This is a genomic window from Streptomyces sp. NPDC060064 (genome assembly GCF_042736455.1).
GTDB lineage: Bacteria > Actinomycetota > Actinomycetes > Streptomycetales > Streptomycetaceae > Streptomyces.
The window spans coordinates 56,544-113,621 of sequence record NZ_JBHWWF010000029.1; the positions used below are offsets into that span (position 1 = coordinate 56,544).

At 71.1% G+C, this 57,078-nt stretch carries 49 protein-coding genes (2 of these 49 running past the window's edge); 26 read left to right on the plus strand and 23 right to left on the minus strand.

What is annotated here, in order from left to right; genetic code table 11:
* A protein-coding gene (locus ACFWDI_RS29575) for a glycoside hydrolase family 18 protein (protein ID WP_385308566.1) crosses the window boundary here: on the minus strand, window positions 1–725 show its 5' portion. 535 nt of this gene lie to the left of the window's left edge; the window shows 725 of its 1,260 coding nt (coding positions 1–725); the start codon lies at window positions 723–725; the stop codon falls past the left edge of the window.
* 341 nt (window positions 726–1,066) lie between these two features.
* Between ACFWDI_RS29575 and ACFWDI_RS29580 the strand changes: the two genes are divergently transcribed.
* From ACFWDI_RS29580 to ACFWDI_RS29590, 3 genes are all read left to right on the plus strand, one after another.
* A complete protein-coding gene (locus tag ACFWDI_RS29580) occupies window positions 1,067–2,239 on the plus strand; it encodes an acyl-CoA dehydrogenase family protein (RefSeq protein ID WP_385308569.1) in 1,173 nt (390 codons plus the stop codon).
* A gap of 466 nt (window positions 2,240–2,705) precedes the next feature.
* Window positions 2,706–3,770, plus strand: a complete 1,065-nt coding sequence (locus ACFWDI_RS29585) for a hypothetical protein (protein WP_385308673.1) — start codon at window positions 2,706–2,708, stop codon at window positions 3,768–3,770.
* A 114-nt stretch (window positions 3,771–3,884) separates the two neighbouring features.
* Entirely contained in the window at window positions 3,885–4,955 is a 1,071-nt protein-coding gene (locus ACFWDI_RS29590; RefSeq protein ID WP_385308572.1) for a phosphotransferase family protein, read from the plus strand.
* Between the two features lie 27 nt (window positions 4,956–4,982).
* Here the strand turns inward: ACFWDI_RS29590 and ACFWDI_RS29595 are convergent, their stop codons facing one another.
* Window positions 4,983–5,387, minus strand: a complete 405-nt coding sequence (locus tag ACFWDI_RS29595) for a hypothetical protein (RefSeq protein ID WP_385308575.1) — start codon at window positions 5,385–5,387, stop codon at window positions 4,983–4,985.
* Window positions 5,388–5,591: 204 nt separating this feature from the next.
* Here ACFWDI_RS29595 and ACFWDI_RS29600 point away from each other — a divergent pair, with 204 nt between their 5' ends.
* From ACFWDI_RS29600 to fxsA, 4 genes are all read left to right on the plus strand, one after another.
* The gene (locus tag ACFWDI_RS29600; protein ID WP_327322224.1) at window positions 5,592–6,032 is read left to right on the plus strand and encodes an Lrp/AsnC family transcriptional regulator; all 441 of its coding nucleotides are present in this window, start codon (window positions 5,592–5,594) and stop codon (window positions 6,030–6,032) included.
* A gap of 9 nt (window positions 6,033–6,041) precedes the next feature.
* The gene (locus ACFWDI_RS29605; protein ID WP_385308578.1) at window positions 6,042–7,682 is read left to right on the plus strand and encodes an amidohydrolase; all 1,641 of its coding nucleotides are present in this window, start codon (window positions 6,042–6,044) and stop codon (window positions 7,680–7,682) included.
* Window positions 7,683–8,199: 517 nt separating this feature from the next.
* A complete protein-coding gene (locus tag ACFWDI_RS29610) occupies window positions 8,200–8,967 on the plus strand; it encodes a polyprenol monophosphomannose synthase (RefSeq protein ID WP_385308581.1) in 768 nt (255 codons plus the stop codon).
* 99 nt (window positions 8,968–9,066) lie between these two features.
* Complete coding sequence (gene fxsA, locus ACFWDI_RS29615; protein WP_385308583.1) at window positions 9,067–9,645, plus strand: FxsA family membrane protein; 579 nt, start codon at window positions 9,067–9,069, stop codon at window positions 9,643–9,645.
* Window positions 9,646–9,847: 202 nt separating this feature from the next.
* On the opposite strand, the gene ACFWDI_RS29620 is transcribed toward fxsA, so the two are convergent.
* From ACFWDI_RS29620 to ACFWDI_RS29635, 4 genes are all read right to left on the minus strand, one after another.
* A complete protein-coding gene (locus tag ACFWDI_RS29620; RefSeq protein WP_161311542.1) occupies window positions 9,848–10,222 on the minus strand; it encodes an RNA polymerase-binding protein RbpA in 375 nt (124 codons plus the stop codon).
* Between the two features lie 255 nt (window positions 10,223–10,477).
* Window positions 10,478–11,833 carry an MFS transporter gene (locus tag ACFWDI_RS29625; protein WP_385308587.1) on the minus strand — a complete coding sequence of 452 codons (1,356 nt, stop codon included), beginning with the start codon at window positions 11,831–11,833 and terminating at the stop codon, window positions 10,478–10,480.
* A gap of 43 nt (window positions 11,834–11,876) precedes the next feature.
* Window positions 11,877–12,641 carry a glycerophosphodiester phosphodiesterase family protein gene (locus ACFWDI_RS29630; protein WP_385308590.1) on the minus strand — a complete coding sequence of 255 codons (765 nt, stop codon included), beginning with the start codon at window positions 12,639–12,641 and terminating at the stop codon, window positions 11,877–11,879.
* Entirely contained in the window at window positions 12,638–13,288 is a 651-nt protein-coding gene (locus ACFWDI_RS29635) for a YitT family protein (protein ID WP_385308675.1), read from the minus strand. The genes ACFWDI_RS29630 and ACFWDI_RS29635 overlap by 4 nt, the downstream gene beginning before the upstream one ends.
* Window positions 13,289–13,386: 98 nt before the next feature.
* Here ACFWDI_RS29635 and ACFWDI_RS29640 point away from each other — a divergent pair, with 98 nt between their 5' ends.
* Window positions 13,387–14,886 (plus strand): PLP-dependent aminotransferase family protein, encoded by a 1,500-nt coding sequence (locus ACFWDI_RS29640; protein WP_385308592.1) that lies wholly within the window; start codon window positions 13,387–13,389, stop codon window positions 14,884–14,886.
* An 80-nt stretch (window positions 14,887–14,966) separates the two neighbouring features.
* Here the strand turns inward: ACFWDI_RS29640 and ACFWDI_RS29645 are convergent, their stop codons facing one another.
* Together ACFWDI_RS29645 and ACFWDI_RS29650 are read right to left on the minus strand one after the other, a co-directional pair.
* Window positions 14,967–16,517, minus strand: a complete 1,551-nt coding sequence (locus ACFWDI_RS29645) for a hypothetical protein (RefSeq protein WP_385308595.1) — start codon at window positions 16,515–16,517, stop codon at window positions 14,967–14,969.
* Window positions 16,518–16,589: 72 nt separating this feature from the next.
* The gene (locus tag ACFWDI_RS29650) at window positions 16,590–16,784 is read right to left on the minus strand and encodes a hypothetical protein (RefSeq protein ID WP_327322215.1); all 195 of its coding nucleotides are present in this window, start codon (window positions 16,782–16,784) and stop codon (window positions 16,590–16,592) included.
* 296 nt (window positions 16,785–17,080) lie between these two features.
* On the opposite strand from ACFWDI_RS29650, the gene ACFWDI_RS29655 reads away from it, so the two are divergent.
* From ACFWDI_RS29655 to ACFWDI_RS29680, 6 genes are all read left to right on the plus strand, one after another.
* Complete coding sequence (locus ACFWDI_RS29655; protein ID WP_327322214.1) at window positions 17,081–17,473, plus strand: ankyrin repeat domain-containing protein; 393 nt, start codon at window positions 17,081–17,083, stop codon at window positions 17,471–17,473.
* A 256-nt stretch (window positions 17,474–17,729) separates the two neighbouring features.
* A complete protein-coding gene (locus tag ACFWDI_RS29660; RefSeq protein WP_385308598.1) occupies window positions 17,730–19,148 on the plus strand; it encodes a HEAT repeat domain-containing protein in 1,419 nt (472 codons plus the stop codon).
* 109 nt (window positions 19,149–19,257) lie between these two features.
* Window positions 19,258–20,382: a glycosyltransferase family 4 protein gene (locus tag ACFWDI_RS29665; protein WP_385308600.1), complete on the plus strand. Its 1,125-nt coding sequence runs from the start codon at window positions 19,258–19,260 to the stop codon at window positions 20,380–20,382.
* Window positions 20,379–21,539 (plus strand): glycosyltransferase, encoded by a 1,161-nt coding sequence (locus ACFWDI_RS29670; RefSeq protein ID WP_385308603.1) that lies wholly within the window; start codon window positions 20,379–20,381, stop codon window positions 21,537–21,539. The genes ACFWDI_RS29665 and ACFWDI_RS29670 overlap by 4 nt, the downstream gene beginning before the upstream one ends.
* Window positions 21,536–22,513: an SGNH/GDSL hydrolase family protein gene (locus ACFWDI_RS29675; RefSeq protein ID WP_385308606.1), complete on the plus strand. Its 978-nt coding sequence runs from the start codon at window positions 21,536–21,538 to the stop codon at window positions 22,511–22,513. The genes ACFWDI_RS29670 and ACFWDI_RS29675 overlap by 4 nt, the downstream gene beginning before the upstream one ends.
* A 28-nt stretch (window positions 22,514–22,541) precedes the next feature.
* Window positions 22,542–22,766 carry a hypothetical protein gene (locus tag ACFWDI_RS29680; protein ID WP_385308608.1) on the plus strand — a complete coding sequence of 75 codons (225 nt, stop codon included), beginning with the start codon at window positions 22,542–22,544 and terminating at the stop codon, window positions 22,764–22,766.
* A 75-nt stretch (window positions 22,767–22,841) separates the two neighbouring features.
* Here the strand turns inward: ACFWDI_RS29680 and ACFWDI_RS29685 are convergent, their stop codons facing one another.
* From ACFWDI_RS29685 to ACFWDI_RS29705, 5 genes are read right to left on the minus strand one after another with little or no spacing between them, the layout of a single operon-like run.
* Entirely contained in the window at window positions 22,842–23,708 is an 867-nt protein-coding gene (locus ACFWDI_RS29685; RefSeq protein ID WP_385308611.1) for a biotin-dependent carboxyltransferase family protein, read from the minus strand.
* Window positions 23,705–24,334, minus strand: a complete 630-nt coding sequence (gene pxpB / locus ACFWDI_RS29690) for a 5-oxoprolinase subunit PxpB (RefSeq protein WP_385308614.1) — start codon at window positions 24,332–24,334, stop codon at window positions 23,705–23,707. The genes ACFWDI_RS29685 and pxpB overlap by 4 nt, the downstream gene beginning before the upstream one ends.
* A complete protein-coding gene (locus ACFWDI_RS29695; protein ID WP_385308617.1) occupies window positions 24,331–25,095 on the minus strand; it encodes a LamB/YcsF family protein in 765 nt (254 codons plus the stop codon). Before ACFWDI_RS29695 ends, pxpB begins: the two co-directional genes overlap by 4 nt.
* A 20-nt stretch (window positions 25,096–25,115) precedes the next feature.
* The gene (locus ACFWDI_RS29700; protein WP_385308620.1) at window positions 25,116–25,919 is read right to left on the minus strand and encodes a putative hydro-lyase; all 804 of its coding nucleotides are present in this window, start codon (window positions 25,917–25,919) and stop codon (window positions 25,116–25,118) included.
* On the minus strand, window positions 25,916–27,193 hold the full coding sequence (locus ACFWDI_RS29705; RefSeq protein ID WP_385308622.1) for an MFS transporter: 1,278 nt from the start codon (window positions 27,191–27,193) through the stop codon (window positions 25,916–25,918). Before ACFWDI_RS29705 ends, ACFWDI_RS29700 begins: the two co-directional genes overlap by 4 nt.
* Before the next feature lie 161 nt (window positions 27,194–27,354).
* Here ACFWDI_RS29705 and ACFWDI_RS29710 point away from each other — a divergent pair, with 161 nt between their 5' ends.
* The 4 genes from ACFWDI_RS29710 (at window position 27,355) to ACFWDI_RS29725 (ending at window position 36,189) form a co-directional block, all read left to right on the plus strand.
* Window positions 27,355–28,071: a GntR family transcriptional regulator gene (locus tag ACFWDI_RS29710; protein WP_385308625.1), complete on the plus strand. Its 717-nt coding sequence runs from the start codon at window positions 27,355–27,357 to the stop codon at window positions 28,069–28,071.
* 61 nt (window positions 28,072–28,132) lie between these two features.
* The gene (locus ACFWDI_RS29715) at window positions 28,133–29,659 is read left to right on the plus strand and encodes a hypothetical protein (RefSeq protein ID WP_385308628.1); all 1,527 of its coding nucleotides are present in this window, start codon (window positions 28,133–28,135) and stop codon (window positions 29,657–29,659) included.
* A gap of 268 nt (window positions 29,660–29,927) precedes the next feature.
* Window positions 29,928–30,827: a hypothetical protein gene (locus ACFWDI_RS29720; protein WP_385308630.1), complete on the plus strand. Its 900-nt coding sequence runs from the start codon at window positions 29,928–29,930 to the stop codon at window positions 30,825–30,827.
* A 34-nt stretch (window positions 30,828–30,861) separates the two neighbouring features.
* Window positions 30,862–36,189 carry a hypothetical protein gene (locus ACFWDI_RS29725; protein ID WP_385308631.1) on the plus strand — a complete coding sequence of 1,776 codons (5,328 nt, stop codon included), beginning with the start codon at window positions 30,862–30,864 and terminating at the stop codon, window positions 36,187–36,189.
* Between the two features lie 48 nt (window positions 36,190–36,237).
* Here ACFWDI_RS29725 and ACFWDI_RS29730 read toward each other — a convergent pair whose 3' ends face one another.
* The gene (locus ACFWDI_RS29730; protein WP_385308633.1) at window positions 36,238–36,678 is read right to left on the minus strand and encodes a hypothetical protein; all 441 of its coding nucleotides are present in this window, start codon (window positions 36,676–36,678) and stop codon (window positions 36,238–36,240) included.
* A 415-nt stretch (window positions 36,679–37,093) separates the two neighbouring features.
* On the opposite strand from ACFWDI_RS29730, the gene ACFWDI_RS29735 reads away from it, so the two are divergent.
* Genes ACFWDI_RS29735 through ACFWDI_RS29750 form a run of 4 tightly spaced genes read left to right on the plus strand, consistent with a single transcriptional unit; the run spans window position 37,094 to window position 41,296 of the window.
* Window positions 37,094–39,844, plus strand: coding sequence for a nitrate- and nitrite sensing domain-containing protein (locus ACFWDI_RS29735; RefSeq protein ID WP_385308635.1), 2,751 nt, complete (start codon window positions 37,094–37,096; stop codon window positions 39,842–39,844).
* Window positions 39,841–40,296 (plus strand): roadblock/LC7 domain-containing protein, encoded by a 456-nt coding sequence (locus tag ACFWDI_RS29740; protein ID WP_385308637.1) that lies wholly within the window; start codon window positions 39,841–39,843, stop codon window positions 40,294–40,296. The genes ACFWDI_RS29735 and ACFWDI_RS29740 overlap by 4 nt, the downstream gene beginning before the upstream one ends.
* Before the next feature lie 9 nt (window positions 40,297–40,305).
* Window positions 40,306–40,710, plus strand: a complete 405-nt coding sequence (locus ACFWDI_RS29745; protein WP_385308639.1) for a DUF742 domain-containing protein — start codon at window positions 40,306–40,308, stop codon at window positions 40,708–40,710.
* The gene (locus ACFWDI_RS29750; protein WP_385308641.1) at window positions 40,691–41,296 is read left to right on the plus strand and encodes an ATP/GTP-binding protein; all 606 of its coding nucleotides are present in this window, start codon (window positions 40,691–40,693) and stop codon (window positions 41,294–41,296) included. The genes ACFWDI_RS29745 and ACFWDI_RS29750 overlap by 20 nt, the downstream gene beginning before the upstream one ends.
* A 136-nt stretch (window positions 41,297–41,432) precedes the next feature.
* Here the strand turns inward: ACFWDI_RS29750 and glpK are convergent, their stop codons facing one another.
* The 6 genes from glpK to ACFWDI_RS29780 form a co-directional block, all read right to left on the minus strand.
* A complete protein-coding gene (gene glpK, locus ACFWDI_RS29755) occupies window positions 41,433–42,947 on the minus strand; it encodes a glycerol kinase GlpK (protein ID WP_385308643.1) in 1,515 nt (504 codons plus the stop codon).
* A 30-nt stretch (window positions 42,948–42,977) separates the two neighbouring features.
* A complete protein-coding gene (locus ACFWDI_RS29760; RefSeq protein ID WP_385308645.1) occupies window positions 42,978–43,739 on the minus strand; it encodes an MIP/aquaporin family protein in 762 nt (253 codons plus the stop codon).
* A 304-nt stretch (window positions 43,740–44,043) separates the two neighbouring features.
* A complete protein-coding gene (locus tag ACFWDI_RS29765) occupies window positions 44,044–45,234 on the minus strand; it encodes a lipid-transfer protein (RefSeq protein ID WP_385308647.1) in 1,191 nt (396 codons plus the stop codon).
* Window positions 45,231–45,662 carry a Zn-ribbon domain-containing OB-fold protein gene (locus ACFWDI_RS29770; RefSeq protein WP_385308677.1) on the minus strand — a complete coding sequence of 144 codons (432 nt, stop codon included), beginning with the start codon at window positions 45,660–45,662 and terminating at the stop codon, window positions 45,231–45,233. The genes ACFWDI_RS29765 and ACFWDI_RS29770 overlap by 4 nt, the downstream gene beginning before the upstream one ends.
* A 65-nt stretch (window positions 45,663–45,727) precedes the next feature.
* Window positions 45,728–46,075, minus strand: coding sequence for an Mpo1-like protein (locus tag ACFWDI_RS29775; protein WP_385308649.1), 348 nt, complete (start codon window positions 46,073–46,075; stop codon window positions 45,728–45,730).
* Between the two features lie 31 nt (window positions 46,076–46,106).
* Entirely contained in the window at window positions 46,107–46,913 is an 807-nt protein-coding gene (locus tag ACFWDI_RS29780; RefSeq protein WP_385308651.1) for a M15 family metallopeptidase, read from the minus strand.
* 60 nt (window positions 46,914–46,973) lie between these two features.
* Between ACFWDI_RS29780 and ACFWDI_RS29785 the strand changes: the two genes are divergently transcribed.
* On the plus strand, window positions 46,974–47,477 hold the full coding sequence (locus tag ACFWDI_RS29785) for an NUDIX domain-containing protein (RefSeq protein ID WP_385308653.1): 504 nt from the start codon (window positions 46,974–46,976) through the stop codon (window positions 47,475–47,477).
* Window positions 47,478–47,552: 75 nt separating this feature from the next.
* Here the strand turns inward: ACFWDI_RS29785 and ACFWDI_RS29790 are convergent, their stop codons facing one another.
* Window positions 47,553–49,913 carry a glycoside hydrolase family 31 protein gene (locus ACFWDI_RS29790; protein ID WP_385308655.1) on the minus strand — a complete coding sequence of 787 codons (2,361 nt, stop codon included), beginning with the start codon at window positions 49,911–49,913 and terminating at the stop codon, window positions 47,553–47,555.
* A 217-nt stretch (window positions 49,914–50,130) separates the two neighbouring features.
* Here ACFWDI_RS29790 and ACFWDI_RS29795 point away from each other — a divergent pair, with 217 nt between their 5' ends.
* Window positions 50,131–52,107: an acetoacetate--CoA ligase gene (locus ACFWDI_RS29795; RefSeq protein WP_385308657.1), complete on the plus strand. Its 1,977-nt coding sequence runs from the start codon at window positions 50,131–50,133 to the stop codon at window positions 52,105–52,107.
* 152 nt (window positions 52,108–52,259) lie between these two features.
* Here the strand turns inward: ACFWDI_RS29795 and ACFWDI_RS29800 are convergent, their stop codons facing one another.
* Window positions 52,260–53,579 carry an aminotransferase class I/II-fold pyridoxal phosphate-dependent enzyme gene (locus ACFWDI_RS29800; RefSeq protein ID WP_385308659.1) on the minus strand — a complete coding sequence of 440 codons (1,320 nt, stop codon included), beginning with the start codon at window positions 53,577–53,579 and terminating at the stop codon, window positions 52,260–52,262.
* Between the two features lie 47 nt (window positions 53,580–53,626).
* Between ACFWDI_RS29800 and ACFWDI_RS29805 the strand changes: the two genes are divergently transcribed.
* Window positions 53,627–54,901, plus strand: coding sequence for an MFS transporter (locus tag ACFWDI_RS29805; protein ID WP_385308661.1), 1,275 nt, complete (start codon window positions 53,627–53,629; stop codon window positions 54,899–54,901).
* 109 nt (window positions 54,902–55,010) lie between these two features.
* The gene (locus ACFWDI_RS29810) at window positions 55,011–55,874 is read left to right on the plus strand and encodes a hypothetical protein (protein WP_385308663.1); all 864 of its coding nucleotides are present in this window, start codon (window positions 55,011–55,013) and stop codon (window positions 55,872–55,874) included.
* Between the two features lie 79 nt (window positions 55,875–55,953).
* Here ACFWDI_RS29810 and ptsP read toward each other — a convergent pair whose 3' ends face one another.
* A protein-coding gene (gene ptsP / locus ACFWDI_RS29815; RefSeq protein WP_385308665.1) for a phosphoenolpyruvate--protein phosphotransferase crosses the window boundary here: on the minus strand, window positions 55,954–57,078 show its 3' portion. The gene runs 546 nt beyond the window's last position; only the last 1,125 of its 1,671 coding nucleotides appear in the window; its start codon lies beyond the right edge, outside the window; it ends in the stop codon at window positions 55,954–55,956.

Below are 57,078 nucleotides of genomic sequence, written 5' to 3' on the forward strand. Positions count from 1 at the left end.
CCGGACGAGGCGTCCGCGGTGATTGCCGCGGTCACCAGGTTGGAGCTGCCGAACTTCGAACGCAGTGCGGACATCACGTTCTTGAAGGCATCGCGACCGCTGGTGTCGCAGCTCAGACCGCAGGCGTTGGGGTATTCCCAGTCGATGTCGATGCCGTCGAAGACATCCTTCCAGCGGGGATCCTCGACCAGGTTGTAGCAGGACTGGGCGAAGGCGGCCGGGTTGGCCGCGGCCTGGCCGAAGCCGCCGGACCAGGTCCAGCCGCCGAACGACCACAGCACCTTGAGGTTCGGGTGCAGCTTCTTCAGCTTGCGCAACTGGTTGAAGCTGCCGCGCAGCGGCTGGTCCCAGGTGTCGGCGACGCCGTCCACGCTCTGGCCGGCGGTGTAGGTCTTCTCGTAGTCGGCGAACGAGTCACCGATGGCGCACTTGCCTCCGGTGACGTTTCCGAAGGCGTAGTTGATGTGGGTGAGCTTGTTCGCGGACCCGGAGGTCTGGATGTTCTTGACGTGGTAGTTGCGGTCGTAGACGCCCCATTCGGTGAAGTAGCCGACCACCTTGCTCCCGGCGGCTGCTGCCGCGGGAGCGGCGGGCTTCGCGGCGGGGGCGGACTCGCCCGCGGAGGCGATATGGGCGCCGGTGATCAGGGTCGCGCCGAGCACGGCGGTACAGGCGGCGGCGATGAGCGCCCTCAGACGGGCGCGGGGACGGTGTGGTCCGAGCATCATGTCTCCTCGTGGGGGAGGGAGAGCGAGTGGGGAGTGCTGTCGAGCTGCGGGCCTATGTGGCATGAACACGGTCATGCACTGTGGGGCACGGTAGAAGGACTAGACCAGTGGGGTCAATGGTTCGGACCAATTTCACCGGTCGGTCAGGCGGTATCGGAACGAGTCCTTGCAGCCCGTGACGCACGCCCGCTGATCGGGCATACTCAACGCGCCACAGCCGCCGTCCAGCCACTTTCGTGATCCGGAAGGGCAGCATCGGCTTGGCAGAAAGACCGGCGGCGCGCCCACACCCTTCGCGCGCGACCGCCGCAGCGCCCGACAGGGAGGAGAGCGCCGTAATGCCCGATCGCGCCCCGCAGCCGGTGGATCGTCAACTGCCCACCGAGGAGTCCAGGGATCTGATCACCCTGGTACGCGACATCATCCAGCGGGAGATCGCTCCCCGGGCGGCCGAGGAGGAGGATTCCGGGCACTTCCCGCGCGAGGTCTTCTCTCTTCTGTCCGAGTCCGGACTGCTCGGCCTTCCGTACGACTCCGAGTACGGCGGCGGAGACCAGCCGTACGAGGTCTACCTCCAGGTTCTCGAAGAGCTCGCCGCCGCCCGCCTCACCGTCGGCCTCGGTGTCAGCGTCCACTCCCTCGCCTGCCACGCACTGGCCGGCTACGGCACCAAGGAGCAGCAGGCCGAGCATCTGCCCGCCATGCTCGGCGGCGGCCTCCTCGGTGCGTACTGCCTCTCCGAACCCGCCTCCGGATCGGATGCCGCGTCGCTGCGCACCAAGGCGGTGCGCGACGGGGACAGCTGGGTGATCACCGGTACCAAGTCCTGGATCACGCACGGCGGAATCGCCGACTTCTACACCGTTCTGGCCCGCACCGGCGGTGAGGGTGCCCGTGGCATCACGGCCTTCCTCGTCCCCGGCGACGCGCAGGGCCTGAATTCCGCCGCACCCGAGAAGAAGATGGGCATGAAGGGCTCGCCCACCGCCCAGCTGAACTTCGACGCCGTACGGGTCCCCGACTCCCGCCGGATCGGTGAGGAGGGCCAGGGCTTCGCGATCGCGCTCTCAGCGCTCGACTCGGGCCGGCTCGGTATCGCCGCCTGTGCCATCGGGCTCGCGCAGGCCGCCCTGGACGAGGCCATCGCCTACGCCACCGGACGGCAGCAGTTCGGCCGGCCCATCGCCGACTTCCAGGGGCTGCGCTTCATGCTCGCCGACATGGCCACCCGGATCGAGGCGGGCCGTGCGCTCTACCTCGCCGCCGCGCGGCTGCGCGACGCGGGACGGCCCTTCTCCCGGCAGGCCGCCATGGCCAAGCTGTTCTGCACGGACACGGCGATGAGCGTCACCACCGACGCGGTCCAGGTGCTCGGCGGCTATGGCTACACGCTGGACTTCCCGGTCGAGCGCTATATGCGTGAGGCCAAGGTGCTGCAGATCGTCGAGGGCACCAACCAGATCCAGCGCATGGTCATCGCCCGTCACCTCGCCGGACCCGAGACGCGCTGATCCTGTGACGCGCTGAACCGCCCGTTCCACACCGGCGGCGCCGCGAGCCTGCTCCACTCCGGGTCGCGGCGCCCCGGCACGGTCCGGCCCTTGCTCGCCCACTGACGGAGCAGCTCGCGGTAGATGGGCGGATCGGCCGGATGCGGAACCGATTCTTCCGGAGCGGGTGTCGCAAGGCGGCGCCGGCCGTGACTGGTCGTGGCGTACTGCAGGGTCATGACTGGCCAACGCCCTGCGTCCCGGCCGGGTTACCGCCGAGAAGAATCGAGCGCGAGTTCGCGCCATACCCGCACGTGGTCCGCGGCGATACGAGTACGGTGCCGGGCTCTGGCCTCCCGCAAGGTTTCTGACGTACCGTCAACTTCCTTGCCGTCCAGGAGGTCAGCTGCCGCCCAGGAGGTCTGCCGTGTCAGACGACCGCCCGATCGCCCTCGACGAATACCCCGTACACCAGGCGCCGCTGTCGATGAAGCATCTCGTCACCGGCGACCGCAACGCCTACGACCGGTGCATCTTCCAGGTCTTCGACCACCGGGGCCGCGCGCTGCTCATCGCCGGCCTCGGCGTCTACCCCAACACCGGCGTCATCGACGCCTACGCCACACTCCGCCTCGACGACCGGATGCACGCCGTACGCGCCTCCGACGCACTCACCGACGACCGGATGAACCTCACTGTCGGCCCGCTGCGGATCACCGTCGACGAGCCGCTGCGCCGGCTCACCCTGCACTGCGACGCCGACCCGGACGACCCCGGCTCGCTCTCGTACGACATCACCTGGCACGCGGACTTCCCTGCCGTATGGGAACCGCACCACACTCAGCGCCGCGGCGACCGGCTCATGCTCGAAGGCCGCCGCTTCGTCCAGGCCGGCAGCTGCACCGGTACCATCCGCGCGGCCGGCGAGGAGATTGCGGTGACGGCGGGGGAGTGGACCGGCACCCGCGACCGCAGCTGGGGTGTACGGCCCATCCCCGGCGAAGAAGGCGGCCGCGCTGCCGAGGAGCTGCGCACCGAAGGCTTCCACTGGCTCTGGATCCCCGTCCGCTTCGATGACCGCTTCCTGATGGTGATCGCCCAGGAGGACGCCGACGGCTACCGCACGCTCAGCGAAGCCGTCCTCGTCCGCGACGGACACCACGACATCCAACTCGGCTGGCCCCACACCGACATCACCTACCGCCCCGGCACCCGCCACCCCGAACGTGCCGTCGTCCACCTCACCGACCCGGCCCGTAAACCCCTCGAGCTCGGCGTCGAGATCCTCGCCTCCTCACCGCTCGCCATCGGCGCCGGCTATCCGCCCGCCACCGACTGGCAGCACGGCACCTGGCAGGGCCGCGGCTGGAGGGACCGGCGCAGCTACGACCTCTCCGACCCCGCCGTCCACCCGATGGCCACCTACGGCGTCACGGACCACTCGGCCCGCTTCACCCTCGACGGGCGGACCGGCCACGGCATCTTCGAACACGGCACCTTCGGCCGCCACGACCCGAGCGGCTTCAGCGGCTATGACTCGGTGGCCGGCTAGCCGGGGCCGAAAACGGATGATGAAGAGGGCGTGCGGAAGCGACGGCCACCGCCGAGTGCGCTGTTCACCACGGCACAGCCGCAAATGGACGCACCGACAGTGAGGAGTACCGCCATGGCAACGGCACCACGCCCTCGCACGACCACGCGCGACCCCGAAGAGCTCGCCCGCCGTCTCACCGCCTGGCTGGATGCCCGGCTGCCCGGCGCCAAGGTCTCGGGCGTGCGGGTCCCCGAGTCCAACGGCATGTCCAGCGAGACACTGCTCTTCGACATCGAGCACCCCGAGCCACCCGTGCGCGCCTGCGCGTTGCGGCTCGCCGCCGACCCGGCCGCGTACACGATCTTCCCGGTGTACGACATGGCGCTGCAGTACCGCACCATGCGGGACGTTGCCGAGCACACCGACATACCCGTGCCGCGCGTGCTGTGGCTGGAGGAGGATCCCGGGGCGCTGGGAGCGCCGTTCTTCGTGATGGAGCGCGTCGAGGGCCGGGTTCCGCCCGACGTCATGCCCTATACGTACGAGGGCAACTGGCTGCATGCCGCGAGCGACGCCGAGCGCGCCCGGTTGGAAGAGGCCACGATCTCGCTGATCGCCCGACTGCACGACCAGCACCCGGTCCCACGACAGGAGAGCAGCGCGCTGCGCCGCCATGTCGATGCCCAACGGGCGTACTACGCCTGGGTGGTGGAGGGGCTGCCACGCTCACCGCTCATCGAGAGCGCCTTCGACCGGCTCGAGGCGCACTGGCCCGGGGACGAGGGCGAGGCGGTCCGCAACTGGGGCGACGCCCGCATCGGCAACATCATCTACGACGGGTTCGAGCCCGCTGCCGTACTCGACTGGGAGATGGCCGCCTACGCCCCGCGCGAGGTCGACCTCGGCTGGGCCGTCTACCTCCACCGGTTCTTCCAGGACCTCACGGTCGGCTTCGGTCAACCGGGCCTGCCCGACTTCCTGCGCCGCGAGGCCGTGGAGCGCCGTTACGAACAGCTCACCGGCCACCGCCCGCGCGACATGGAGTTCCACACCCTCTACGCCGCGCTGCGGCACGCGATCGTCATGCTCCGGGTGGCCTACCGGCAGATCCACTTCGGTGAGGTACAGGTGCCCGAAGACCCGGACAGCCTGATCCTGCACCACGCCGGCCTTGCCGCCATGGTGCAGGGAAGCTACTGGTGACCTACTGGGGCCTCGCCCTCGGACCGCTCAGGCCGCACGCCGCATATGCGGCACCTTGACCGGACGCGAGCCCGGACCGCCGACGTGGGAGAAGGGCTGGGTCCGCCAGTCGAGCCCCTGAGGGAGCGTCAACAGCAGTGCGGTGTCCTGCTCCTGGACTTCGAGCGTCTCGTCCGCGGGACGTGCCTCGGCGGCCGTACGCCCCGTACCGGCGCACACGGTCAGCCCGAAGGGATTCCACGGGGTGGGGCACAGTGCATGCTCCGGCAGGACGTCCTCGTCCGCCAGCAGAGCGATCGGCTGCGCGCAGTCCGGGCAGATCACCCGGTACATCTCGAAGGTGTCGTACGCGTCGAGCTCGTCGATCTCAGCCGGATCGGCCGAATCAACAGGCTCCGGTTCGGTACGTCCGCTGTTCTTCAGGTTCTGCATGGAGATTCTCCCCCTCGGGTGGGCCGACCAGGCACTTGCGGCCTCGACCAAAGCAAGCAATTCCCCACGCGCCAGTCAGGCAACCGCGTGATCACGACGGACCGGTCGGCAAACCTGTGGCATTCGTCACATGCCCGCCGCAGGTGCCACTCCGTGTGGCCGCCGACTGTGCCGGAAGGGACCTGGGGCAATAGGTTGATCCGCATGGAGGAGCTGGATCGTCAGATCGTGGAATTGCTCGTCACGGACGGGCGGATGAGCTACACCGACCTGGGCAAGGCCACGGGCCTGTCCACATCGGCGGTGCATCAGCGCGTCCGCCGCCTCGAGCAGCGCGGCGTCATCCGCGGCTATGCCGCCGTCGTGGACCCCGAGGCGGTCGGGCTGCCGCTCACCGCCTTCATCTCGGTCAAGCCCTTTGACCCCAGTGCCCCCGACGACATCGCGGAACGCCTCGCCGACGTGCCGGAGATCGAGGCCTGCCACAGCGTCGCGGGCGAGGAGAACTACATCCTCAAGGTGCGCGTCGCGACCCCGCTCGAGCTGGAGCACCTGCTCACCCGCATCCGTTCGCTGTCCGGTGTCTCCACCCGTACGACCGTCGTCCTCTCCACCCCGTACGAGGCACGCCCGCCGCGTATCTAGGCTGTTCCCATGACCGACAGCACCGCCCCCCAGGCCGAACACCGCACCGTGCTGCTGCGCGGTGGAGAAGTCCACAGCCCCGCCGACCCCTTCGCCACCGCGATGGTCGTCGAGCGAGGACATATCGGCTGGGTGGGCTCGGAAGGCGCCGCCGACGCCTTCGCCGCCGGAGTCGACGAGGTGATCGACCTGGAAGGGGCTCTGGTCACTCCGGCGTTCACCGACGCACACGTACACACCACGGCGACCGGCCTCGCCCTCACCGGCCTCGACCTGTCCGGCGCCCGCACCCTGGTCGAAGCGCTCGATCTCGTACGGGAGCACAGCGCCGCACACTCCGCCGACAAGGTCCTCCTCGGTCACGGCTGGGACGCCACGCGCTGGCCCGAGCAGCGTCCGCCGTCCCGCACCGAACTCGACCAGGCGGCCGGCGGCCGTGCTCTCTATCTGCCCCGGATCGACGTCCACTCGGCCGTGGTCACCACCGCCCTGCTCGACTTCGTCCCCGGCATCACCGACCTCGCCGGTTACCACCCGGACGCGCCGCTGACCGCCGCCGCCCACCACGCCGTACGCGCCGCCGCCCACGCCGCGATCACCCCCGCCCAGCGCGCCGCTGCCCAGCGCGCCGCACTCGCCAGGGCCGGCTCGCTCGGCATCGGCACCGTCCACGAATGCGCCGGCCCCGACATCTCCGACGAGGACGACTTCACCTCCCTGCTGAACCTGGCCGAGGCGGAGCCGGGCCCGCGCGTCGTCGGCTACTGGGCCGAACAGGTCGCGAGCGCAAAGGACGCACAGCGCATCCGCGAACTCGGCGCCATCGGCGCGGCCGGTGACCTCTTCGTCGACGGCTCCCTCGGCTCGCACACCGCCTGCCTGCACGCCCCGTACGCCGACGCCCCGCACACCGGCGCCGCCCACCTCGACACCGCGGCCGTCGCCGCCCATGTCACCGCCTGCACCGAAGCCGGGCTCCAGGCCGGTTTCCACGCCATCGGCGATGCCGCCCTCACCGCCGTCACCGACGGTGTCAGGGCCGCCGCCGACACGCTCGGCCTCGCCCGTGTACGCGCAGCCCGCCACCGTGTCGAACACGCCGAGATGCTCACACCCGAAACCATCGCCGCCTTCGCCGAGTTCGGCCTCACCGCCTCCGTCCAGCCCGCCTTCGACGCGGCCTGGGGCGGCTCGGAGGGCATGTACGCCCAGCGTCTCGGCGCCGAGCGGGCCCGCACCCTCAATCCGTATGCCGCACTGCTGCGCGCCGGAGTGCCCCTCGCCTTCGGCTCGGACAGTCCCGTGACCCCGCTCGACCCCTGGGGCGCCGTCCGGGCCGCTGCCTTCCACCGCACGCCAGAACACCGGGTCTCCGCCCGCGCCGCCTTCACCGCCCACACACGCGGCGGCTGGCGCGCCATCGGCCGCGACGACGCCGGCGTCCTGGTTCCCGGCGCGCCCGCCGACTACGCCGTCTGGCGCACCGAGGAACTCGTCGTCCAGGCCCCCGACGACCGCGTCGCCCGCTGGTCCACCGACCCGCGCTCCGGCACTCCGGGCCTGCCCGATCTCACCCCCGGCACCGAACTGCCCCGCTGCCTGCGGACGGTGGTCTTCGGACAAACGGTCTATGAGAGGCTGAACGAGTGACGTGCGGACATTTCGTACCGCCGATCGATGCCCGCCGCGCTCCGGCGCGACCTGCGCATCTTCCGCGCTGACCTGGTGATTTGGGCAAGGATCGCAGATCAGGGGAGTATTGACAGCGAGCGCCCACCGGCCGGTAGGTTCGGCCGAGTCCACCACGGGACGTCCGACCGGCAGACCTTCACGCAGTCGTCGAACGCCGCTGGGTCATGGGGTGGTGCGTCGCACCGGCGCACTGCCACTGGGAGCCAGGTTCAGCGCCCGCGCCTCGGGGGCGAGGGAAGGTCTCAGCCGGCCGGCAGGTGTGACCCGGGTGGGGCCCGGCGTTCAGTAGACAACGGCTCTCGGTAGATCCGCAGCCAGCGGGTCCCAGGTCGGCCCGAAGGACGCCGGGCCCCGATCCGCAGCCCCTTGTCACACTTCCGCGCCGGAGACACGACTCCCCAGGTCCGTGCCGCCGCAGCGGCGCGGCGAGCGCTCGCTATGGTGGGGCTCTGCGTACGGACATTAAGGGGCAGTAGTGAACGACGGCGGTCAGCGGCGGTACGGCCCGCTCGGCAGAGCCTTGGTGATCATCCCGACCTACAACGAGGCCGAGAACATCAAGCCGATCGTCTCCCGGGTGCGCGCTGCCGTGCCCGAGGCGGACATCCTCGTCGCCGACGACAACAGCCCCGACGGCACCGGCAAATTCGCCGATGAACTCGCGGCCCACGACGACAGGGTGCATGTACTGCACCGCAAGGGCAAGGAAGGCCTCGGCGCCGCCTACCTGGCGGGCTTCGCCTGGGGCATCGAGCACGGCTACGGCGTACTCGTCGAAATGGACGCCGACGGCTCCCACCAGCCCGAGGAACTGCCCCGGCTGCTCACCGCCCTCAAGGGTGCCGACCTGGTCCTCGGCTCGCGCTGGGTCCCCGGCGGCCGCGTGGTCAACTGGCCGAAGCACCGTCAGTTCATCTCGCGCGGCGGCAGCACGTACTCCCGGCTGCTCCTCGGCCTGCCGCTCCGTGACATCACGGGCGGCTTCCGGGCCTTTCGCAAGGAGACTCTCGAAGGGCTCGGCCTCGCGGACGTCGCCTCGCAGGGCTACTGCTTCCAGGTCGACCTCGCTCGCCGGGCCGTCGCCGCCGGCTACCACGTTGTCGAGGTCCCGATCACCTTCGTGGAGCGCGAGGTCGGCGACTCGAAGATGAGCCGCGACATCCTTGTCGAGGCGCTGTGGCGGGTCACCGCCTGGGGCGTCGGCGACCGGGCGAATCGTCTCCTCGGCCGCAAGTCCTCCTGAACCGCCTCCCGGTGTCCTCCCGCCCTCTCGCGTCAGCCGGGCGATCTTCCTGATCACACCCTTACGCCGCTTCGGCGGGCGTCCAGGCACACTGGGGGCATGACGACCGGCACTCCGCCCCCGACAGCCCCCAAGCGCTCGCGCGCCCGCAATCTCGTGCCGCTCGGCATCGCCGCCTGGCTGGTGCTCGAGATCTGGCTGCTGACCCTGGTGGCCGGAGCGGCCGGCGGACTCACCGTCCTTGCCCTGCTCGTCGGCGGCGGCATCGTCGGCGCCGTCGTCATCAAGCGGGCCGGTCGGCGGGCCTTCCGCAATCTGACCGAGACCCTCCAGCAGGCGCAGGCCGGCAACAGCCCGGCGCCCGGGACCGGCAGCACCGGCAACGGGTTCCTGATGCTCGGTGGCCTTCTTCTGATGCTGCCGGGACTGATCTCCGACGTGGCGGGCCTGCTGCTCCTGCTGCAGCCCGTCCGCTCGGCGCTCGGGCGGTACACGGAGCGCTCCCTGGAGCACCGGATGCGCGTCGCCGCCCCCGGCAGCCTGGGCGATGCCTTCCAGCAGGCCCGCATCCACCGCCCGGACGGCAAAGTAGTCCAGGGTGAGGTCATCCGGCAGGACGCCACGCAGCCCTCGCGGGGCTACGAGGACGACGGCTCGAGGCCTCCGCTGACCCCCTGACGCGGCCGTCTCTCTTTGCGACCGGGCCGTCCCTTTATGCGAGGGGGCACGCGTTTTGCGAGGGGGCACGCGGGCGCGTCCCGAGAGGGACGCGAGCGCATCCAAGGCACAGCAGAGCCGCGGGCCGTGTCACACACTCGGTGTGACACGGCCCGCGGCTCTTGATCTTGCGTGGTGCTTGTAGTGCGGTGTTGTTACGGGGTCAGGCGGACTTCCGGCTGTCCCGCGGATGCACAGCGATGTTCATGGCGCCGGAGCGCAGGACCGCCAGCCTCTCGGCCAGCACCTCCTCCAGCTCCTCGCGGGTACGCCGCTCCATGAGCATGTCCCAGTGCGTTCGCGCCGGCTTGCCCTTCTTCTCCTCGGGGCCATCGCCGTCCACCAGGAGTGCCTGGGCGCCACACGCCTTGCACTCCCACTCCGGCGGAATGTCCGCCTCAACGGAGAACGGCATCTCAAATCGATGGCCGTTCTCACATGCGTACTCCACCGCCTGGCGCGGGGCCAGATCGATGCCGCGGTCCGTCTCGTAGCTGGTCACCACGAGTCGCGTACCGCGGAGAGCTCGCTCACTCATGAATCGTGCCTCCCGGGCTTGTCGCCCACAGGACAGGTGTCGCTGTCGTCGTCATCCGGTCAACGTCCGGTCGGCGGTAAAGATTCCCGTTCCGGGTCATGCGTCGCCCGTCGTGCCGCCCCTTGTTGTACCCACCAGTGCCCGTTTTGTCACATCTGACAGAAAGTGTCACCCAGTGAATTCACTTCTTCAGCACGCAGTAACGGTCCGTCTGGCAGGCCAAAGGCGTACACTACCGGCCTTTCACTTCAACGTCTAAATCCGTTCCGGCACAGGGTTGCCCGCGGCCGCCACGGCACGCCTCACCGGTACCCGCGCCAGCAGCACGAATCCCAGCGCGAAGAAGACCACCAAAGAGATGATCGCGACCCGATAACTGCCGGTCAGCTGGTACGCAAGCCCGAACACCAACGGGCCCAGCCAGCTCAGCCCGCGGTCGCTCATCTCATAGGCCGAGAAATACTCGGCCTCCTTGCCGCGCGGAACCAGATGTGAGAACAACGACCGCGACAACGCCTGGCTCCCGCCCAGAACCAGCCCGATCGCCCCAGCGAGACCGAAGAACCACACCGGCGCCCCGGCCGGCAGGAAGTACCCCGCCGCGAGAATCAGCGTCCAGACCGCCAGTGAACCCAGAATCGTCCGCTTGGCCCCATGCGTCCTGGCCAGCCGTCCCATGCCCAGCGCACCCGCCACCGCGAGCACCTGTACCAGCAGCACTGCCGTGATCAACGTCGTCTGATCAAGACCCAGCTCTTCCGACCCGTAGATCGAAGCCTGCGAGATGACCGTCTGCACGCCGTCGTTGTAGATCAAATAGGCCAGCAGGAACGACAACGTCAACGGGTGCCGGCGCATGTCCCGCAACGTGGCCATCAACTGCCGCCACCCCGAACCGGGCGCCCCCTCGCCACTCGGCGCCAGCCGCCGGTCCCGCAGCCGCCGCAGCGGCACCAGTGTGAAGGCGCCCCACCACAACCCCGCCGACGCCAGACAGATCCGCACCGCCTCGGACTCCGAAAGCCCGAACGTCTCGTGACCGGAGTACACGACCAGATTCAGCACCAGTACCAGCGCGCCTGACGTATAGCCGAACGCCCAGCCGCGCGACGACACCGCATCACGTTCGTCCGGCTCCGCGATCTGCGGCAGATACGCGTTGTACAACACCATCGACACCGACAGCGACGCATTGGCGACGATCAGCAGAAACGCGCCCAGCAGATACCGGTCGCCGTCCAGGAAGAACATCCCCGCCGTCGCGGTCGCACCCACATACGCCGCCACCGCCAACAGCGGCTTCTTCCGGCCCGTACGGTCCGCCGCCGCGCCCGCCAGCGGCATCAGCAGCACCGCCACCACAAGCGACAGGGACACCGAGTACGCGAAAACGGAACCCGCCCGCACCGGCACACCCAGCGGATGCACAAAGCCCTCGGCGTCCGCCGCGGCTTTCGCCACCGACGTCAGATACGGCCCCAGGAAGACCGTCAGCACACTCGTCGAATAGACCGAGCACGCGAAGTCATAGAAATACCAGCCGCGTTGCTCGCGTCTGCGCTCACTCGCCCCGGTCGTCCCGGTCGTCCGGTCCGCGGTGTCGGCCGTCATCCCGCGCCCCCTCGCTCGTCCCGTAGTGCAGACGCGCGGGGTTTCAGACCCAGACTCCCCGGTCGGTCAGTACCGTGCGCAACGTCTCCAGATGATCGGTCATGATGCCATCCACACCGAGATCCAGGAGCGCCGCCATCCGATCCGCCTCATTCACCGTCCAGACATGCACCTGCAGACCCCGATCGTGCGCCGCCCGCACAAAACGCCGGTCCACCACGCGGATGCCGCCCTGCGACTCCGGGACCTGAGCGCACACCGCACCCGCCCGCAGCGCCGCCGGAATCCCGTACGAACGCAGCCGTAGACCCACCACGCCCCGCACCCCGTACGACGTCGCCAGCCGCGGCCCCGCAAGACGCATCGCCCTGGCCACCCGGCCCTCCGAGAAGGAACCGACACACACCCGGTCCCAGGCACCCGCCCTGCGAATCAGATCCACCAGCGGAACCAGCGCCGACTCCGCTTTGACGTCCACATTCCAGCGCGCCCGAGGGAACTCCTCCAGCAGCTCCTCGAACAGCGCCAACGGCTCCCGGCCCGCCACCCTCGCCTGCCGCACCTCGCTCCACGGCAGCGCCGCTATCCGGCCGCGCGCATCCGTCACCCGGTCCAGCGTCGCGTCATGAAAGGCGACCAGCTGCCCGTCCGCGGTGGTGTGCACATCGGTCTCGAAATAGCGGTAGCCGGCATCGGCGGCCCGCCGGAAAGCGGCCGCGGTGTTCTCTATCCCGTCGGCCGCCCCGCCACGATGGGCGAAGGCGAGTACCGATGGATGGTCCAGGTAAGGGTGGCGTACGCGAGTCACTGCCGCAGTATCGCCTGCTTCGGTGTCGCGCCGGCGACCACCGTGCTGCCACCGTCCCGCTCCGAGATGGCGAAGACACGCAGGAACAACTGCGCCAGCGGCCCGATGGCCAACGCATACGCGACCGTGCCGACACCCACCGAGCCGCCCAGCACAAAGCCGGTCGCCACCACAGCCAGCTCGATCGCCGTACGGACCAGCCGGATCGAACGCCCCGTGAGCCGGTGCAGCCCCGTCATCAGACCGTCCCGCGGACCCGGCCCGAACCGCGCCGAGAGATACAGGCCCGTTGCCACCCCATTGAGCACGATGCCCCCGGCCATCACCGGAATCTGCGCCCCGAGCCCGGACACATCCGGCACCAGCGCCAGCGTGCCGTCCATCGCGATTCCGATCACGAAGACATTCGAAACCGTGCCAAGACCCGGCCGCTGCCTGATCGGAATCCACAGCAGCAGAACAGCCGCGCCGACGATGATCGACACCACGCCGATCGTCAGTCCCGTGCGCTCGGCCAGACCCTGATGAAGCACACCCCATGGCTCGAGTCCCAGCCCGCCGCGCACAAGGAGCGCCGAACTCACCCCGTACAGCGCCAGACCGATGTACAGATGCAGCAGCCTGCGGGTGAGATGCGCGGACACGATGGCGCCCCCCTCTGGTGGTTGTGGACTGACGCATGACACTCTGTGGCTACGGAACAGACGGCAACCATGGCCAATTCGAGGAAGGTGGACTGACTTCCATGACGCAGTGGACCTCAGCGGTAGGCGCGGCTCAGCTCGCCAGGCAGCTCACCTCCCAGCAATCCCGCCCGGCCGGACCAGGCACCCGCAAGCCCCCCGCCTACCGCGCACTCGCCGACGGCATCCGGCTCCTCGTCCTCGAAGGCCGCGTCCCCGTCGCCGCCCGGCTTCCCGCCGAACGCGAACTCGCCCTCGCCCTCTCCGTCAGCCGCACCACCGTCGCGGCGGCCTACGAAGCGCTGCGCGCCGAGGGCTTCCTCGAGTCCCGCAGGGGAGCGGGCAGCTGGACCGCCGTACCCGCCGGGAACCCACTGCCTGCCCGCGGACTGGAACCCCTGCCGCCGGAATCGCTCGGCTCGATGATCGACCTCGGCTGCGCCGCCCTGCCCGCGCCCGAACCCTGGCTCACCCGAGCCGTCCAGGGAGCGCTCGAAGAACTGCCCCCGTACGCACACACCCACGGCGACTACCCGGCCGGCCTGCCCGCCCTGCGCCAGATGCTCGCCGACCGCTACACCCGGCGCGGCATCCCCACCATGCCCGAGCAGATCATGGTCACCACCGGCGCGATGGGCGCCATCGACGCCATCTGCCACCTCTTCGCGGGGCGCGGCGAACGCATCGCCGTCGAATCCCCCTCCTACGCCAACATCCTCCAGCTGATGCGCGAGGCAGGGGCCCGCCTCGTGCCGGTGGCCATGGCCGAAGGGCTGACCGGCTGGGACCTGTCCCGGTGGCGGCAGGTACTGCGCGACGCCGCGCCCCGGCTCGCCTACGTCGTGGCCGACTTCCACAACCCCACCGGTGCGCTTGCCGACGAGGACCAGCGGCGCCGTCTCGTGGACGCCGCACGTTCCGCCGGCACCGTCCTCGTCGTCGACGAGACCATGTCCGAGCTGCACCTGGACGACGACATCGACATGCCGCGGCCCGTCTGCGCCTTCGACCCGGCGGGCAGCACGGTCCTCACCGTCGGCTCGGCCAGCAAGGCCTTCTGGGCCGGCATGCGGATCGGATGGGTGCGCGCCGCACCCGACGTGATCCGCTCCCTGGTCGCGGCACGCGCATACGCGGACCTGGGCACGCCGGTGCTGGAACAGCTCGCGGTCAACTGGCTGATGCAGACAGGGGGCTGGGAGGAAGCCGTGTCCATTCGGCGTACCCAGGCACGCGAGAACCGCGACGCGCTGGTCGCGGCGGTCTGCCGGGAGCTGCCGGACTGGGAGTTCGATGTACCGAGCGGTGGGCTGACGCTCTGGGTGCGCACCGGAGGGCTGTCGGGATCCCGGCTCGCCGAGGTCGGTGAGCGCGTGGGGGTGCGGGTGCCTTCAGGGCCGCGATTCGGTGTCGACGGGGCCTTCGAGGGCTACGTACGACTGCCGTTCACGGTCGGCGGGGCGGTCGCGGAGGAGGCGGCGGCGCGGCTGGCGGCGGCGGCGCGGCTCGTCGAGACGGGCGCGAGCACCGGCACGGAGGCGCCGCGGACGTTTGTTGCCTGACGGATTCCGGAATCCGTCCGCTGTCAGCTGTCGTCCTTTGCGTCGTCAGGCGAAATCTGTCATCTGTCGGTCGATGAGCGTCAGCCCTCGGCCGGTACGGGATCCGGGGCCGCCGCCTCGACTCGCTCCAGCCTCTCCGGCAGCAGGTCCAGCACAGCCTGCCGGTGTGCCTCGCTCGTCGTTTCGTCGTACGGGTCCGGGGTCGCCGGCACCTGCAGCCTGAGCACCGAACCCGTACCGAGCCGTGCGTAGCCCCGGCCGGACGGCACTTCGGTCGTCGGCGTGGTGTGCGGCTCCACGCCGAGCACGGACTCCACCTGCTCGAGGGTGGCAGGACCCAGCACCACTCGGGCACGCGTATGCGTCCGTACGGCCTCGGTGAGTGCGTCCAGGCTGTCGAACTGCTCGGCCACGACCACCGTCACGTGGGCCGCCCGGCCATGACGTAGTGGTACCTGCAGTAGCTGCTGCGGATCGGTGTCCCCGTCGGCCGCCGCCAGATGGCCGAGGATGCTCGGGCGGTCCAGCAGGATCCACAAGGGCCGCTTGGTGTCCTCGGGTACGGGGTGCCCGGCCTGCCGGGCCCGGTTGGCGGCGATCAGCCTGCGCTCGGTCTCGTGCGCCGCCCACTCCAGGGCCGCCAGCGCCCCGGCCAGCCCGCACTCCAGAGCCAGCACGCCTGTCCGCCCCGTCAGACAGGCGTACTCACCGGTGCCGCTGCCCTCGATGATCAGTACGTCTCCGTGCTGCAGGGCCTGCAGAGCGATCGAGCGCAGCAGGGTGGTGGCGCCGCTGCCGGGCTCGCCGACGACCAGCAGATGCGGCTCCGTCGAACGCGGACCCGTACGCCAGACGACCGGTGGCGCGTCCCTGGTCTCCTCGCCCTCCGTCACCGGTACGGTGCGCTGCACCGCGTCGGCGTCGGTGAAGCCCAGCACGGTTTCGCCGGGGACGGTGACGAAACGCTGGGCGGCGATGGAGGTGGGCAGTGCGGGGAGCACGCTCATCACGAGCTGGTTGCCCTCCTCGTCCCAGCTGAAGAGATACTCGCGGCCGCGTCCGGACTTGGCATGCAGCAGCTTCTCGATCCGGGCCCGGGACTCGGACTCGCCGTCGGTGAAGTAGGCGGGGTACTTCACCGACAGCCGGGTGAGGCGTCCGTTGCCGTCGAATTCGTAGCCGCTGAAGGCCTTGCTCCATTCGCCGCCGTGGGCGAACAGCGGAGCCGGGTCCTCGGCGACGGAGAAGTACGGCACGAGCGCCTCGTAGAGGGCCTGGAGCCGCCCGGTCTCCGCTTCGTCAGGGCCGGTCCTCACCGGCGTACGCACCCGGCCCTTCCAGGCGGCCGCGGCCATCACCGAGATCAGGGCGACCAGTGGCCCGTACGGGATGAGCACGACCACCAGGCCGCAGCCCACGATCAGGAACAGCGCGGGACCACGCCGATCCTTGGGGGTGGCGGCCCACTTGCGCGCTGCCGTGGCGGCCAGCTGCCGCAGACCACGGGTGATCGTGATCAGCGGATGAAGGACGTCCGTGGCGCTGTCGGCGGCCGTGCGCGCGATCTCGCGGCTCCGGGCGAGCTGTGCGCTGCCGCTGCTGAGAATGCGGGGGAGTGGGCGCCGGGCCACATCGGTCTCCTGAAGGTGCTGATGGTGCTGATGGAGCTGGAGGTGCTGGAGGTGCTGAGCGGGGCGGGGACGTCAGAATTTGATCCCGCCCAGGAGACTGGCGAGGCTCGCTGTGCCGGCCTTGACGCTGGGCGCGATGGCGGTGCCCGCCAGGAAGAAGCCGAAGAGCGCGCACGTGAATCCGTGGGATGTCTTGAGCCCGTCCTTCCTGACGAAGAGGAAGACGACGATTCCGAGCAGCACGACACCTGAGCATGAAAGGATCATGAGAGTTCTCCTGGTCGAGGGACGGTCACCATGAGTTCTTCCATGCTCACAGGAAGTACTCATGTGATAAAAGGTGCAAATGGGTGAAATGTCCCGTATTTCACTGCACTGGAGGACGTCGGAGAACCGTTCGGGGGGCACACTGCTCGGTTGCGCGGCACAGTGCCTCGCATGCGGTGATCCTTGCCTCCGGCGGGCCGCGCCATGTCGCTGCGCGGGCAGTACCCTGTCGATTCACTCGTACGGCCGCTCTTGCCGTGCGCCCCAGGTCAACGCGGTGAAAGGCGGTCCGTCCGATGAGCGAAGCCCCGGATCCCGAGGTGATCGAGCTCGCGACCAAGGTCTTCGATCTGGCCCGTCAGGGAGAGACCGAGGCCCTCGCCGCGTACATCGACGCAGGCGTCCCGGCGAACCTCACCAACGACCGCGGTGACACCCTCGTCATGCTGGCCGCCTACCACGGGCACGCCTCCGCGGTGGAGGCGCTCATCGCCCGCGGCGCGGAGCCGGACCGGGCCAACGACCGCGGCCAGACGCCGCTCGCCGGAGCCGTCTTCAAGGGCGAGGACGCCGTCATCCGCGCACTGCTGGCCGGCGGAGCAGATCCGGAAGCCGGAACTCCATCCGCGATGGATACCGCGCGGATGTTTGGGAAGACGGACCTCCTGGAGCTGTTCGGCGGCCATTGAGCGGCTGCCGAGGGGCCGTTGGGAAGCCTCTGAGAGGGACGCCGTAAATGTGGTCGCGGTGGCGAAATGGGTGGGTCATCATGACGTCGGGCCCTACCCCGGACTTCATCCGGGAGTTCCCCTGGGGCCACAGACGAGAGGCAGACAAAGATGGTCTACACCAAGCAGAAGACGACGGGCGCTCCTACATGTTGCTGCGCGGCCTAGGCACCTCCACCCCCCGGTTGCGTCGACAGCTTGATGTGAGGCTTTCCCCATGTTCGATCCAGTCATAGCGCCGAGCGGTACGCTGCTCGGCCTGCTGCAGAGAGGCCGCGGTGACGGCACGCTGCACGCGCTCGCCGCGCCGCGCGCCGAAGCGCTCGCGGCCCTCAACCACTGCGTACTGAGCGATCCCCGCCACGACTGGCAGGTCGAGAACCGCTCGCTGTACTACGCACGCCTCTACCTGGATCTCCACGGCAGTCTCGAGGAGATCGAGCGGCACCTCTGGGACACCGACGACCACCTCGACACCGACGAGGCCAGGACCGGCCTCGCGCTCGCGGTGCTCGGGCACCTCGCCTCGTACGGCAGGGGCGACGCCCTCGCCCTGCTGCGCAGATACGCCGCGAGCGGAGCCAACTGGGCCTGGGCCCTCGACGAGCTCGCCCTGCGCGACAACGACTCGGGTCTGCGGGCGCTGGCCACCTCGGTTCTCGCCCGCTTCCCGGCCACGCCGGAGGGTGACGCCGAACTTGCCGTCGCCGTACGGGACGCCTTCGAACCGCGTCCGTGGCGGCTGTGGGCGGAGGACCAGCGGGACGCCGTCGGCACCCGCGTGCGGGCAGCACAGGAGGCAGGCTCCTTCGACCGCTGGCAGCGCCAGATGCGGCCCACCGGGCCCCGGCCCGGATGGAGCGTCCAGGCAGTCTTCGACTGGGCCGAGCAGGGCCTGGAGCGCGGCAGCGCCCTCCATGTGCCCGCCGCCCGCTGCCTGTCCGCCGTCGCCGGCCCCGACGACCGGCCGCTCATCGTCGAAGCCGCACGTCAGGGGCCCGACGGCGCGCGCTGCGCCGCCCTGCACCATCTCGCCGAGTCACGGGACCCGGTCGTCCTCGATCTGATCGAGGCCGCGACGCTCAGCGGCTCTCGTGTCGTCGCCGACGCCGCTGTCTCCGCCTTCGAGCGGATGTGCGGCGACGAGGCGGTCGACCGGGCGCGGGGCTGGGTGCACCGGCCCGACGCGCTCGGGGCGTCAGCGGCGGGTGTGCTCGCCTGCCGGGGCAGCGCCAAGGACGCCAAGCTGGTACTGGGCGCCCTGCGCGAGACCGTACGCGCCGACGGCCCTGACGCACCGCCGCTGTGGACACTCGTCGACGGGGCGGGACGGCTCGGTATCGCCTGTGCCGCACCCGTACTGCGCCATGTGTACCGGGAGACCGCTTCTTCCCAGCTCCGCGGGCGCGCGGCCCGCGCGCTCGCCGCCACCGACTCCTCCTTCCCCACCGGATTCGCCGTCGAGTGTCTGTGGGACTGCGAGGAGACCACGAGAGAAGTCGCCGCGCTGCACGCCGAGACCGGCGATGTGCGGGTCGCCGAGCGACTGCGCAGGCTGGCCGCGGACCCGGCCGAGGAGGCCGAGGTACAGACCGCGGTACGGAGCAGAATCGGCCCGGATATGCCCGCCGTGTGACTGTCTGCCCTGTGATGACGGTGCCGCTGTCACAAACGCTCATGGGACGTTTCACGTCCGGAAAGATCCACGTTGGCCGCTCCACCCCGGGCACGACGACAACACGGGTATGCGTGTCGTCATCGTCACCGAATCCTTCCCGCCCGACGTCAATGGTGTGGCGCACTGCGCCCTGCAGACCGCCCGGCATCTCGCCGCACGCGGTCATGACCCGCTCGTCATAGCCCCGGCAGTCGCCGGGGCCGACAGCTCCGAATCGAACGCGCCCTGCCCCGTGGTGCGCGTCCCCTCCCTGCCGCTGCCCGGATACCCGCAGGTGCGGGTGGCTCTGCCGAGCCGCCGGGTGGCGGCGGCCATCACCGCTCACCGGGCCGACCTCGTCCACCTCGCCAGCCCCTTCGTACTCGGCGTGCGCGGCATGGCGGCCGCGGCGCGGCTGGGCCTGCCGGCCGTCGCCGTCTACCAGACCGACCTGGCGGGCTACGCCCGTACCTATGTCGGCGCGGGAGAGGGCGCCGCCTGGCGGCGCATCCGCGCCGTGCACAGCGCCGCGGACCGCACACTCGCGCCGTCCACCGCCGCCCTCCGCGATCTGGAGGGACACGGCGTCGAGCGGGTCCGGCTGTGGCCGCGCGGCGTCGACACCGCACGATTCCGGCCGGAGCTGCGGGACGAGGAGCTACGCCGCAGCCTCGCCCCCAACGGTGAACTGATCGTCGGCTATGTCGGCCGGCTCGCTCCCGAGAAGCATGTCGAGCTCCTCGCCGGCGTCTGCGGTTTGCCGGGCGTACGGGTCGTGGTCGTCGGCGACGGGCCCAGCGAGCCATCGCTGCACGGCGAGCTGCCCGGGGCCGTCTTCCTCGGCCGCAGGACCGGCGACGAACTCGCCCGGATCTTCGCCTCGCTCGACGTCTTCGCACACACCGGTCCGTACGAGACCTTCTGCCAGACCGTGCAGGAAGCCATGGCGAGCGGGATACCGGTCATCGCGCCCGCCGCCGGCGGTCCGCTCGATCTGGTTGACCACGGCCGTACCGGGCTGCTGGTGGAACCGCGGGACGTGGACGCGGTTCGGACCGCGGTCGCGACCCTGATGGCCGACGCCGGGCTGCGTGCCGCGTACGGCCACGCTGGACGGGCCGCCGTCGAGGGCAGGACCTGGGCCGTCATCGGGGACCTGCTGCTCGACCACTACGCCGAGGTGCTGGGCGCGCGTACGGCGGTGGCGGCATGAGCGCGCTGCGAATCGTACGGCTGGCGAATTTCGTCACCCCGTCCTCCGGCGGCCTGCGCACCGCGCTCGGCGAGCTCGGCAAGGGCTATCTCGCGGCGGGGCACGAGCCTGTGCTGGTCGTTCCCGGCGATCTGGAGAGCGATCGGATCACCCCGCAGGGCCGGGTGATCACCCTGCCGGGACCAGAGCTCCCCGGCACCGGCGGTTACCGGGTGCTGGCCGGCCGGCGGCGGCTGCGGCAGGTCCTGGAAACCATCGGGCCCGACCGGCTCGAGGTCTCCGACCGCACGACGCTTCGGTGGACGGGGGAGTGGGCGCGGCGCAACCGCGTCCCCTCGGTGATGGTCTCGCACGAGACGGCCGACGGGGTGCTGAGGACCTGGGGGCTGTCGGAGGGAGCCGCCGGGCGCACCGCGGACCGGCTCAACCGCCGTACCGCATGGGCGTATTCGCGGATCGTGTGCACGACGGAGTGGGCGGAGCGGGAATTCGTCCGCATCGGGGCGCGCAATGTGGTGCGCGCCCCGCTCGGCGTGGACCTGCTCCGCTGCCGGCCGGGGAGGCGCAGCACGGTCCTGCGCGCGAAGTACGCCGCCGGGGCCGAGGTGCTTCTGCTGCTCTGCTCCCGGCTGTCGGTGGAGAAGCGCCCGGGAATGGCCCTGGACGCGCTCGCCGAGCTGCGGAAGCGGGGCGTACGGGCCGCGCTGGTGGTCGCGGGCGACGGTCCGCTGCGGACCGCGCTGGCGCGCCGGGCCCGTGCGGAACGGCTGCCCGCGGTCTTCCTCGGCCATGTCGGCGACCGCGAAACGGTGTCCGACCTGCAGGCTGCGGCGGACCTCTGCCTGGCACCGGGGCCCGCGGAGACGTTCGGCCTGTCGGCCCTGGAAGCGCTGGCCTGCGGCACCCCGGTGGTCGCGAGCGCGTCGTCGGCGCTGCCGGAGGTCATCGGGGACGCGGGAGCGGCTGCCACGGACACTCCGGAAGCCTTCGCGGATGCCGTACAGGGGCTGCTGACCCGCACGGAAGCCGACCGCCGCGCGGCGGCCAGGGCGCGGGCCGAACTCTTCGACTGGCAACGGTCGGTGTCGGCGTTCCTGTCGGCACACGACGCCCCGCCGGTACGTGAGCGGGCACGCGGAGAGGGCGTGGCGGCATGACGGCCGGCCCGGGCACCGCGGTCGTGGACGACCCGGTTCCGGAGAACACCGCCGAGAGCGCCCGCGACGCCCCGGGCGGGCTCGACGCCGTCGCCCCGGACGCCTCCGGGCCCCCGCGTGCCCCCCGCTTCGTCGCGCTCGGGGACTCGCTCACCGAAGGCGTCGGCGATCGCGTCGGCGACAGCTGGCGAGGGTGGGCCGCTCTGCTCGCCGGCGGGCTCTCCGCCGCCGGCGCGCCCGCCAGCTTCCGTAACCTCGCCGTCAGCGGTGCCCTCACTCAGGACGTCGCCGAGCGCCAGGCGCCCGAGGCACTCGCGTACGACCCCGACATCGCCTCCGTCGTCGTCGGGGTCAACGACACCCTGCGCTGCACCTTCGACATCGAGGACCTCACTCTGCGGCTGGACGAGGTCTGCGCGGCGCTCTCGGCGCGCGGCACCGTACTGCTGACCGCCTGTCTGCCCGACCCCGGCACCATGCTCGGGCTGCCCGTGCCGCTCGCGCGCCCCCTTGCCAGACGCCAGCGGGCGGTCAACGCCGTCGTCCACGCCCTGTCCGCCCGTTACGGCGCCGTACATCTGCATGTCGCCGACGGCTCCTGGGTCGCCGACCGGTCCATGTGGAGCGCGGACCGGCTGCATCCGGGCGAGCGCGGGCACCGGATGATCGCGGCCCGCTTCCATGAACTGCTGGCCGCGCGCGGGCTCGCGCACGGCGCCGCGCCCGGAAGCGAGCCCGATCAGCCCTCGCCGACCCGCTCCGCGTCGCTCCTCTGGCTCGCCACGGCCGGTACCGGATGGGTGGCGCGCCGGTGCACCGATCTGCTGCCGCAGCTGCTGCGGATGGCCGGCGCGGAGGTACGGCACTGGGCGCGTGGCACCAGCGCACGCCTGGACCACAGCGCCGAGCATGCGCTCTCCTCCGCGCTGGCTGCCGTGTCACTGGACGTTCCCCTTGCCGGAATGGGGGAATGAGCGGGCCCTTGGGAGTTCTGGATCGACCGTGGCGCTGCTCACGGGGCACCGCCGCATCCCGCCGTACGGGATGGCGAGCGGCGGGCCGGACGCGCTGGGCAGCAACCATGTCGAGGGGGCCGACGGCAGCGTGACGCGGTTGGACGGCGTAGACGCGGTGGATGTCGGCCCGGGGGAGGTGCTGGTGATGAGCACACCAGCGGCTGAGCTTTCCAGCCCGGCGGGCGGCAATCTCAGCCCGTCCGGCGATTGAGGACACGGCCGAAGGCCGTACCGGGGACGATCCGCCGCACAAGGTCCAGGTCCACCACTCGCGGTCAGCGAACCATTAGCGAACGGGGACGAAACGCACAGGAACGCCCGGCACCGCCTGCGCCGCCGCAGCGAGATCCCGTTCGTCGGCGACCGCCACCACCGGATAGCCGCCGGTGGTGGGATGGTCGGCGAGAAAGACCACCGGGCGGCCGTCCGGCGGCACCTGCACGGCCCCCAGCACCATGCCCTCGCTGGGGAGTTCACCGGTAACCGCCCGCTCCAGCGAAGGCCCCTCGGTACGCAGCCCGATGCGATTGCTCGCCGACGACACCCGGTACGCGCCACGGGCCAGCGTGCGCAGGGCCGCGTCCGTGAACCAGTCGGCGCGCGGCCCGAGCCGCACCCGCAGCACCAGCTCGGCCGGTGGGGCGGGCCACGGCACGCCGCCGTCGACCCGCGCCGGCGGACCGGCCGGCTTACCGAGCGGCAGTACGGCCCCGTCCGTGAGCGGTGCGGGACCGAGCCCGGAGAGCAGATCGGTGGAGCGGCTGCCCAGCACCGGATCGGCCGCGATCCCGCCGGCGAAGGCCACATAGGTGCGTACGCCGCAAAGCGCCGGGCCGGTCTCCAGCACCGAGCCCGCGGCTACCCGCACCGGCGCGCCCCAGGCGACCGGCCGCCGGTCGACCGTGACCTGGCAGTGTGCGCCGCCGACGGCCACGGTCACCGCGCAACGCGGCCGCACCGCACACCCGTTGAGGGTGGTCTCCAGGACCGCGGTACTCCCCGCATTGCCCACCAGCCGGTTGACGAGGCGGCTGGAGTACGGGTCGAGCGCACCGGAACGTGGCACTCCGAGGTGGGCGTGCCCGGGTCGCCCCAGGTCCTGCACGGTGGTCAGCGCCCCGGCTCGTACGACCGCGAAGGCCCTGTCGGTCATCGGCGGATCCCGGCGCGCTCCGGCACGAACCGCACCCGCGTCCCCGGCGAGAGCAGCGCGGCAGGCTCCCGCGCCGGATCCCACAGCACCGTGTCCGTCGTCCCGATCAACTGCCAGCCGCCGGGAGAGGAGCGCGGATACACGCCGGTGTACGGCCCGGCCAGCGCGACTGCCCCGGCCGGTACGGAGGTGCGCGGGGTGGCTCTGCGCGGTACCGCGTACGGCTGCGGAAGCCCGGTCAGATAGCCGAAGCCGGGTGCGAACCCGCAGAAGGCGACCCTGAATTCGGCCGCCGAGTGGATGTCCGCGACGTCCTCCTCCGCCACCTGCCACAGCGCCGCGACATCCGCCAGATCGGGCCCGTCGTAGCGGACGGGAATCTCGATCGCGTCCTGCACGCGCGCGTGGAGCGCCGGAATCTCCCACTCCGCGAGCTCGCACGCGAAGCTGCCCGGCTCGTCGAGCCCGTCGAGCAGCACGGTCCGGGCCGCGGGCACGATCTCCTGGATCGCCGGAAGGGTGCCGGCGGCGCGGCGGCGCAGCAGTTCGGCATGGAGCGCCCCGGCATCGTCCCCGTCGTTCAGCTCGACGAGGAGCGCCCGGTCGCCGACCGGCAGAGCCCTCATACGAAAGCCTCCACACGGACGCCCACGGTTTCCAGTTGCCGCCGCACCCGGCGGGCAAGAGCGACGGCCCCCTCGGTGTCGCCGTGCAGACAGAGCGAGCGGGCACGTACCGATACCGACTGTCCGCACCGCGAGGTGACCACGCCGAACCTGGCCATGCTGACGGACCGTGCGACGACCGCGGCCGGATCGCTGAGGACCGCACCGTCCTGTCCACGCGGCACCAGCGTGCCCTCCGCGGTGTACGCGCGGTCGGCGAACGCCTCGGAGACGGCGGGCAGTCCGGCCTTCTCCGCCATGGTGTGCAGTTTCGAGCCGGGCAGTCCGAGCAGCGGCAGCCGCTCGCCGGACAGCAGCACGCCTTCGACGACGGCTGCTGCCTGCTCCTCGTCGTGCACGACACGGTTGTAGAGAGCGCCGTGCGGTTTGACGTACGAGACACGGGACCCGGCAGCCTTGGCGAAGATCTCCAACGCCCCTATCTGGTACGCGATCTCGGCGGCCAGCTCGTCCGGCGGGACGTCCATGGAGCGCCGTCCGAAGCCGGCCAGATCGCGGTACGAGACCTGGGCGCCGATCCGCACCGAGCGGTCGGCGGCGAGTTCGCAGACGCGCCGCATGGTGACAGCGTCCCCGGCGTGGAAGCCGCAGGCGACATTGGCGCTGGTGACGACGGACAGCAGTTGTTCGTCGTCGGTCAGCCGCCAGCGGCCGAAGCCCTCGCCGAGGTCGGCGTTGAGATCGATCGACGCCCAGGTCATGTACTCCTCATTCCTGCTCGTCAGGCCACGCGGTACTGCGCGTCGCGGGCATCCGTGATGAACATCTGCCCCGGCGCGTGGGTGATCGCGAACGGCGGCCGCGAGGCCATCACCGCCGCCTGCGGCGTGACCCCGCACGCCCAGAACACCGGGATGTCGCCGGGCTCCGCGTCCACCGGATCGCCGAAGTCGGGGCGGCCGAGGTCCTCGATGCCGAGTTCCGCCGGGTCGCCGTGGTGCACCGGACCACCGTGCACCGCGGGCATCATGGCGCTCTCTCTGACTGCCGTGCCGATGTGCTCGGGCGGCACGGGGCGCATCGACACCACCATGGGCCCGTGCAGCCTCCCCGCGGCGCGGCATTGGCGATCGGTGACGTACATCGGGACATTGCGGCCCTGCTCGACATGGCGCATGGGAACCCCGGACTCGGAGAGCATCCACTCGAAGGTGAAACTGCAGCCGATGAGGAACGACACCAGGTCATCGCGCCAGCGCTCCACAACGTCCGTGGGTTCGTCGACGAGATCGCCGTGCTCCCACACGCGGTAGCCGGGGAGATCGGTGCGCAGGTCGGCGTCCGGCGCGAGCTGCGTGGACCAGGCACCGGCTTCGGTGACGTCGAGTACCGGACAGGGCTTCGGGTTGCGCTGACAGAACAGCAGCATGTCGTACGCCCAGTCGGCGGGGACCGAGATCAGGTTCGCCTGTGTGTGGCCGGGTGCCAGGCCCGCGGTCGGCCCGCCCACTCCGGAACGGAATTGCTCGCGGGCCTCAACCGGGCTCCATGCGTGCCCGTCGACGCGCTCCAGGGTGCGGATCACACCAGCTCCTTCCCGCGGGTCTCGGGCAGGCCGAGCAGAGCCACCACTGCCAGGCCGTAGCCGACGGCGCCGAGGACGAGCGCACCGCCCACTCCCCAGCTGTCGGACAGGAAGCCGACCAGGGTGGGCAGGAACGCGCCCACGGCACGGCCACTGTTGTACGTGAAGCCCTGGCCAGTGCCTCGTACGGCCGTCGGATACAGCTCGCTGAGGAACGACCCGAAGCCGCTGAAGATCGCGGACATGCAGAATCCGAGCGGGAAGCCGAGGACCAGCAGCAGACCGTTCGCTCCGGAAGGGATGCTCGTGTAGGCGAGGATCCCGATGGCGGACAGCACGGCGAAGAGCGTGATGTTCTTCTTCCGGCCGATCCGGTCGGTGAGATAGCCGCCCGTGAGATAGCCGATGAAGGACCCGGAGATCAGAAAGGTCAGATAGCCGCCGGTGCCGACGACGGTGAGCCCCCGCTCGGTCTTGAGATACGTGGGTACCCAGGTGGCGAGCGTGTAGTAGCCGCCCTGGACGCCGGTGGAGAGCAGCGTCGCGAAGAACGTCGTACGCAGCAGATCCTTCTTGAAGATGGTGGAGAAGGTCCCGCGCTCGGTGCTGGCACGGCGTCGCTCGGCCGCTGTGGGGGCGTCGCTGACACTCCGCCGTACGTAGATGACCAGCAGGGCGGGCAGGGCGCCCGTCCAGAACATCACGCGCCAGGCGGTGTCCGCGTCGAGGAACTGGAAGACCAGGGTGTAGACGATGACGGCGAGCGCCCAGCCGGCCGCCCACGCGCTCTGGACGGCGCCGAGTGTGCGGCCGCGGTGCTTGGCGGAGGCGTACTCGGCGACCAGGATCGCGCCGACCGCCCACTCACCGCCGAAGCCGAGACCCTGCAGGGCGCGGAAGACCAGCAGCGTCTCGTAGTTGGGGGCGAAGCCGCACAGGACGGTGAACACCGCATAGGTGACCACCGTGATCATCAGCGCCTTCACCCGGCCGATCCGGTCGGCGAGGATGCCGGCGAGCGCGCCGCCCACCGCGGAGACGACCAGGGTGACGGTGGTGAGAAGTCCGGTTTGTCCGTTGTCGAGACCGAAGTACGCGGAGATCGCCACCATGCTCAGTGGCAGTGTGAAGTAGTCGTAGGAGTCGAGGGCGTAGCCGCCGAACGCGCCGCCGAAGGCGCGGCGGCCGCGCGGCCCGAGTGCCCGCAGCCATGCGAACGCGCCGGCGTCCTCGGGGAGTTCGCCCTGCTTCGGCTGGGTCTGGGTCGTGCTCATCTGCACCTCGCAGAGGGGGAGGAGAGTGCTGTCGAGACTGTACGGTGACGCCAAGGTAGAGGATTGTTGAACGATCCGACAAGGGTTATGTGGGGTCGTTCTTGCTTCTACGATGGAGCTCGCGCGGCGGCCGGGGCGGCCGGCGAGGGAGAGAGGGCGTTGTGGGGACGACGGAGCCCGAGATCGGTGGACTGGCGGACGACCGCCCGCTGTTGGGCCGCACCAGCACGGCGGAGCGGGTCGCGGACATCCTGCGCACCCGCATCGCGGAGGGCTACTTCCCGCCGGGGGAGCGGCTCTCCGAGGACAGCATCGGCAAGGCGCTCGGCGTTTCGCGCAACACACTTCGCGAAGCGTTCCGGCTGCTCACCCATGAGCGGCTGCTCGAGCACCAGCTCAACCGCGGGGTGTTCGTGCGGATGCTCGCCGTCCAGGACGTCGTGGACATCTACCGCACCCGGCAGCTCGTCGAATGCGCCGTCGTGCACGGGCTCGGTGAGCCACCGTACGCACTGGACACGCTCGAAACGGCGGTCGCGGGCGGCGAGCGGTCGGAGCGCGAGCACGACTGGCAAGGCGTCTCCACAGCCAATATCCACTTCCATCGCGAACTCGTCGCGCTGGCCGGCAGCGCCCGCACCGACGAGCTGATGCGCAGCGTGCTGGCCGAACTGCGGCTCGCGTTCCATGTGGTGGACGATCCACGGCGGCTGCACCAGCCCTATCTCGTACGCAACCGGGCCATCCTCGAAGCGCTGCGGGCCGGCGACCGGTCGGGCGCCGAACGGCTGCTCGCCGACTACCTCGACGACTCACGTACGCAGATGGTGGAGACATACGCGCATCTGGTCGACGAGCCGGACGAGGACGGAGCGTAGCCGGACGGTCGCTTCTGCGCCGTTTCGACCGTTGTCAGTGCGAGGACCTAATCTGTGCAGCGTGACTTCGCCTGCCTCGACGGACTTCGTTCCGCCCCAGCTCAGCGCGGGGCCGAGGCCTGCACAGGGCCCGGCCGCCGACGAAGGGCTCGCGCGGCGGCTGCGCGCGCTCGCGTGCACCGCGCCGCTGCACGATCTCGACGTGCGCAAGGCCAATCTCGCGGGCGAGTACTCGGTCTACGCGATGGCGGAGGTCGCCCTCGCGGCCATCGACCTCGTCACACTGAACATGGACTTCGACACCGGCGCCGACCATGACCAGATAGTGGCCAGGCTGCTGCCGCGCGTCGCGGCCCAGGCCCCGCGGCGCCCGGTCGCCGAGCACGAGCGCGTCGCCCGCTGGGTGCTGGAGAACCTGATCAACGTCGGCAGCGTGGACCGCGGATTCCGAGCGGTGTACGGCACCTTCGGACCCGATGGCGTCTACACCCGCCGTGACTACGACTTCAAGCTCATCGAGGAAGTCCCGGGATACGGCGGCAGCGTTTATCTCCGTACGACCGACGAAGCGGTCAACGTCCTGGTCGGCGCGCTCGACACGGACGTCACCAGCGCGCAGATCGCGGCCGAGGTGAAGCTGGAGGTCCTGATCAGCCGGGGCAGGCTCGCCGACGCCCAGCTCGCCGCCGAGCAGGCCAGGTACCGCACCGTGCAGTACGCCGAGACGCTGCGCAGGACCCTGGAAGCGACCCGCCGCAATGTGCGGGCCGTCGACTGGCTGAACGCCGTCCCCGACATGATCGCCGAGGCGCTCGACCATGTCGCCGACCGCTACCGCCATGAGAACGCGATCCTCACCAACATCCGCAAGGCACGCGACGAGGCCGAGGACCCGGAGCACAAGCGGCGCGCCGCCGAGCTGGTCGACATAGTCAAGGACTGCATCCGCCGCCACACCCAGCTGCAGTCCCGGCTGCTGGAGGCCGGCCCGCTGTTCCGCGCCGAGCAGGACCGCCAGGCCTTCGCCCGGCCCACCGCGCGCTCCGGACTCGATCTGTACGGGCAGCTCGTTGCCCCGCTGCTGCCGCTGCCCCTGGAAGCGGCGATCCGCGTCACGGACGCCTTCTTCGCGCGCGGCACCGGGCTGCGCACGCCGTCGTCCGTACGGGTCGGCGATCTGGTCGACATGCTGCTGACCCCGCCGGTGGAGCGCGAGCATCTGGGCGCGGAGATGCCCGAGCCCGATCTGATCGCCACCCCGGACGACAGCCGGTTCAGCGACGAGCAGCTCGCGAGCGCGATGGAGCTGCTCGACCTGGAGCACGACGCACCGCGCCGGCTCTCCGGCCTGCTCGCCGAGGCCCGCCGCCGCGACCCCGAACTGCCGTATCTGGTCGCGCTGCTGGCCGTGCACGCGGCGAGCCCGCCGGTCGGTACCGCCTACCGACAGGGCGAGGAGCGCCTGCTGTTCGCCGTCGACGACGGCACCGAGCTGGACGACCCGGAGTTCGGCGGCGCCGACCTGATCGTGGGCACGGCACTGCTGGACGCGGCGGGCATGGCGGCGGACCGCACGGAGGCCGCGTGAGTACCAGTACCGGGGCTCCGCCCCGGACCCCGCTCCTGAAATGCCGGAGAGCCTCGTGTTGGGGCTCCGCCCCAAGCCCCGCTCCTCAAACGCCGGAGAGGCTGATCTTCCAGCCCGTCCGGCGACTGAAGGCACGCCCGAAGGGCGTACCGGGGTCTGGGGGCGAAGCCCACAGTTACGGGAAGGGGCGGGCAGGGGAGAGGCCCGCCGCAGGCGTCCCTCCCCGCCCCTGGCCACCCCTTCACCTCTTCCGCAGCAAGGAGCAAGAGTGACCGACCACCACGCCGAACAGCACGAGTGGCGTGAGGCGGACGTCCATGAGGAGTCGGGCCCGGCCACCCCGACCGCGGTCACGCCCGCCGACGCGGCCGACGCCGCGCGACTCGTCTCCTTCGGGCTGCAGCCCAAGCTGCTGCCCGCACGCGACGCCGAGTACGCCGAACTGCTGCGCCGCTACCGCGAAGACGCCGCCTTCGCCCGGCTCGCCGACGCTGTCTCCACCGGCCTCGGCCTCGTCGTCCTCGAAGTCTCCCCGCGCGCCGGCATGGCCGTGGCCGCCGGTGAGGACTCGGTCTTCGCCGTCCGCATGGGCGACTACGCCCGGCGCGCGTCCGCCGACTCCGCCGACCGCTTCCTGCACGGCCTGGCACATCTCGCCGTCGCCGCCATGGCGTTCCCGCGCCCCGAAGACCTCGCCGACGACGGATACATCGGCCGGATCACCGTCAACGGCGTCGATGCCTTCGTCCGCCAGGCCTGCCGCCGCCTCGAGGAGCGCGCCGAGGAGCAGGGCGAGAACACCGACCCCGCCACCGAAGCCCCAGGCCTGGAAGCGGCCTGGCGGATCTACGCACGGCGCAGCGCCACCGGCGCCACCAAGGACGCGCGCCGTCTCGCCGGATCCACCACCGGCATCGTCGGCAAGGCCGTCGCCTTCCTCACCGACTCGGGCTTCCTGCAGCGCACCGGTGACGACGCCGGAGGCGCGTACCGCACCACCGCCCGCTACCAGTTGCAGGTACGAGACATGGCGGGCAGCGCGGCCATGGCCGAGCTGCTCGAGCTCGGCGTCGTACCGGTCAGCGACGGCACCGCCACGCTCGTGCCGCCCACCGACGCGGACGACCTGGAGCTGGCCGCCGACGCCGGTCTGCCCTTCCACGCCTGACCCTGCCATCTGCCGAAGACGAGAGTCCGCCGCCATGTACGAGTTGTCCCGGGTACGCCTCTACTCCATCGGGCCCGCCGGTGCGCGCTATGCCGACACCGTGCTGGACCTGCGCGGGGTCGGCGAGCCCGTGCCCCACCCCGCCCCCGCCCAGGCGGAGTTCTTCGAGGAGGAGCCGGTCGGCCCGCCGCGCCGCCCCGCCCCCGCGGGTGTGCTCTTCCTGGAGAACGGCGGCGGCAAGTCCGTACTGCTGAAGCTGATCTTCTCGGTGATGCTGCCCGGCCACCGCAACACCCTTGGCGGCGCCAGCTCCGGCGTACTGCGCAAATTCCTGCTCGCCGACGACTGCGGGCACGTCGCCCTGGAGTGGCAGCACACGCTCACCGGCGAGCTGGTGGTGGTCGGCAAGGTCAGCGAGTGGCGGGGCCGCCAGGTCTCCAACGACCCACGGAAGTTCGCGGAAGCCTGGTACTCCTTCCGGCCGGGCCCCGGCCTCAGCCTCGACTCGCTCCCGGTCGCCGAGGCCACCACCGTCCGCCCACCCGTCGAGGGTGCGTCGGGCGCGCGTGGCCGCCGCCGCACCATGAAGGGCTTCCGGGACGCCATCACCGAGGCCGGCAAGGCGTATCCGCACCTCGATGTGTACTGGGAGGAGATCCACGACCGCTGGAACGAGCACCTCGGCGACATCGGCCTCGACCCCGAACTGTTCCGCTACCAGCGGGAGATGAACGCCGACGAGGGCGAGGCGGCCGGACTCTTCGCGGTCAAGAAGGACTCCGACTTCACCGACCTGCTGCTGCGCGCCGTCACCGACACCCGTGACACGGACGGCCTCGCCGACCTCGTCAGCAGCTTCGGCAACAAGCTCGGCCGCCGCGCGGAGCTCACCGCCGAACGCGACTTCACTGCGGGATCGGCGGATCTGCTCGGCCGGATCGTGGAGGCGGCCGAGACCCGCGCCGGGGCCCGCGAGATCCACGCGGGCGCCGAACGCCGTACCCGTACGCTCGCGCGTCGGCTCTCCGCGCGCGCCGCGGAGGAGCGCGGGCGTACGAGCGACCTCGCCCAGCAGGTCACCTCCGCCGCCCACACGGTCACCGAGGCCGAGCAGGCGCGCAGCCGCAGCTCTCTCATCGCCGCGGAACTCGCCTACCGGCACGCCTCGTTGGCGCTCACCGTCGCGGAGAAGGGCGCCGCGGCACAGCGCCGCGAGCTGACCGACGCGCGCACGCTGCACTCCGCCTGGCAGGCCGCCGAAGCCGTACTGCGCCACCGGGCCGCCGGCGACCGCTCCGCGCGCGTCGCCGCGGCGATCCGTGAGGCCGAGCGGGACGCGGCCCCGGCGCTCGCCGCCCGGGCCACGGCCGCCGCCGATCTCGTCCGCGCGCTGCACGCCGCGGCCGAGGGCGGGGAGCGGGTGGCCAACGAGGAGGAGGAGCGCTCCGCGGCGCTCCAGGAGGCGGGCGAGGCCGCCCACCGCGACGCCACGGTCGCCGCCACCGAGGCACAGCGCGCCCGCAGCGAGATCGGTCATCTGCGCCAGCGGCTCAGCGAGGTGGAGCAGGAGACGGCCGAGGCGGTACGGGCCGGCTGGCTCGACGACACCGCACCCGACGCCGACCCGGCGCGAGCGGCGCTCGCGGCGAGCGACGCGGAGAAGACAGCGGTCGCGGCCTGGGACGCGGCCCGCGAGGCCGGGCGTACGACGGCGGACCGGGCGAAGGAGGCGGCCGCGGCGGAGGCGCGCGCGGAACTGGCCGCGGCCCGTGCGGCCGACGCGGCGCTGGCCGCGGAGAACGCGTACGAGGCCGAGCGCCGCGCGGCGGACTCGATCGCCGAGGACGAGCGTCTGGCGGAGCTGCTCAGCCTGCCGCCATCGGCTCCGGCGGCGGTGCCCTCCCCGCGGCGGGACTCGGGCGTGGCGGGCTCGGGTGACCTTCCTGCCGGGGGTACGCCGGAGGCCGCGGGTGGCGACGGGCGACTCTCCGCTACCGGGCATGGGGCGACAGCCTCCCAGGCGGCGGGCCACTCGGCCGACGGGTTGCGAGCCGAGCCCGCGGGCCAGGAACCATCGGTCCCGGCGCCGGGCGGTGGCGTTGCCGGTACGGACGGAGGGCCGTCCGCCGATGGGCGCGGGGACTCAGCCCACGCCCGGGCCGGAGCCGTTGCGGGCCACGGCCCCACGGCGGCCGTTTACGGTGACGGCGTTGCCCGTACGGACCAGGAGCCCACCGTCTCCGGGGCGCCCGGCGGGGCGGGCGGCCGGGGGCAGGCGGGAGCCGGTGCCGGGCGAGCGGCCACCCACGGCGCGGACCACGGGCACGCGAGCCTCCGTCCGGCTCACGCGCTCGCCGACGCGCGAGCCGAGGGACATTTGGCTCACGCGCTCACCGGGCCCGGCGGGTCGGGTCACCCGGCCGCCGGTCGCGTTCCCGCCGCAGCCCATCCCACCCGCACCGTCGTCACCGCCCCCCTCCGTGCCGACGAAGGCCCCCTCACCGCGGACGAGTTGGACCGGTTCGCCGACGAGTTGCGCGAGCTCCTCGACCAGTCCGTCGCCTCCGCCGAACGGAATCTCTTCGATCTGCGTACCGCCGCAGCCGATGACGCCCGCATCCTCGGCGCGCTGGGCGACGGCGGGCTGCTGCCCCCGGGACCCGACGTCCTCGCCACTGTCGAGTACCTCGGTGAGCACGGCATCCCCGCCCTCCCCGGCTGGCGCTACCTCGCGCAGGCCGTCGACCCGGCCGATCATGCCGCCGTGCTCGCGGCCCGGCCCGAGCTGGTGGACGGTGTGGTGATCACCGACCCGGCGTCGCACGCCCGCGCGCGCGAAGTCCTGGCCGGAGCCGCGCTGTTGCCCCGCTCCGCCGTGGCCGTCGGCACCGCCGCCGCGCTGCTCGCGCCCGTGCCGAGCCCCGGCCCCGGCACCGGCGGCGAGAACGGCGAGGTGTTCCTCGTACCGCCGAACCCCGCCATGCACGACGAGCACGCCGCCGACGAGGAGCGGCAGGCGCTGCGGGCCCGGGCCGCCGCCCGGGACGAGGAGATCCGCGCGCTGGCGGCCCGGCTCGCGGGAGACCGTTCGATCGCCGCCCGCCTCGGCTCCTGGCGCGACGACTGCCCCGCCGGCATGCTCGCCGAGCTCGCGCGGGGCGCGCAGACGGCCCGCGAAGCCGCCGAGGAGGCAGAGGCGACGCTCAGCGAGGCCCGTACGGTGCGCGCGGAGGCGGACGAGGCCGCGGCGGACGCGGCCCGTGTCCGGGACGAGCGCCAGGACGCGGCCCAGCGCGCCCGCCGCGCCGCCGACGCGCTCGCGGGCCTCGCCTTCCGGCTCCGGGAGCGGGCCGGCTGGCAGGTGAAACTGCGTGAACTGGCCGACGAGGCCGCCGAGTCCGAGGCTCGGGCCGCGACCTGCCTGGAGCGGGCGAAGGCCGCCGACGAGGACCGCCGTGCCGCCCAGCGCGCCGGTGACGACGCCCGCCGTACCGCTCGCGCGCTCCGCGCCGAGCGGGCCGAGATCGCCGGTGCCCCCGAAAACCTCCCCGACGCGGACCCGGACGCGCCGCGCACCGCGCTGCCCGCCCTCCGCGAGGCCTACCGCGCTGCCTCCCAGCTGTACGAGAAGGTGGGCGTCGGCGCCGACCTGCGCGCCGAGCAGGCCCGCGCCGAGAGCGACGAGAGCGCGGCCCTCGCCGAGCTGGACCGGCTCACCAACAAGGTCCGCACCCGCGCCGCGCAGCTCCTGGAGGGTACGGACGGTGCCGACGGGCCCTCCCGCCAGGCAGCCGCCGCCCGCGCCGAGTCGCTCGTACAGATGCTGGAGTCGCGCGCCTCGGAAGCCAGCGAGAAGCTCGGCCGGCTGCGCGGCGAGTCCGAGCGGCTGGCCCCCGCCGACGGCGAGGCGCACACCGAGCTCCCCGAGGGCCTGGTCCCCGCCGACGCCGAGCAGGCCCAGGCCCAGCTGCGTACCGCCACCGCCGAACTGGCCTCCCGTACCGACGCGTTGGAGACGGCCCGCGCGGCTCACACCGGCCTGCTCCAGGCCCACCGGGTGGCCGAGGACGCGGCGGGTGGCTTCGACGAGACCGCCGCGCTTCTGCGCGACCTGCTGCGGGACCACAGCCAGGACGAGGAGACCGCACAGGACCCGGATCCCTACCCGGGCAGCCTGGAGGAGGCGCGGCACTCCGCCGCCGAGGCCCGGCGTTCGCTGCGCGGGTGCGCCACCGACCTTTCGGCCGCCGAGGCAGCCGTACGGGAGGCGAGCGACATCCTCGTACGGCACGCCAACTCCACCCGATACGAGCAGGTGCGCACCCCCGCGCGCCAGCAGATCCGGGAGCTGCCCGCCGCGTCCCTTCCCGAGCACGCCGCGAAGTGGGCGGAGGCCTTCGCGCCCCGGCTGCGCGTACTGACCGACGAGCTGGAGCAGTTGGAGCGCAACCGCGACACCATCGTCGACCGGCTGCGCGGTCTGGTGGAGTCGGCGCTGACGACACTGCGTTCGGCGCAGCGGCTCTCGCGCCTTCCCGAGGGGCTGGGGGAGTGGTCCGGGCAGGAGTTCCTGCGGATCCGCTTCGACGAGCCGGACCAGACGACGCTCGCCGAGCGGCTCGGCGAGGTCATCGACGAGGCGACCCGCGCCGCCGTGAAGAAGAACTCCACCGCGGCCTACGGGGAGGGCCGCAGGGACGGAATGTCCCTGCTGCTGCGCGGGGTTCAGGCGGCCCTCCAGCCGAAGGGTGTCGCCGTGGAGATCCTCAAGCCCGACGCCGTGCTGCGCGCCGAGCGGGTCCCGGTGGGTCAGATGGGAGATGTCTTCTCCGGCGGCCAGCTGCTCACCGCGGCGATCGCCCTGTACTGCACGATGGCCGCCCTGCGCAGCAACGACCGCGGCAGGGACAAGCACCGGCACGCCGGCACGCTCTTCCTCGACAACCCGATCGGCCGGGCCAACGCGACGTATCTGCTGGAGCTCCAGCGCGCCGTCTCCAATGCCCTGGGCGTCCAGCTGCTCTATACGACCGGGCTCTTCGACACCACGGCCCTCGCCGAATTCCCGCTGGTCATCCGGCTGCGCAACGACGCCGATCTGCGCGCGGGCCTGAAGTACATCAGCGTGGAGGAACATCTGCGGCCCGGACTGCCGCAGCAGGACCCGTCAGGTGAGTCGGTGCACGGCGAGATCACCGCGACCCGGATGTTCAAGCGGACCCCGCCCCCGGCGGAGCCCGCCACGGACCCGGTTGCCAACGACCGGCCGAGCGTGGACGCGGCCGTCACCGACCAGCCCGCCACGGACCCGGAAGATGCCGCCCCGGCCGCCACGGACCCCGTCGGCCAGGGCGTGTTTTAGCGCCCTGGGCGGCGCCGCCCGCTCCGTATCACCCACGAGGCACGGCGTTCAGGCTTGCGAGAGCCTGCCCGAGCCGCCTCGCCGTATCCGCTCGGCCCGGCGGGCGGCCGCCCTGGCCGTCCGCCGCACCCTGCGGCGCTCACGTCGCAGCTGCCGTGCCGTGCTGCTCGGTATGGACACCACGCCATTGCGCTGGTTCCACACCTGGCGGGTCACCCAGACGTCCAGCACCGCCCACGTCGCCACCACCGTGCTGCCCACGCTGCTGAGCACCATCGGGAAGGCCAGCCAGGCCCCGGTGAGCGTGCAGAGAAAGGCGACCATTCCCTGAATCATCGTCAGTGAAGCGATGATCACCGCGCGGACCGCTGCCGTACGGACCGGATCGGCCATGCGCCGGCTCACCGCCGGCTCCTCCACCCAGAGCTGCCGTGGGACATTCGCATAACTCGTCGCCCGCACCCCGCTGCGACGCTCGTCCGTGTCCATGGACCCTGTCACTCCCACCTCTGTCCGACTTCAGGGTGGCTGCCCGGATTCCGCTGCTCTACTCCGGCCGCCGAATCCAAAGCCGGGGCGAAGCCGAGCCGAATGTGATGTGCGTGGCGCCTGCGGATCCCCGAGCCCCGTACAGAATGACGATTGACCAGGCAGGAAGATTCCCGCAGAGCGAAGAATTCCAGCCATCTGTGACGGTCCGAAAGATGACGTGCCGCCAGGTGTGGTCCACCAACGCCGGAATGCCATCTCCCCGAATACCAGGACAACCCATGATCAACGCGCCTGTCGTCGGCCGAAAAACATCCGGACGAGCCTTCGAGTTGTCCGTGTGACAGTAGTAGGCTCACGCCGTTTGTTGACGGAACACCACCCGCACCGTGCGGGGGTTGAGCAGGGGGAGGCCATGCGCTTTCGCGGGAAGTCCATCCGCCGGAAGATCGTGGCGTTGTTGCTGGTGCCGCTTGTCTCCCTCACCGCGCTCTGGGGCTTCGCCACCGTACTGACCGGTCGGGATGCCAGTCAGCTTCTGGATGTCAATTCCGTGGTGAAGAAGGTCGGTTATCCGGTCGCGGACACCGCCATCGTCATCCAGAAGGAGCGCCGCCAGACGCTCATCTACCTTGCCGACCGCCGGGCTTCCGACGCTCTGCCCTCCCTGCGCGATCGGCGTGAGGCCACCGACCGGGCCGTGGCCAAGATCAAATCGAATATTGAGAAGTCCGGAATCCGCGAGGACATGCGGTCCGACGCCTCGCAGAAGCTGAGCTCTCTCCTCGACGCGCTCGACGGCCTCGGCGCCCTGCGCCGCTCCGTGGAGGCGGGCACGGTCTCCCGCAGCCAGGCCCTGGAGTTCTACAACCGGCTCGTCGACCCCTGCTACAGCTTCCTGCTGACACTCCATGCCCTCGACGACGTCGACATGGAGCGCCAGGGCCGCGCACTCGTCGGCCTCGTTCGCGCCGCCGAAATGCTGTCCCGCGAGGACGCGTTGATCGCCTCCTCGCTGACCACCCGCAAGATCACCGCCGATGAGATCCGTTCGCTCTCCGACTTCGTGGCGAAGCGCGAGCTGTACTACGAGACCAATCTCGAAGTCCTGCCCGCCAAGGAACGCGAGATCTACGAGCAGTACTGGCGCAGCCCCAAGACCGCGCCCCTGCGCGACACCGAGGAACGCCTCATCCAGGCCGGCCCGGTCGGCGACGCGGGCGCGTCCGAAGCCGGACGCTGGCAGGCCGCGGCCACACCCGTCCTCGACGACCTCGTCCGCGAGGCCAAAGAAGCGGACGTCCGCTACCGGCACCGGGTCGAGCCCTCGGCATACAGCGTCTTCGTCAAGGCGGGTATCGCCGGCGTACTGGGCTTCCTCGCCCTCCTCGTCTCGGTGATCGTCTCCGTACGCATCGGCCGGGACCTGGTCCGCGACCTCTCCCGGCTGCGCAAGGAGGCCCACGAGGTCTCCGGCGTCCGCCTCCCCAGCGTGATGCGCCGCCTCGCAGCCGGCGAGCATGTCGACGTCGAGACCGAGGCCCCGCGCCTCGACTACGACAAGGACGAGATAGGCCAGGCGGGCCAGGCGCTCAACACCCTGCAGCGGGCCGCCGTCGAGGCCGCCGTCCGCCAGGCCGAGATGCGCCGCGGAGTCTCCGAGGTCTTCGTCAATCTCGCCCGCCGCAACCAGGTCCTCCTGCACCGCCAGCTCACGCTCCTCGACACCATGGAGCGGCGCACCGAGGACACCGAGGAACTCGCTGACCTGTTCCGCCTCGACCACCTCACCACCCGTATGCGCCGGCACGCCGAGGGCCTGGTGATCCTCTCCGGCGCCGCACCGTCCCGCCAGTGGCGCAAGCCGATCCAGCTGATGGACGTCGTACGGGCCGCGGTCGCCGAGGTCGAGGACTACGAGCGCATCGAGGTGCGCCGGCTGCCGCGTATCGGAGTCGGCGGTCCGGCGGTCGCCGACCTCACTCACCTCATCGCCGAACTCCTCGAGAACGCCACGGTGTTCTCGCCCCCGCACACCGCCGTCCAGGTGCACGGTGAGCGGGTGGCCAACGGCTTCACGCTCGAAATCCACGACCGCGGCCTGGGCATGGCCCCGGAAGGGCTGCTGGACGCGAATCTGCGGCTCGCCGAGACCCCCGAGTTCGAGCTCTCCGACACCGACCGGCTCGGCCTCTTCGTCGTCAGCCGGCTTGCCCAGCGCCAGAACGTCCGGGTCTCGCTGCAGCCCTCCCCGTACGGCGGGACCACCGCGGTCGTCTTCATCCCCGCGGCCGTGCTCACCGACGCTCCGGAGACCCAGGGCACCGGCTTCCGTCTCGACCGCAAGAGCGAGAGCGCGGCCGGACGCCGCGGCAGCGACGGCAGGCCCGCGGCGCTCGCCCAGGTCCCCACCGGTCTCAACGGCTCCACGCTCCTGGACGGACCCGTCGAACTGGAGGCGCCCGTGGGCGCGTTGGGCTTCGACGACCGGCCGGTGCTCGGCGGAGGCGACTCCATCGCCGACATCGAGGACACGGAGAGCGAACGCGGCGGAATCTTCCGTGCCCGCGCCCGGGACCGTCGTCGCGAAACCCCGGACGAGCAGCACCAGCAGGCGCGGGACCAGTCGCCCGGGCAGATCGGCGGCCCGGTGCCACTGCCGCGCCGCAAGCCTCCGACCCTGGTCTCCGACCACGGCCGCAGGGTGGACGAGCGGGGCCGGGCCCACCCCGCCCCGGCTCCCGGCCCCGGGCGCAGCGCGGAGCCTCCACTCGCGCCCGCTCCCGATCCACGCCCCGCGGCCTGGCCGGCACCCACCCCGCTACCCGCACCCACACCCGTACCCACTCCGGAACCGACACCGGCACCGCGCCCCGCTGCGGAACCGGCCCCGGCCACGCTCGACGGCCTGCCCCGTCGGGTCCGCCAGGCCAGCCTCGCCCCCCAGCTCAGGGAGACGTCCGGCGCCGCCGGGCAGCCGCCCGCACCGGCAACCGAGCAGGAGATCGAGCGGGACGCGGAACAAGTACGCTCCCGCATGGCTTCAATGCAGCGAGGCTGGCAGCGCGGCCGCCTGCAGAACGCCGAAGATGCCGAGGCCACCGACCAGGCCGCCGGCCCCGGCGAGACCGCACCAGGAACGACATCTGAGGGGGACGGTCGATGACCGCACCGCACGCCGCAGCACCCAACGCCCACGGCGCCCATCCCACCACCAACGGCTCCGGCGAGCTCAACTGGCTCCTCGACGAGCTGGTCGACCGCGTCGCCAGCATCCGCAAGGCACTGGTGCTCTCCAGCGACGGACTGGCCACCGGCACCTCCCGGGACCTCACCCGTGAGGACAGCGAGCATCTCGCCGCCGTTGCCTCGGGATTCCACAGCCTCGCCAAAGGCGTCGGCCGCCACTTCGAGGCAGGCAGGGTCCGGCAGACCGTCGTGGAGCTGGACGAGGCCTTCCTGTTCGTCACGGCGGCGGGCGACGGCAGCTGTCTGGCCGTGCTCGCCGACTCCGACTCCGACGTCGGCCAGGTCGCGTACGAGATGACGCTCATGGTCAAGCGGGTCGGCGTCCACCTCACCACCGCGCCCCGGTCCGGTCTGCGCACCGGAGGGTGAGTGGATGGCATGAGTGAGTCAGCTCAGTACGCTCAGCAGCCCCACCACTTCTTCGATGCCGAAGCGGGCCCCGTAGTCCGTCCGTACGCGATGACCCGCGGACGGACCAGCAGCGCGCCCCGTCACCGCCTCGACCTGATCGCTCTGGTCGTCCCGGAGCTCGCGGCCGACGACCCCGGCCGCGACCAGTTGCTCTCCCCGGAGCATGTCGAAATAGTCGAGCGCTGTGGTGACACCCCTCAATCGATAGCCGAACTCGCGGCCATCCTGGACCTTCCCGTCGGAGTGGTCCGCGTCCTGGTCGGCGATCTCGTCGAGGACGCACTGGTGCATGTAACCCGTCCCGTTCCGCCGGCCGAACTGCCGGACGTGAGCATTCTCCGCGAGGTGATCAATGGTCTTCGGGCGCTCTAGCCGCCGAAAGCCACCCGTCGAACCGGTGACGCTGAAGATCCTGGTGGCAGGCGGATTCGGCGTGGGCAAAACAACCTTGGTGGGCGCGGTCAGCGAGATCAGACCGCTGCGTACCGAGGAGACGCTGAGCGAGGCCGGCCGGCCCGTCGACGACATCGAAGGCGTCGAGAACAAGACGACCACCACGGTCGCCATGGACTTCGGACGCATCACGCTCCGCGAGGACCTGGTGCTGTATCTCTTCGGCACACCGGGGCAGGACCGTTTCTGGTTCCTCTGGGACGAGCTGGCGCAGGGCGCGCTGGGCGCGGTCGTCCTCGCCGACACCCGCCGCCTGGAGGACTCCTTCGCGGCGATCGACTACTTCGAACGCCGTGGCATCCCGTTCACCGTGGCCGTCAACTGCTTCGAAGGGGCAGGCCGTTTCCCCGGCGAGAGCGTGCGTGCCGCGCTGGACCTCGACTCCGAGGTGCCGCTGCTGATGACCGACGCGCGTGAACGCGAGTCGGTCAAGGAGGTGCTGGTGGCGGTGGTGGAGCACGCCCTGACCCGAGCCGACCGGCAGCGCGAGCACGCCACCACCTGAGCACGCCACCACCTGAGCCCGGCGGCTCCGGCAGAGACACGGCCCGTACCCCCACCGACTGGGGTACGGGCCGTGAGCTTGTTGCGGCCGGCTCAGGATCGCCCGCTCAAGAGCGCCGAGTCGTCAGCGCGCCGCCTCAGGACTGGCCGCCGTCCTCCTCCCAGCCGAAGCTCCGCTCCACCGCCTTGCGCCAGTTGTGGTACTCGCGCTCGCGGATCTGCGCCTCCATCCGCGGTGACCACTCCACATCACGCTTCCAGTGCGCCTTGAGCTCGTCGAGGTCGGACCAGACGCCGGTCGCCAGCCCCGCCGCGTACGCCGCCCCCAGACAGGTCGTCTCGGAGACCTTCGGCCGGATCACCGGCACCCCCAGCACATCCGCCTGATGCTGCATCAGCAGATTGTTGGACGTCATGCCACCGTCCACCTTCAGCGTGGTGATCTGCACCCCGGAGTCCTGGTACATCGCGTCGACGACCTCACGTGTCTGCCAGCTGGTCGCCTCCAGCACCGCCCGCGCCAGGTGCGCCTTGGTGACATACCTGGTCAGGCCGGTGATCACACCACGCGCGTCGGAGCGCCAGTACGGGGCGAAGAGCCCGGAGAACGCCGGGACGATGTACGCCCCGCCGTTGTCGTCCACACTCGCCGCCAGCGTCTCGATCTCGTCCGCGCTGCGGATGATGCCGAGCTGGTCCCGGAACCACTGCACCAGAGCGCCGGTGATAGCGATCGACCCCTCCAGGCAGTACACCGGCGCCTCTTCGCCGATCTTGTAGCCCAGGGTGGTGATCAGCCCGCTCTTCGAGGCCACGGGCCGGTTGCCGGTGTTGAGCAGCAGGAAGCTGCCGGTGCCGTAGGTGTTCTTGGCCGTGCCGGTGTCGTAGCAGGCCTGCCCGAAGATCGCGGCCTGCTGGTCGCCGAGCGCGGATGCCACCGGCACGCCCGAGAGCTGGCCGACAGCCGTCCCGTACACCTCCGCCGAGGACTTGATCTCGGGAAGGATCGCCTGCGGCACATTCATCGCCGACAGGATCGCCGGATCCCACTCGAGGCTCTGCAGGTTCATCAGCATGGTGCGCGAAGCGTTGGTCACATCGGTGACATGGACGCCGCCGTCCGTACCGCCGGTGAGGTTCCAGATCAGCCAGGAGTCGATGGTGCCGAAGGCGATCTCACCGCGCTCGGCCCGGCCGCGCAGCCCGGGCACATTGTCCAGCAGCCAGGCCGCTTTCGGCCCGGAGAAGTAGCTGGCGAGCGGCAGTCCCGTCGTGTCGCGGAAACGGTCCTGCCCGTCCGTGCCGCCCAGTTCATGGCAGAGCGCGGCGGTACGGGTGTCCTGCCAGACGATCGCGTTGTGCACCGGCTTGCCGGTCGCGCGGTCCCACAGGACCGTCGTCTCCCGCTGGTTGGTGATGCCGAGCGCGCTGAGTTGGTCGGCGCGCAGCCCGGCCTTGGCGATGGCCCCCGCCACCACGGCCTGGACCTTGGACCAGATTTCGGTGGCGTCGTGCTCCACCCAGCCGGGCTTGGGGAAGATCTGGCGGTGCTCACGCTGGTCGACGGCGACGATCGCGCCGTCCTGGTTGAAGATGATGCAGCGGCTGGACGTGGTGCCCTGGTCGATTGCGGCGACGAACCTGTCCGTCATGACGTCCCCTTGTCGATGAGGCCGGAAGGCCTAGAAGGCTGCGTTGAAGATGAGGCCGGCCAGCAGCCCGCCGATCACGGGTCCGGCCACCGGCACCCAGGCGTAACCCCAGTCGGAGGATCCCTTGTTGGGGATCGGCAGCAGTGCGTGGGTGATGCGCGGCCCCAGGTCGCGAGCCGGGTTGATGGCGTAGCCGGTCGGCCCGCCGAGCGACAGACCGATGCCGACGACCAGCAGCGAGACCAGCAGGATGGAGATGCCGGAGCCGTAGATCCCGGCGTTCTGCCCGGGGATCTGGCCGATGCCGATGCCGTCGTTCTTGCCGAAGGCCAGTATCGGGAGCACCAGACCGATCGTCGCGATGATCTCGGTGATCAGGTTGGCGGCAGGATTGCGGATCTCCGGACCGGTCGAGAAGATCCCGAGCGTGGGCTGCGCGTTCTTCTCGTCCGCGTTGGCCTGGAACTGCGCGAAGTAGACGAGATAGGCGAGTACGGCGCCGAGGATCGCGCCGATCATCTGTCCGAGGATGTACAGCGGAACCTTGCTCCACTCCCCGGTGTCCACGGCGACGCCCAGTGTCACGGCCGGATTCAGATGACCGCCCGACAGCGGAGCGGCGGTGTAAGCGCCCGCCAGCACACCGAAACCCCAGCCGAAGGCGATGACGACCCAGCCTGCGGCCTTCGCCTTGGAGTGATGGAGGGTGACGGCGGCGCAGACGCCCGCGCCGAAGAGGATGAGTATCGCGGTGCCGATGACTTCACCGACGAAAATGTCTCCATTGCTCATGGCAACTCCTAGGCCCTCGCCCGGGGGCCCTGCCACGGTCCTCCGTGCAGGGTGCGTGCTCCATGGCGTTCGTGCTCCATGGCGTTCCATGGCTACGGATCCGAAGGCAGGGGAGTCCATACCCCGCCCGGCGTCCGTGACGAGCGTGGTGAGCGTGCCGAAGTGCGGCGATGCCGACGATGAGGCAGTGTTCACCGGCCGTGATGGGTCGTCAAGGTCGTTGACAGCAAGTGCAGTTCACGAACGGTGTGTTGACACGCTAGCGGGGAACGTAAGGCAGCGGGAGTACGCCTGGCTGGTCCGCTCAGCGAACAGCTATGACCGCCGAACCATGGCCGAACAGCCCCTGGTTCGCGGTGATCCCGGCGCGGGCACCGGTCACCTGGCGCTCTCCGGCCGCACCGCGCAGCTGCCAGGTCAGCTCGCAGACCTGCGCGATGGCCTGGGCGGGCACGGCTTCGCCGAAGGACGCCAGCCCGCCGCTGACGTTCACCGGGATGCGCCCGCCGAGCGCAGTGGCACCTTCGCGTACGAGCTTGGCTCCTTCACCCGCCCGGCACAGACCGATGTCCTCGTACCACTCCAGCTCCAGCGCGGTGGACAGGTCGTACACCTCGGCGAGCGAGAGGTCGTCGGGCCCGATGCCCGCCTCCTCGTACGCGGCCAGCGCGATCGAGGCGCGGAAGGAGTGCGGGAAGGGTTCCACGGCGGCCGCCGAGTCGGTCGCGATGTCCGGAAGGTCGAGTACGGCCTTCGGATAGGTCGGCGTGACGGTGGAGACGGCGCGGATACGGACCGGGTCGGCGGCCCCGTGCCGACGCGCGAAGTCCATGCTGGTCAGCACCAGCGCGGCCGCGCCGTCGGAGGTCGCGCAGATGTCGAGCAGCCGCAGCGGATCGGCGACCACAGCGGAGGCGGCGACGTCCTCGGCCGAAACGGTCTTGCGGTAGCGGGCGTTGGGGTTGAGCGCGCCCGCCGCCGCGTTCTTGACCTTGACCAGCGCGAAGTCTTCGGGAGTGTCCCCGTACTGGGCCATACGGCGGCGGGCGTAGAGCCCGAAGTACGCGGGGTTGGTCGCGCCGAGCACCCGGAAGCGCAGCCAGTCCGGATCGTCCGGCCGATCGCCCCCGGCGGGTGCGAAGAATCCCTTCGGCGCCGAGTCCGCGCCCACCACCAGCACCACGTCGGCCATCCCGGCAAGGATCTGGGAGCGTGCGGTGTTGATCGCCTGCGCGCCCGAGGCGCACGCCGCGTAGACGCTGGTGACGCGTGCCCCCTGCCAGCCCAGTGCCTGTGCGAACGTCGCCCCCGCCACATACCCGGGATAGCCGCAGCGCATCGTGTCCGCGCCGACCACCGACCGCACCTGCCGCCAGTCGATCCCGGCGTCGGCCAGCGCCGCCCTGGCCGCTGCGGTGCCGTACTCGACGAAGCTGCGGCCCCATTTGCCCCAGGGGTGCATTCCGGCCCCGAGGACCGCCACGTCGCCGGTCATGACGCCGCTCCCACGGGCCGCCAGTGCCAGGTCGTCCAGACGGTCTCCGCATCCTCGTTGAGCACACCCGGTACGACCTCGACCTCCATGCCGACCGCCAGCTCCGCGACGGTCATCCCCGGCACGGCCTGACCGAGGACGACCATCCGCTCGGCCTCGAGCTCGACGGCGAGCAGCGCGTACGGCTCCCACTCCGCTTCCGGGTCGGACACATACGGCGCCGGCGGGCGGTAGCGCCCGTCCGTGTACGACCACACCCGTCCCCGCTTGGAGAGCGGCACCTCCGCCAACTCCCCGCCCGCGCAGGCCGGGTTGCGGCAGTACGAGTCCTCGCGCGGGAAGAAGACCGACGAGCAGGCCGTACAGCGGGTGCCCAGCAGGCGGAAGTCCTCCTCACCGCTGTCCTGTGTGAACCATCCGGCCACCACGGGCGTGCGCGTCAAGGTTCCTCCCCGGCACCGCAATCTGACGGAACGTCAGAAGTGTGCCACGGTCAGCGGTTCTCGGCGAGCCACTTCGCGGCGATCTCGGCCAGTTCGCCGTCCCGGCCGGCCAGCATCATCCGGATCATCTGCACGTCGCCCCGCAGCGACCAGGCGGGATGCCCGAAGGTGGCGGGGTTGTTCTTCTCGATGAAGAAATGGGCCGGCCAGGCCGTCCCGTAGCCGATCAGCGGCAGGGCGGCCGCATACCGCTTCCGCCCGCGCGCCAGCCCGTACGCGCTCACCGCGAGGCCGGTCAGCGTGCCGGTCAGATGGGCCCAGCGGGTCGCGGACCTGGAATGCATCGCGACGTAGTAGGGCCAGAACTCCTCGTACGAATCAAATGTCTGCTGCGCCATATCGGCACCGTAAACCCTCGGCGGAGAACCGTCAGTGCCCGGCGACCGAACGCCACGCCACGGGGAAGTCGAAGAAGGTGTCGGGGAAGGGCTCCGGCTTGAAGGTGAAGTGCCACCACTCCTCGGGAAGGTTCACAAAGCCGACCGCGCTCAGGGTGCTCTTCAGCAACTGCCGGTTGGCGCGCTGCTCGCCCTGAATCCTTGGGTCATCGGTGTGCGACAACGTGTCGAAGCAGTCGAAGCCGGTCCCCATATCGACGGAATTATCCGGGAAACGCTCGGACTTCGGCGAGTAGCACGGGACGAGACGCTCGCCGGGGACGTAGGGCCTGGTGGGCAGGGCCGGCAGTTTCACGATGGTGAGATCGACCGTGCTGCCCCGGCTGTGCCCCGACTTCTCCGCTATGTAACCGTCCTCGAACAGCCGGGACTTGTCGACTTGAGGATAGAACTCCTTTTTCATCGCCTCGTCCTCGAGGTCCTTCGCCCACCGCACGAAGTGGTCGACGGCCCGCTGGGGCCGGTAGCAGTCGTACACCTTGAGTGAGTAGCCCTGCCGCAGCAGCTTCGACTGCGCCCGGTGCAACGCCTGCGCGGTGGGCCGGGTGACGATGCAGAGCGGCTGGCGGTAGCCGTCCACCGGCTCGCCCACGAAGTTGTGCACGGTCTTGTAACGCATCTCCTGGATGATCGTCGGGTCCACGGTACGCAGCGCCACGAACTCCTTCGGAGCCTTCGGTTCAGGATGGGCCTGCGCCATGGGGGTGGTCGCCGCGGTGATGGCGAGGAGAGCGGCGGCCGCCGCGAGGGCGCGGAACGCGGAAGCAAGTCCAGTCATGCGCCCACCGTTTACCACTTCCCGGCCCGGCGGGAAAGGGTGATCGGATACAGTCCGCGCGTGCCCAAGGACTCCCACTGCGGCAACTGCGGAGCGCCGTACGGCCCTCTCGCCGGCTGGCCCCGTACCTGCCCGGCCTGCGGCGAGACCGCGTACCGCAATCCGCTGCCCGTCGCCATCGCGCTGCTTCCGGCCCATGACGCCGACGGCACCGGACTCGTCGTCATCACCCGCACCATCGAACCGCAGCGCGGCGGCATCGCCCTGCCCGGCGGCTTCATCGACCACGGCGAGGACTGGCAGCAGGCGGTCGTACGGGAGCTGAGGGAGGAAACCGGCATCGAGGCGGCGCGCGCGGACGTCCGGCTCGCCGACGCGCTGAGCTCGCCGGACGGCTATCTCCTCCTCTTCGGCCTGCTGCCGGAACGTACCGCGGCGGACCTCCCCGGCCCGGCGCCCACGGACGAGACGGACGGCTGGCATCTGCTGCACGGCCCCGCCGAGCTGGCGTTCCCGCTGCACACCATTGCCGTACGGAACTGGTTCGCCGGCCACTACGGCTGAGTGCGGACCGGAAGCCGCCTGTGGGTGCGGACCGGAAGCCGCGTGTGAGTGTGGATCGGGAAGAGCCGCGTGCCCTTACGGCTGACCACCCAGCCCGTGCACCCTCACCCGCCACCGCGGCGGAGCGGACCCGTCCCCCTTGATCTGCTTCACCACGACCCGCCCGTCCACCAGCCGCGTCGTATACCGCTCCACCTCCGCCTGCTCCCAGCCGTCACCCAAGTCCGGGACCACCAGACCGCCGCCCTTGCGCCCCTCGGCCGGCGCCCACACCTCCAGCTCCATCCCGCCGTCCGCGCCCCGTACCGGGATCACCGCGCCACCCCGCGCCAGCACCGGGATACGCGACAGAGGCGCGTCCACCAGCACCTGCCCCGGCCCCTCGTACGCCTGCCCGGTCGCCGTGTCGTACCACCGGCCGCGCGGCAGCCGCACCGCCCGCCGGTCCGTCCCGCGCTCCAGCACCGGCGCGACGAGCAGCGCGTCGCCGAGCAGAAAGGCGTCCTCACAGTCGCGCAGCACCCGGTCCTGTGGAGACGCCCACCACAGCGGCCGCGCATACGGCGCCCCGGTCCGCCTCGCCAGGTGCGCCAGCGTGACGAAGTAGGGGCGCAGCCGCTCCCGTTCGGCGAGCGCCGCCTTCGCACAGGCGAGCACCTGCGGGCCGAACTCCCAAGGCTCCCTGCGCCCCGCGTCGATCGCCGCATGCGTACGGAACAACGGCAGTTGCGCCCCCAGCTGGAACCAGCGCAGATACAGCTCAGGCGACGGAATGCCGTCGAAGCCGCCCACATCCGGACCGGAGTACGGGACGCCGCACAGCCCGAGCCCCAGCACCAGGGAGAGCGAGGCGCGCAGCCCGGGCCAGCCGGTGGACACATCTCCTGACCAGGTGCCTCCGTACCGCTGCATACCCGCCCAGCCGGAGCGCGAGAAGAGGAAAGGCCGCTCCTGCGGGCGCAGCTGCCGCAGCCCCTCGTACCCGGCGCGCGCCATCGCGAGGCCGTACACATTGTGGGCCTCCCGGTGGTCGCCCCCACGCCCCTCCAGCGCGTGCCGGGCGGAGCGCGGCAGCGTCATATCGCCGAACGGCGTGAAGGACACCGGTTCGTTCATGTCGTGCCACACTCCGGAGAACCCCTGCGCCAGCCGCTCCTCGTACAGCTCTCCCCACCACCGGCGGACCGCCGGATCGGTGAAGTCCGGATAGACACAGTCGCCGGGCCAGACGACGCCCCGCACCTCCTTGCCCCGTGCGTCCCGCACGAAGGCTCCCGCCGTTTTCCCGCTGTCGTACACCGCGTTCCCGGCTTCCGCCTTCACCGCCGGATCGACGATGGAGACCAGCCGGACCCCGTCCTCGCGCAGCTCCCCGGCCATCGCCGGCAGATCGGGAAAACGTTCCCGGTCGACGGTGAAGACCTGGTGCGCGTCGTAGTGGTCGATGTCGAGATGGACCGCGGACAGCGGAAGTTCCCGCTCCCGGTAGCCTGCGACGATCCGGCGCACCTCCTGCTCGCTGCCGAAACCCCACCGCGCATGCTGCGGGCCCAGCGCCCAGGACGGCGGCAGCGCGGGCGCGCCCGTCAGCTGCGTCCAGCCGGCCAGTACGCGCGCGGGCGTGCCCACGACCACCCAGCAGCGCAACGGCCCGCCGCCCATCCGAACCTCACTGGTGCCCGGCCGGTCGTGCCCGGAGCCCGCGCCCTCCTCGCCCTCCCGCAGGGTGACCCGGCCCTCCCAGGAGTTGTCGTGGAAGGCGAGATGGGTACCCGCGTCGGCGACCACCAACTGCACCGGCATGGTGATGTACAGCGGATCGTCCTCGGGACCGAAGCTGCCCCTGGGGTCGGTGTTCCACAGCCGGTACGTGCCGTCGCGCAGCCGCGGTCCGGACGCCCGGCCGCCCAGCCCGAAGAAACGCGCGTCCGCAGGTACTTCGGTCCGCTGCACCCACCGCGCCGGACCACCCTGCACCGGCTCCCACCAGCGCGGCGGCAGATCCCGGCGCAGTACGACACCGCCGGGCGTCCGGATCTCGACGGCGCCGTGCCGGGAGACCTCGACCGTCACCCGCTCCGACACCACGCGCCAGCCGTCGTCCTTGTCGGGTTCCAGCACGGCGCGCGGATCCGGCTCGGGAGGCGTGCCGTCGAGCGCGTACGACGGCTCGGGCTCCGCGCCGTCCCAGCCCCAGAAGACCGCCCCACCGGCCGCGACCCGGATGCGCAGCTCCGAACGGGCGAACCGTATGATCCCGCCGCCGGGCAGCGGCTCGGCGCCGCTCACCTGTCCGGGCACCCTGGCCCGTTCCGCTCCCCGGGCGGGCAGCCCCCGGGCGTCGGTCCGTCGTTGTCGCCATGCCGAGCGTGCCGCGCGCAGCCCCCGCACCGTTCCGAAGATCTTCACCGAGCGCACCAGCCCACGACCGTCCATGCAGCTCACCCTGCCATCCGGCGGGGCGTACGTGGGGTTTGTTCAACTCCCGTTCACCCGTGGTCAGAGCACATATACCCTCGTCCGACCATGGGTGGTGAGCCCTGGTGCGAATGACGATCACATGGCATCGTCCCTGTCAGCCGCGTCACGCGCACACCCCGCTCGTGCGCGTGACACACGCAGACACCGCGTAGAGCCACCCGGGAGCCGCACCATGACCTCAGCAGCGAACCCTGCCCCTCTCTGGCAGCCGGACCCCGACCGCATCGCAGCCGCCCGGATCACCCGTTTCCAGGCCTGGGCCGCCGAGCGCCACGGAGCCCCGGCCGAGGGCGGCTACGCGGCGCTGCACCGCTGGTCCGTCGACGAGCTCGAGACCTTCTGGCGGGCGGTCGCCGACTGGTTCGATGTGCGGTTCTCCACTCCGTACGAGCGTGTTCTCGCCGATCCCGCCATGCCCGGCGCCCAGTGGTTCCCGGGTGCCACCCTCAACTACGCGGAGCATGCGCTGCGCACCGCCGAGGACCCGGCCCGCGCCCATGACGCGGCGCTGCTGCATGTGGACGAAACACATGAGCCGACGCCGATCAGCTGGTCGGAGCTGCGCCGCCAGGTCGGGGCGCTCGCCGCCGAACTGCGTGCCCTCGGTGTACGCCCCGGAGACCGCGTCAGCGGCTACCTCCCGAACATCCCGCAGGCGGTCACCGCCCTGCTCGCCACCGCGGCCGTCGGCGCGGTCTGGACCTCCTGCGCGCCCGACTTCGGCGCCCGCAGCGTCCTCGACCGCTTCCAGCAGGTCGAGCCCGTCGTCCTGTTCACCGTCGACGGCTACCGCTACGGCGGCAAGGCACACGACCGCACCGAGACCGTCGCCGAGCTGCGCCGCGAACTGCCCACCCTGCGCGCCGTGATCCACATCCCGCTGCTCGGCACCGAAGCCCCCGAAGGCGCCCACGACTGGTCCGCGGTCACCGCCGGTGACGCTGAACCCGTCTTCGAACAGGTCCCCTTCGACCACCCGCTCTGGGTGCTGTACTCCTCCGGCACGACGGGCCTGCCGAAGGCCATCGTCCAGTCGCAGGGCGGCATCCTGCTGGAGCACTTCAAGCAGCTCGGCCTGCACTGTGACCTCGGCCCCGAGGACCGCTTCTTCTGGTACACCTCCACCGGCTGGATGATGTGGAACTTCCTCGTCTCCGGCCTGCTCACCGGCACCACGGTGGTCCTGTACGACGGCAGCCCCGGCTACCCCGACACCGGCGCACAGTGGCGCATCGCCGAGCGCACCCGGGCCACCCTCTTCGGCACCTCCGCCGCATACGTGATGGCCTGCCGCAAGGCGGACGTCCACCCCGCGCGCGACCACGACCTCTCCCGTATCAAATGCGTCGCCACCACCGGCTCCCCGCTCCCGCCCGACGGCTTCCGCTGGCTGCACGACGAGGTGGCCGAGGACCTGTGGATCGCCTCGGTCAGCGGTGGCACGGACGTGTGCAGCTGCTTCGCCGGCGCGGTGCCCACTCTGCCCGTGCACATCGGCGAACTCCAGGCCGCCTGTCTCGGCACCGACCTCCAGTCCTGGGACCCTCAGGGCAAGCCGCTCATCGGCGAGGTCGGCGAACTGATCGTCACCAAGCCCATGCCGTCCATGCCGATCCGGTTCTGGAACGACCCCGACGGCAGCCGCTACCGCGAGAGCTACTTCGAGATGTTCCCCGGCGCCTGGCGGCACGGCGACTGGATCACCATCACCGACCGGGGCTCCGTCGTCATCCACGGCCGCTCGGACTCGACGCTGAACCGTCAGGGTGTCAGGATGGGCTCGGCCGACATCTACGAAGCCGTCGAACGCCTCCCGGAGATCCGCGAGTCGCTGGTCATCGGCCTGGAGGAACCGGACGGCGGCTACTGGATGCCGCTCTTCGTCCACCTCTCCGAAGGCGCCACCCTCGACGACGGCCTGCGGGCGCGCATCAAGCAGACGATCCGCGAACAGCTCTCCCCGCGGCATGTCCCGGACGACATCATCGAGGTCCCCGGCGTCCCGCACACCCTCACCGGCAAGCGCATCGAGGTGCCGGTGAAGCGCCTCCTGCAGGGCACGGCACTGGCGAAGGCGGTCAACCCCGGCTCGGTCGACAATCTCGAACTGCTGCGATTCTACGAAGACATCGCCCGCAAACGCGGCTAGCAACGAGCCCCAGATCAAGCCCGTCCGGTTTCCGAGGCGCGGGTGCCGGAATCCAAGCCCGTCCGGTTTCCGAGGCGCGGGTGCCGGAAACCAAGCCCGTCCGGCGATTGAGGACAAAACGGCAGCCGGACGGCCCCGGCAGAAAAACCGCACTACCCCCCGTACGTGGCCTCGGACTCACCCAGCACCGCCGCGAAGTCCGAGGCCAGCCTCCCCGCCTCCGCCGGCTCCAGCTCCGCCGTCGTGATCCTTACACCCGGCCCCGAGGCGATCCGGAACCTCGCCCCTGCCGCGACCCACCAGCCCCTGGACCGCAGCCCGTTGACGACTGCGGACTCGTCCCGCACCGGCACCCACACATTCATACCGCTCACACCATGTGCGTCGACACCATGTGAGCCCAGCGCGGCCACCAGGGCCGCTCGCCGCTCCCCGTAGGCCGTACGCGCCCGCCCCACCTGCGCCATCGTGTCCCGATCGGTCATCAGCCCGAGCACGGTCCGCTGCAGCAGATGACTGATCCAGCCGGATGTCAGCAGCAGCCGGCCGTCGTGCCGCGCCAGCGTCGTCGGATCGCAGGCGGCCGCGGCCCACCGCAGATCAGTCCCCAGATACTTGGTGACGGTCCGGACATGCGCCCAGCGTGAAAGGGCTCCCGCGGTGAGAGAGTTGAGCGGCGCGCCCGAGATGTCCGAGGCGTGGTCGTTCTCGATCACCAGTACCTCGGGCGAGTCCCGCAGTACGTCCACCAGCGCGTCGCGCCGCCCGGCCGAGAAGCAGCCACCGTACGGATTCTGTGCCCGCGGACTGGACACGACGGCCCGTGCCCCCGCCCGCAGCGCCGCGTCCAGCGCCTCCGGCCGCATGCCCTCGTCATCCACCGCCACCGCCACCGACCGCAGCCCCAACGCCTGCACCAGATCGAGCAGATGGTGGTAGCCCGGATCCTCCATCGCCACCGCATCGCCCGGTCGCAGCTCGGTGGAGAGCAGCCGCGCCACACAGTCGAGCGCCCCGTGCGCGAAGGTGATGTCCTCGACCGGCACCCCTTCGTCACCGATCCAGGCCCGGACCGACTGCTCCAGCTCCGGCAGCCTGGGGGCCGAACGGTGCGAACGGGCCCCGGGGGAGAGTCGCGCGGGCGGCATCAGGTCCGGCAGGAAGACCGGATCGGGGTGCCCGCCGGCCAGATCCCGCAGCCCCTCGGGCACCTTCGGCGGCCGCCGGGAAGCCACTGCCGGCGCCGCGGAGACCACCGTCCCGCCCCGTCCACGCGTCACCACGACACCGCGTCGACGCAGCTCCTTGTACGCCGTCGCGACCGTCCCGGCGCTGACCCCGAGATCGTCGGCGAGCCGCCGGACAGGCGGCAGGGCGTCCCCGGGCCCCAAGCCCCCGTCCGCCACGGCCCGTTCGACGGACGCGGCAATCCCCTTGGCGGTCGTACCCTCGATCGAATATTGTGCTGCCACGTAACTAACTATGTATCAATACATAACTCACGTCAAGGGGGGAACCGGTGAGCCTGCTCCACCGCCGGGCCGCACTGAAAGACCGCATCCCAGGAGGCCGCGACGGGCGTCGCATGCTGGGCATCACCCTGGTCGACAAGACGGGCAACGGCCTCTGGACCGCCACACAGGCGCTCTACTTCACCTACGTCACCGGCCTGTCCATCGCCGAGGTGGGTCTCCTCATCTCGATCTCCGCCGGTATCGGCATCGCCGGCGCGCCGATCGCAGGCCGTATCGCCGACCGGCTGCCCATCACCCGCGTCCTCATCGCCGCCCAGCTCCTGCGCGCCACCGCGGGCCTCGCCCTGCTCACCACCGACCACTTCGCACCGCTGCTGGTCATCGCGGCCTTCGGCAGTCTCGGCGACCGCGCGGCCAACGTCCTCACCAAGCTCTACGCCGCCCGCATCGCCGGCTCCGAGCGCGTCCGCTACCAGGCCGTGAACCGCACCGTCGGCAACACCGGCTTCGCCATCGGCGGCCTTGCCGCCGCGGCCGCCCTCGGCATCGGTACCACCGCCGCGTACCAGTCACTTCTCGCGGGCAACGCGCTCACCTCCCTGTGCGCCGCCCTCCTGACCCTGCGCTGCGGCGAGCCCCCCGCCCCGTCACGCGTCGTCACCGGATCCGGCAGCACGACCGCCGCCGCGAAGCCCGCCAACCCCTGGCGCGACCGCACCTATCTCCTCTACGTGGCCAGTGAAGCGGTGCTCTTCCTCGACGACGCGGTCTTCATGGTCGGGCTGCCGCTCTGGATCGTGCACGCCACCGAAGCCCCGCACGGCCTGGCCCCGCTTCTGCTCGTCCTGAACAACGTGATGGTGGTGGCCCTCCAGATCCCCCTCGCCCGATTCGGCGCCACCACACAGGCCGCCCGGCGGCTGCTCGGACCGCTCGCGGTCGCCTTCGCGGCCGGCACCCTCGCCATGAGTGTGTCCGCAGTCGACAGCCGCTGGCTCGCGATCACCGCACTTGTCCTCGCCGCCACCGCACTCACGCTGGCGGAGATCCTCCACGCCACCATCTCCTGGGAACTCTCCGTCGCTCTCGCCCCCGACGAGGCACAGGGCGCCTACCTCGGAGTGCACGGAGTGGCCGCATCGGCCCAGCGCAGCGCCGGCCCGCTGATCGTCACCGGAGCCATCGCGGCAGGCCCCGCAGGCTGGGCACTGCTGGGTGCCGGACTGGTGGCCACCTGCTTCGCCCAGAGCCGGCTCGTACGGAACCAACTGCCCGACCCCGCATTGTCAGTGCCGCCAGTTACGGTGAGTCACCAGTAGTCAACAGTGCTCAGGGGGAGAGATGGCGTACACCAAGCAGTCCAAGCAGTCCCGCCGGCCCAAGCGGTCAACGCGGTCCACACATCAACGGTCCAGGAACAACGCATCCATGCGGCGCACCCTGCGCCGCGAAGTCCCCGGCACCGTAGGCCTGCTGGCCGACGAGCAGGACTTCACCGCGATGCGCCGCTACCGCACCTTCACCTTCGACGACCACGCGAGCTACCTCCGGCAGGTCGACGACCTGCTCAGAACCCTCGCCTCCCGGCAACTGCACACCACCGTCGCACTCTTCGATCCCGAGGACTTCACGGAGTACTGCGCGGAAGCGGGCCTCGATCCCGACGCGGCCATGAGCCGCTCCCGCTACACCGCGGAAATCGCCGGCCGCGGCGCCACCGTCCCGTACACCGGCCAGCCCCTCGACAGCCTGCTGCCCCAGCTCATCAACAAGGCAGTCCGGCAGGCCACTTGGGAGTACGCCACGATGCTCCTCGCCGACCTCGGAGAGTGCGCCGACTGCGGCCAGGACATCGGCAGGACCGCCTTCGACCGGGCCTCGCGCATCCTGATGCGACTGCTCGAGGAGGCCGGACCCGGCACACACCACCTCGTCTGCAGCGTCCCCGCCTCCAGTGAACAACTCCTCGCCGTCCTGCACGCCGAAGGAGCCACAGCGGCACCCGCCCACCTGGACGCCTCCGAGGGCGCGGAGTTCGTCACCGTCCTCGCGGCAGGCATCGCCCTCGAGAGCCCTGGCGGAGTAGTCCTTCGTACAAGCGCTCCCGGTGCCCCGGACCACCTCCACGGCTGGCGGCTCCACCAGGGCCGACTCCTCCCGCTCACCGCCGGCGAGGTCTTCAGCGCCTACTGCACCGACGCCACCACCGGCGAACCACTGTCCCCGGAGCCCGGGGTGGAGTACTGCGCGGGCTTCGACATCACCACCGACGACCCGGGGAACCATCACTGAACGCCCAAGGGGCTCCCTGCCGTCCCCGGCAGGAAGCCCCTTCGGCATCCGTCTGCTGAAACCCGCCTACTGATACCGACTACTCGCCGGAGAGCACCGCCCGGGCGGCCACGCGGGCCTCCTCGGCGGTGTCCGTGGCACGGGCCGCGGCGGCAGCCCGCTCGCACTGGGCGAGCGTGTACTTCGCCAGCGTCGCCCGCACATACGGAATCGACGCCGCACCCATGGACAGCGAGGTCACACCGAGACCGGTGAGCACACACGCGAGCAGCGGATCGGAGGCGGCTTCACCACACACACCACAGCTCTTGCCCTCGGCCTTCGCGGCCTCGGCCGACAGCGCCACCAGATCCAGCAGCGCCGGCTGCCACGGATCCTGCAGCCGCGACACCGCACCCACCTGACGGTCGGCGGCGAAGGTGTACTGCGCGAGGTCATTGGTCCCCAGCGAAAGGAACTCCACCTCCTGCAGGATCGAACGCGCCCGCAGCGCGGCGGACGGAATCTCCACCATCGCACCGAACTTCGCCCGCAGCCCGGCCTCGCGGCACGCGTCCGCGAACGCCTTGGCATCCGTGCGATCGGCCACCATCGGCGCCATCACCTCGAGGTACACCGGCAGCCCCTCGGCGGCCTTGGCCAGCGCCGTCAGCTGCGACCGCAGCACCTCCGGGTGGTCCAGCAGACTGCGCAGCCCGCGCACACCCAACGCCGGGTTCGGCTCGTCGGCCGGAGTCAGGAAGTCGAGCGGCTTGTCCGCACCGGCGTCCAGTACCCGCACGACCACCCGGCCCTCGGGGAATGCCTCGAGCACCTTGCGGTACGCCTCGACCTGCTTCTCCTCGGACGGCGCCTGCTTGCTGTCGTCGAGGAAGAGGAACTCCGTACGGAACAACCCGACACCTTCGGCACCGGCCTCCACCGCGGCCGGCACATCGGCGGGTCCGCCGACATTGGCCAGCAGCGGCACCTTGTGCCCGTCCGATGTCGCCCCCGGCCCGCTGGTAGCGGCAAGGGCGGCCTTCCGCTCCGCCGCGGCCCGCTCCATCTCGGCGCGCTTCTCGTCGCTCGGCTCGACGAAGATCTCGCCCGTGCTGCCGTCCACCGCGATCAGTGTGCCCTCGGCCAGCTCACAGGCGCCCGGCAGCGCCACCACGGCGGGAACTCCGAGCGCCCGCGCCAGAATGGCGCTGTGACTCGTCGG

Coding starts and splice junctions, on each gene's coding strand:
- ACFWDI_RS29580 (WP_385308569.1), top strand. CDS start 1,067: ATGCCCGATCGCGCCCCGCAGCCGGTGGATCGTCAACTGCCCACCGAG.
- ACFWDI_RS29585 (WP_385308673.1), top strand. CDS start 2,706: ATGAAGCATCTCGTCACCGGCGACCGCAACGCCTACGACCGGTGCATC.
- ACFWDI_RS29590 (WP_385308572.1), top strand. CDS start 3,885: ATGGCAACGGCACCACGCCCTCGCACGACCACGCGCGACCCCGAAGAG.
- ACFWDI_RS29595 (WP_385308575.1), bottom strand. CDS start 5,387: ATGCAGAACCTGAAGAACAGCGGACGTACCGAACCGGAGCCTGTTGAT.
- ACFWDI_RS29600 (WP_327322224.1), top strand. CDS start 5,592: ATGGAGGAGCTGGATCGTCAGATCGTGGAATTGCTCGTCACGGACGGG.
- ACFWDI_RS29605 (WP_385308578.1), top strand. CDS start 6,042: ATGACCGACAGCACCGCCCCCCAGGCCGAACACCGCACCGTGCTGCTG.
- fxsA (WP_385308583.1), top strand. CDS start 9,067: ATGACGACCGGCACTCCGCCCCCGACAGCCCCCAAGCGCTCGCGCGCC.
- ACFWDI_RS29620 (WP_161311542.1), bottom strand. CDS start 10,222: ATGAGTGAGCGAGCTCTCCGCGGTACGCGACTCGTGGTGACCAGCTAC.
- ACFWDI_RS29625 (WP_385308587.1), bottom strand. CDS start 11,833: ATGACGGCCGACACCGCGGACCGGACGACCGGGACGACCGGGGCGAGT.
- ACFWDI_RS29640 (WP_385308592.1), top strand. CDS start 13,387: ATGACGCAGTGGACCTCAGCGGTAGGCGCGGCTCAGCTCGCCAGGCAG.
- ACFWDI_RS29650 (WP_327322215.1), bottom strand. CDS start 16,784: ATGATCCTTTCATGCTCAGGTGTCGTGCTGCTCGGAATCGTCGTCTTC.
- ACFWDI_RS29655 (WP_327322214.1), top strand. CDS start 17,081: ATGAGCGAAGCCCCGGATCCCGAGGTGATCGAGCTCGCGACCAAGGTC.
- ACFWDI_RS29660 (WP_385308598.1), top strand. CDS start 17,730: ATGTTCGATCCAGTCATAGCGCCGAGCGGTACGCTGCTCGGCCTGCTG.
- ACFWDI_RS29665 (WP_385308600.1), top strand. CDS start 19,258: ATGCGTGTCGTCATCGTCACCGAATCCTTCCCGCCCGACGTCAATGGT.
- ACFWDI_RS29670 (WP_385308603.1), top strand. CDS start 20,379: ATGAGCGCGCTGCGAATCGTACGGCTGGCGAATTTCGTCACCCCGTCC.
- ACFWDI_RS29675 (WP_385308606.1), top strand. CDS start 21,536: ATGACGGCCGGCCCGGGCACCGCGGTCGTGGACGACCCGGTTCCGGAG.
- ACFWDI_RS29685 (WP_385308611.1), bottom strand. CDS start 23,708: ATGACCGACAGGGCCTTCGCGGTCGTACGAGCCGGGGCGCTGACCACC.
- pxpB (WP_385308614.1), bottom strand. CDS start 24,334: ATGAGGGCTCTGCCGGTCGGCGACCGGGCGCTCCTCGTCGAGCTGAAC.
- ACFWDI_RS29695 (WP_385308617.1), bottom strand. CDS start 25,095: ATGACCTGGGCGTCGATCGATCTCAACGCCGACCTCGGCGAGGGCTTC.
- ACFWDI_RS29705 (WP_385308622.1), bottom strand. CDS start 27,193: ATGAGCACGACCCAGACCCAGCCGAAGCAGGGCGAACTCCCCGAGGAC.
- ACFWDI_RS29725 (WP_385308631.1), top strand. CDS start 30,862: ATGTACGAGTTGTCCCGGGTACGCCTCTACTCCATCGGGCCCGCCGGT.
- ACFWDI_RS29730 (WP_385308633.1), bottom strand. CDS start 36,678: ATGGACACGGACGAGCGTCGCAGCGGGGTGCGGGCGACGAGTTATGCG.
- ACFWDI_RS29735 (WP_385308635.1), top strand. CDS start 37,094: ATGCGCTTTCGCGGGAAGTCCATCCGCCGGAAGATCGTGGCGTTGTTG.
- ACFWDI_RS29740 (WP_385308637.1), top strand. CDS start 39,841: ATGACCGCACCGCACGCCGCAGCACCCAACGCCCACGGCGCCCATCCC.
- ACFWDI_RS29745 (WP_385308639.1), top strand. CDS start 40,306: ATGAGTGAGTCAGCTCAGTACGCTCAGCAGCCCCACCACTTCTTCGAT.
- ACFWDI_RS29750 (WP_385308641.1), top strand. CDS start 40,691: ATGGTCTTCGGGCGCTCTAGCCGCCGAAAGCCACCCGTCGAACCGGTG.
- glpK (WP_385308643.1), bottom strand. CDS start 42,947: ATGACGGACAGGTTCGTCGCCGCAATCGACCAGGGCACCACGTCCAGC.
- ACFWDI_RS29760 (WP_385308645.1), bottom strand. CDS start 43,739: ATGAGCAATGGAGACATTTTCGTCGGTGAAGTCATCGGCACCGCGATA.
- ACFWDI_RS29765 (WP_385308647.1), bottom strand. CDS start 45,234: ATGACCGGCGACGTGGCGGTCCTCGGGGCCGGAATGCACCCCTGGGGC.
- ACFWDI_RS29775 (WP_385308649.1), bottom strand. CDS start 46,075: ATGGCGCAGCAGACATTTGATTCGTACGAGGAGTTCTGGCCCTACTAC.
- ACFWDI_RS29780 (WP_385308651.1), bottom strand. CDS start 46,913: ATGACTGGACTTGCTTCCGCGTTCCGCGCCCTCGCGGCGGCCGCCGCT.
- ACFWDI_RS29790 (WP_385308655.1), bottom strand. CDS start 49,913: ATGGACGGTCGTGGGCTGGTGCGCTCGGTGAAGATCTTCGGAACGGTG.
- ACFWDI_RS29795 (WP_385308657.1), top strand. CDS start 50,131: ATGACCTCAGCAGCGAACCCTGCCCCTCTCTGGCAGCCGGACCCCGAC.
- ACFWDI_RS29810 (WP_385308663.1), top strand. CDS start 55,011: ATGCGGCGCACCCTGCGCCGCGAAGTCCCCGGCACCGTAGGCCTGCTG.